Genomic DNA, 55551 nt, shown 5'->3' with positions numbered 1-55551 from the left:
CTTGTCGAGGATCGTTGTGCATGCGGGTCGTGCCGATATGGTGCCATGTCCAGTTTGGCCGTTGGAGCGCCTCCCACTCCTTGGGTTGGACAACCAGTTTGCCGATCCCGCTCTCGCACAATTCCTGACCTATGATGTCGATCGTTCGCCGTAGGGAGTCCAGCGTGGCCTGGGTAAGGTGCCAGTGCAACTGTGCCTGCGGGAGGCCAAAACGGTCCTTGATTTCGGACAAGACCACCCGGCTTGAAGGGTTGGGTTCGGGTTCCAGAATGTGGTGCAGGCGGAATGAACGCGCCAATACAGCCGGTCTCGTCATATGCATGAGCCAAGTCCAGACCAGGCCAGACGAGGGGCTGGGAATTTTCAGCCGCTCTCCTATTGAGCCGGCTCTCGTCGAGCCCCTGCCCACGCGCTCTCTTTCGCTGGCCAAAAACGTTGATCTCAGCGAGGCCAGCCTGTCGGCGTCCTGACCAAGAAAGCAGGGCTCTATCCAAGCCCTATGGTTGAGGAGTTTGCCGGACGTGAGGGCTTCGGTCGACAAAGTAAGGCCCTGCACGACAACCGAGCCTTGCGGACGCAGTGCGCGCTTTATCTTTTGCCGCCGTGCGATGCGCACCCGGTCGAGCAGGAAGAGCGCCTTCATCGCTTCTCGATTACGAGGGACAATGGTGCCGACGGTGAAGCGCGGATGATCCATGAAGAAGCGGCCGACAAGCCCGTTCTGGTTGCCAACGCCCTGACTCAATAACATCATCCGCGCATTTTCTATGCCACCCGCTGCAAGCACAAATGTGCGCGCCTTTACGCAAATCTGATCAGGGCCCTGTCGGACGACAGCATGGCACACACGCGTGTTTTCGTTGTCAGTCCTTAGCTGCAGAACCGTGCAATTCAGAAAGACAAAAACGTTCTTGGCCGCATCCAAAGGCTGCCGGAGATGCTGGCCTACCCTGAGATTTCCGCACACTGAAGCCATGTCGAGGCGAAGGTGCGTGGATTGCCCGACAGGCAGTCGCGGTCGCTGTCGCAACTCATTCAGGTCTGATGTTCCAAGCGTTTCCTGAGCCCGAACATAGTAAGGCGTCAGATGCTCCCGATCGAATGGCCAACCGCTGTGGGATACCCACGGACGCATGCGAAAATCTTCTTCGTCCAGCGGCTTGCAAAGGGCTCCCCAACCCATCGGCTGCGTGCTACCGCCAAGGCCACGGAGCCGGCAGGTGTTGAGTGGCTCGTAGGGCAGCCCCTTGACCTCACCCGAATTGAGGTCCTGCGCCTCACGGCTGAGCTCCATTCCTCCACTTTCCAGAAGGCACACGGAAACCTTCCGTCCAATCAGATCGGCAGCGAGAGTCAGCCCGGCGGGGCCAGCGCCGATGATGCAAATGTCAAATACTTTATCCGAAGGAAGGTTCTTGAAATCCGATATCGTCACAGCCGCGCTCTATGAGATAAAATCCCTTATTATACTGTTATGCTGTTATACTCCGTTCATGATGTCGCCAACTGATGACAGGATTTTCCTTACACACGTCGACAAACCGATGCCGTTCCTGACGGTGCTCCATGCCGCCTATTTTGCTGACGCAGCGCGAATGGAAGGATAGCGAGCGAAGGCCCATCATTATCAGCGAAGGCCCATCTCAGGGTGCGAGTCCTGCGATGGGCCTTGCGACTATCCACCGGTGAGGGGGAACACCCGGTGGCCGTCGATAATCGCTGATCGACGGCGTTTGTTCCAGCGTTCGGATTTTTCGTAATTTCCGTACATTGGCTCACAGCAAAAGCCCGCGCTTCTCGCGGAGAGCGCGGGCCGATCAGCCGATCTTCAACGGATATCGGGGGCGATATCCGTTGCGAGAAGAATAACATTAGCAATCGCTAAAAGTTCCGTGGCGAAGCCGCGGTCAAAACCGACATAGAAAAGCCCGCCGGCCGGGAGCCAGCGGGCTTCTTGGGTAGCAATTAGGGTTGCCGCCCTTCATGATCCGGGGACTTGGATCGATCTCGATCTTACTCCGGACCGCTTGAATTTCAGTCAGGCTTTGACCTGAAGGACGGTATCTTAACCCGCTGCCACCACGCAACGGCCCACCCCAGGTCACACCCTGAGATGGGCCTTGCGGCTGGCCGCCGGTGAGGGGGAATCCCCAGCGGCGGCTTTTAACCGAAATCGAAAGAATTGGTTCCCGCCGTCGAGCTGTAAATCTGATCTTTACAACCGCGTTTCGTAAGGTCTCTTGTTGGGGCAGAGCACTCGTTTTGTCCTTGCCCAGCTTAGCGAGCCGGTACGAACGCACTACATCGATCGCGCAATACGGCTGCCGGACTAAAGTCTTGCGTGGGCAGGACCGAAGGCCGATGTTGCGATATCCGCGCTGCCTTATGATCGGCGCGGGTTAGGAACGGATCGTGCGATTACTTGGGGATTTCTTCCAGCGCTGGAACAGGCTGTCGCTGGCCTTGCAGTTCCTCGCCGCCGGTGGTTTCGGGCTGCTGGCGGTGATGCTGGTGGTCGGCCTGTGGGTGACATCGCAGATCAGGCAAGGCGTCATCCGCAATTCCGCCGCCACCACGGCGCTCTATGTCGACAGCGTGATCGCGCCGCTATTGCCGGACATGCGCAAGAGCCGTGAGCTTGGCGACACCGTCAAGCGGGCGCTTGACGAGACGCTCGGCCAGGGCGGGCTCGGCAAGCGGCTGGTCTCGTTCAAGCTCTGGCGTCGCGACGGCACCGTTCTTTACGCCAAGGACGCAAAGCTGATCGGCCGCGTGTTCCAGCCGAGCGCCAATCTGGTCGCCGCCTTCGACGGCAATGTGGTGGCCGAGTTCAACAAGCCCGACGACGCCTTGAGCCAGGCCGAGATGGCGAAAGGCGTGCCGCTGCTCGAAATCTACAATCCGGTGCGCGAACCCTGGTCGGGGGACGTCGTCGCCGTATCGGAGTTCTCCGAGGTCGCCGGGGATTTCCAGGCGACGCTGAACTCGGCCTTGCTGTGGAGCTGGCTGGTCGTGGCCGGCGCCACGGCGGCAGCACTTGCGCTGTTGTCCGGCATCGTCTTTCGCGGCAGCCGCACCATCGAGACCCAGCGTGGGGCGCTCGAGGCAAAGGTCGCCGAATTGCAGACGCTGCTTTCGCAGAATTCATCGCTGCGCCAGCGCGTGCAGCGCGCCTCGCGACGCGCCACCGCCATCAACGAACGTTATCTGCGCCGCATCGGCGCCGATCTTCATGATGGACCGGCCCAGCTCGTCGCGCTGGCAGCACTCAGGATGGACAGCCCGATCTTCTCTGACCCCGACGCATCGACCGAGGACCGCGAAGCCGAGATATCCGGGATCCACAAGACCCTCGACGAGGCGATGCGCGAGATACGCGGCATCTGCAACGGCCTCGTGCTGCCGCAGATCGAAACGGCTGATGTCACCGACATTCTGCGCCTGGCCATCACCGAGCACGAACGCAGGACCGACACCTCCGTTGCGGCAACGCTTCCCAGGCAACTTCCGGAACTTGGCCCCTCCGAGAAGATCAGCATTTATCGTTTCGTCCAGGAAGGACTGAACAACGCCTACCGTCATGGACAAGGCCGGGACCAGGCGGTGAAAGCCGGGATGAAACGTAACCGGCTTTTCGTTGAAGTGCTGGATGGCGGCCCCGGATTCGACCCAGCCAAGACCGAGGGGCTCGGGCTCGCTGGCCTGAGAGAACGCATCGAAAGCATAGGCGGGCATTTCGAAACCTCGTCAGGCCCGCAAGGCACGCGATTGGTGATAACATTGTCCGTGGAGGAGCAGCCATGATCGGCGTCATCCGCATCGCCATCGTCGACGACCATCCGCTGTTTCGCGAGGGCGTCGCCCGCAGCCTGGGCGAAATCGGCGGCTTCGAGGTGGTCGGCGAAGGCGCCAGCGCCGAGGATGCCGAACGGCTGGTTTCGGCGATGCAGCCCGACATCGTGCTGCTCGACATCAGCATGCTGGGCGGTGGCCTCGCCGCGGCAGCAAGCATATTGGCCGCGCACCCTCACCAGAAGATCGTCATACTGACTGTGTCGGAGGCCAATGCCGACGTTGCCCAGGCGCTGAATGCCGGCGTGCGCGGCTATGTGCTGAAAGGCGTCGGTTCGAAGACGCTGGCGGAAGTCCTGCACAGCGTCGCGGCGGGCGAGAGCTATGTCTCGCCGACGCTGTCGGCCCGCCTCTTGTCCGACCTTTTGCAGCCGGTGAAACGGAAAACCGACCTCATCGGCCAGCTCACCGGCCGCGAAACCGAAATCCTGCGCCTGGTGGCGGAAGGCCTGAGCAACAAGGAGGTCGCGGCGCGGCTGGCGCTGCAGGAAAAGACGGTCAAGCATCACATGACGCGGGTCTTGTCGAAGCTCAATGTCCGCAACCGCACCGAGGCAGCGCTGATGATGCATGAGGCGCGCGAGCGGGCTGGCTGAACTGCGTGCCGCACATCCGCCTTCGGTGTAAAAAAGTTCACCCCCGCCCTAAGACGGGGGTGACGCGAGAATCGAGGTGTTGCCTGTTATGATCCTCGCTCTCACAAACCTTGCAAGCGGCTGAAATCGGCTGCGGTCGCCGCGCGCTCGACGATGGTGCGGCCGAGCGCGTCCTTCATTTCGAAGCGGCCGTTTTCGATTTTTTCCCTGATGCCGTCGGCGTGGACAACCTCGATGGCGTGGCCGTGAACCCTGACCCTGTCACCTGTCGCCGGGTTCACCTGGCCATTGCCGGTTGCGGAATTGCCATCACTGCCGCCGCCGCCACCACCGCCGCCGCCGGTATCACCGCCGCCGCCACCACCGCCGCCGGTATCACCGCCACTGCCAGCACCATCGCCGCCGCCTTCGCCGCCGCCAGTACTGCTGCCATCGTCGGCGTAGGCACTGGCGGCGGCGATCTTCGCGGCGCCGTCGAACGCAACGTGGCAAGGCGCGATGGTCAGCGCCAACGCTGTTGAGGCTCGCAGGGCGAGCCAGCAAATCCGGGTCAGGGATGGCGTGCTCATCTTCACTTCCCTTGCCCACCTGTTTGGGCCGACCTGTTCGGGCCGGCCCATTCGGGCCGGCCTATCCGGCCGAAGGCTTCACCGGCGTCGTTATTTCACCGTTATCAGCTCGTCGCCACCGGTACCACCGGCGCCATCATCACCACCGGTACCACCGGCGCCATCGTCACCACCGGTACCACCAGCGCCATCGTCGCCGCCGGTACCGCCAGCGCCGCCATCGTCACCGCCGGTACCACCGGCGCCATCGTCGCCGCCAGTACCACCGCCGGCGCCATCTTCGCCGCCGGCACCACCGGCGCCATCGTCACCGCCACCACCGGTGCTGCCGCCAGTATCGCCTCCACCGGCGCTACCGCCGCTACCGCCGTCCTCCTGGGCCTGGGCACTGGCGGCGCCGATCTTCGCCGCGCCAGCACTGTTGAACGTGACATGGTAGGGCGCGACGGCCAGCGCCAGCACCGTTGAAGCCCGCAGGGCGAGCCAGCAAATCCGGGTTAAGGGCAGTTTGCGCATCATGGTCCTCCTTATGCCGGCTGTCTGTCGAAACCGGGGCCGGCGTTGTTGACCGGCGGAGCATCCACAGGTCGGCGCGGTTTCGAAAGCGGCCCACGACTCTTGCCCTGCCCTGCCGGACCTTTTCGGCGCCAGCATCGGACTAAGGTCGTAGCCGGTCCGGCAATCCTGGCGTGTTGGCGGGTGTGCGCGGCTAACGCTCCCCTTGAGTATCAGGATTTCAAGACAGCAAATCCAGGTATTCGCCCGCTGCTGCCTGCAAGGACACTCTGCTCGACACGTTCAGCTTGGAGTAGACCTTGTTCAGGTGAACCTTGACCGTGCCTTCGGATATGTTCAGGTCTCGTGCTATCTCTTTGTTGGACAAATCCCGGCTTGCCAGCCCTAAAACCTCCCGCTCCCGCTCCGTGAGCGGCTTGAAGAGGTCGCGGGCGTGGTCGCGTCGTTGGGTTTCCCTGTCCATTGCTGCTACGATGGTGTCCGCTGGAAGCCATCGGCAGCCGGCCGCCACCGCACGCAGGCAGTCGACGAGGGTGTCAGGCGCGGCGTCCTTCATGATCAGCCCGTCAAGCCCCTTCGATACGGCGCTCATGATGTCCGCGTCGCCGATATCGGCCGTCAAAAACACAATGCGCGCCGGCAGCGTTGCCGCCCTGACTTCTCTCAGAATATCGAGCCCGCTCACGCCAGGCATATTCAAATCGATGACCGCGATGTCGGGTCTGCTTCTTTGAATCTCCGCCAGGGCCGCCGAGCCATCGCTGCAACTGGCGACGATTTCAAAGCCCGGGTTCCCATTGATCAAGGAGGCCAAGCCACGCAGTACAACCGGATGGTCATCGGCAAGCAATATTGTCGTGGAGACATTCTGACGGCTCATTCGATCGGGACCTTCAAATCGATCTCAAGACCCTCAGGGGAGCTATGGAGATGCATGATGGCGCCGAGGTCTCTCGCTCTTCGCCTGAGGGAGGCAGAACCGAGCCTTGCCTCGAACACGCGTTTATGGGAGAGGGATCCCGACAGCCCAGGCAGGCCACTGCCATTGTCCCGCAGGCGAATGGACAGCGCTTTTTCCGACTCCGCCACGTCGAGCCGGAACTTCGTTGCTCCCCCATGCCGGACCCCGTTGGCAACAGCCTCGGCCATGAACAACGACAGGCCCTCCACTGTTTCTCGGCTGGCGACGAGGCCCCCGGGGGACACCGCAAGTGACGTCCGGCAATTCCACTGCGTCTCCATTTTCCTCAGCACATCAGCCACAGCGGCTTCGACGAGCGTGTCGGCGGCACGTCCGCGATCATTGCCGCGCGCTTCCGAAACCAATTGGCGAAGCAGGTTCTGCTGTTCCGCTACAGAGCCCCTGATCTCGGCGATCTGTCGCCTCTCGGGCGTGGCAACACCTCGCTCGAGGGCCTTCAGCTGCAGCCCGATCGCCGCAAGGGACTGCAGAAGGCTGTCGTGAATATCCCTGGCAAGCCTGCTCCTCCCTTCCCGCATCGCTGCCTTTACAAGCTGCTGCCTGAGGTGATGATGTTCTATTTCCGCTCCGATCCGCAGCGCCGCGATGGCGGCCAGCGGCATCAGATCGTCCCCGAGGTCATGGTCCCCGACGAGGAACAACCAGCCGCTGTGGGATGCGCCGCCGACGGGAGCCACGACCGAGTGTCGTATGCCGTGGTCGTTCAGGATCCGCGTTGATATTTCGTTTTGGGCGCTTGAGGCCGCGCCTGATCTGGTGCTGTCCTGGGCGACGGCCGTTTCGGCGTCGGCTGCGGCTTCCATCGAGTATCGAGTGCTGCCGTCCACGAACTCGGCGACGTAGCGATGCGGCTCGTAGTGGTCCTCCCACACGACCAGCAGACGCGGGACATTGGCCGTCTTGGACAGGTGAGCGAATATCTGATCAAGGGCCGGAAACCGCTCGTCCGTGCTCGGTCCATCCGGCCATGACGCCAGTTGCGCATAGCGCATGCGTTCCCGTTCCAGGATGGCGCCAAAATACAGAAACAGAATGCCGGCCACGATCAGGTAGGCACTGCGAACAATCGTCCTGGTGACGTCTTCGCCAGTATCGATGTCCGCCGTCATGGCGAGAAGACCGTAGATAAACACGATCAGGATTGCCGTGGCGATCACGCCGCGCCAACTCCACCGCAATGTTGCCGAGAAAAGCGCGAAGGTGAGGAAGACGAACAGCGGACTGGTCGGCCCCTCGGTAAGATAGATCAGGACGCTGAATACGGCGATGTCGATGGCGTGGACCGCAAGTGCGACAACAGGCCCGGGCGAAACCCGCATTGTCGTCAGGGCAAGCGCGCCCGCATAAACGACATAGGCGCCCAACAGATAGTAAGCCAGTGCGCTGCTGCGAGCCGGCTGCGACGGATCGGCGTAAATAGCCAAAAGTGCGAATACGGCCAGCGCAAATCGCGAGGCGGCCACCATCTGCCACGGGCGCACACTGCGAAACCAGTTGCCCAAACGGGTCCGATGCCCCGTAGTACCGCGCCGGAAGAAGTTCCAGCACGCTCCCCAATCGTCCTCCAATTACCCAACTCCCGCTTCTACCCCGGCCCAAGTATAGCGCATTACAACGGTGCGTTGTGGCATTTCCTAATATTTAGTTAAGGCCGTTTGCCGTTGTAGGCTTTTTTCACATCGGCGGGATGGCCGGGAGGAACACCTGGGCGCGCTACCTATCAGTAAATAAAGAATTTTCTGCACTGCGGGAGTACATCTGCAAAAAGGCGAATTCCTGTCGTTAAGGTAAATAAACCGTATATAACCTCGGATATATAGACGACCATGTCCGGTTGGCGCATGGATATCGGGTCATGGCAACAGCGGGGGCAAATACCGTCTGTCGATGCTGTGGAAGACAACGTGGAGGACGCGCGCCTCGGCGACGTGAAAACACGTTCATACGGAGATGGTAAAAATGCGTAAATTGATAGTTTCCACTGCGGCGCTGGCCATCCTGGCAGCGTTCCCGATGGGCGGAGTCCAGATTGCCCAGGCGGCCGTTGTTGAAGGCTCGGATGTCTGCGGCGAGTTGCCGAACGTCAAGTGGAGCTGGGAGATCTCGAGCACTAGCGTTCAGTCAGGCGGCGAAACCTCGACCACGATCGGTGATGTTACCTACCAGGGTGCTTTTGACCAGGTTGGGAAGGCGGATGTCACCACGACGACGAGCGCCATCATTGAAACGACGACCAACACGTGCACGGCAATCAATCCGGCCGGCGTGCCGAATGACGATCATTCGACCACCACCACGACAGTGGTCGAGATCGCTCCGGCAACCTCCTCGACTGTTAACGAGGTGGTGTGCAATCCCGGCAGCGAGTTGCCCGACTGCCCGCTCTGACTGAGTCTGACGTCCCCCGTCTAGCGAAGCAGGGCAAGTGAGGAGGAGGTCCCGCCTCCTCCTCACTTCCTGTTCACCGTTGACGGACCACAATCCGGTTGGACCCAGGAGTCATAGGCAAGGCGATGCGCAAGATACCGAGATGGGCATTTTCCAGTGCGGCAATTGTCGCCGCCGGCTGGGTCGCGGTCCATAGCGGATCTTTCGCCGAAGGGTGGGACGACCTCATCTCGGCCAGCGGCGCCTTTATTTCCGACGGAATGGCGGCGGTCTCCAACAATTCTTCATCTGGATCGGCTGTCTACTATCGCATTGCGTTCGCAGAGGAACGCCGGATTATCGACAGCGTGCAGGCGACCGGAGCGGTCACGCCTGTGGCGCTGGTTTCCGTAAGTTCGCAGATTTCCGGCCAGATCAAGGAGCTCAATGCCGACTTCAACAAGGAAGTCCGGCGCGGCGATGTCCTGGCAGTGATTGATCCGCTCGGCTTCCAGATTGCCGTCGAACAGAGCGAAGCCCAACTGGGTATCGCCATGGCGAGCGTGCAGAAAGCCGAAATTGCCCTGCGCCAGACGCAGGCGGACTTCGACCGCAAGAAAGCCTTGGCTGGAAAGGGAGTTGGGGCGCAGGCCGACTCAACCATTGCGGAAGCAACGCGCGATATCGCGGCTGCCGATCTCGAGAACTCACGGCATGCGCTCAAGGGCGCGGAAGCGGCCGTCAAGCAAGCCCATGCCGACCTTGACCGAACGGTCATCCGCTCGCCCGTGTACGGCACCATCATCGTGCGCAATGTCGAGGTTGGCACTACGGTCGCCGCCAGCCTGCAGGCGCCGGTCCTGTTCACGATCGCGCAGGATCTCCGCCAGATGCAGATCAACACCTCGATCCCCGAAGCCGAGATCGGCCGCATCCGCCCCGGCCAGCGCGTGGAGTTCACCGTAGATGCCTTCAAGGGGCGGACTTTTGAAGGCGAAGTGGTGCAGATCCGGAAGCAACCGCAAATCACACAAAACGTGGTGACCTACACGGTCGTCGCGAACGCACCGAATGAGAACCTGCTGCTGCTGCCCGGCATGACGGCGACGGCGAGGATCATCATCGACGATAATGAAAAGCAGCTTGCCGTTCCGAACGCGGCCTTGCGCTTCCATCCGCCAGGGCAGCCCAGGGGTGTCGACAATGCGGTCTACGTCCAGCGCGACGGCGCGCTGGTCGGCATTCCCGTCCAACTGGGCGCTACCGACGGCGCGTTTACAGCGATCACTGCCGAAGCACTTAGGCCCGGCAACTCCGTCGTCACGGGGCTCTCGGAGAGTCCGGGACAGGGCGCGCAGAAAGAGCAGAAGGTCCTCGGGGTCTTCTGATGCCGCTCGTTGCGCTCGAAAAGATCAGCAAGGCCTACAGGCTGGGTGAGACGACGGTTCATGCCGTGAACGGGATTTCGCTAGCGATCGAGAAAGGCGAATCCGTTGCCATCATGGGTCCTTCGGGGTCTGGCAAATCGACCCTGCTCGGTATTCTTGGCTGCCTCGACAGTCCGACGAAAGGGAACTACAGGCTGGCGGGCGAAAGCGTCACAAGGATGTCGCCGGCCAAATTGGCCGAGCTCCGGTGCCGCAGGATTGGCTTTGTGTTCCAGAGCTTCAATCTGCTTCCGCGCCTGACGGCGCTGGAGAATGTCGAGCTGCCGCTCGCCTATGCGATGATGCGGCCGGCGATGCGGCGCAGGACTGCCCTAGCTATGCTTGAACGGATCGGACTTGCGGATCGCATGGCCCATTATCCAAGCCAGCTTTCGGGCGGCCAGCAGCAAAGGGTGGCGATCGCCCGCGCACTGGTCAACAGTCCCGACCTGATCCTCGCCGACGAGCCCACAGGAGCGCTCGACACCGCGACAGGAGAAGAAATCCTCCGCCTGCTGGAGGAGGTGAATGGAGAGGGCAAAACCGTCGTCATCGTGACCCATGACAGTCAGGTCGCATCGCGTATGGCGCGCACGATCAATCTTGTCGACGGCAGGATCACCGCAGAACGCGTGCGGGATCGCCCGGTCGAGCCGGTTGCGCTGGTGGCGGCGCAATGAGGGCCGCCGACATACTAGGTTCAGCCATGCGCGCCATGCAGGGCAACAAGTTGCGCAGCGCGCTGACGACGCTCGGCATCATCATCGGAGTTGCTTCCGTCGTCGTGATGGTCGCAGTCGGTACGGGAACGCAGCAGGCGATCAAAGAAGAAATCGAGCGCCTTGGCGCGAAAGTAATTATGGTCATACCGGGTTCGGCTAACGCGGCTGGCGTCCGTCTGGGCGCGGGCACCCGGCCGACACTCTCGGACGACGATGCCGCCGTAATACGCGAAGGCTCGGAAAAGATCGTTACCGCGGCCCCCAGCGTCGCCGGGGTGGTACATCTCGCAACCGCAACTGACAACTGGTCTAGCAGCATTTATGGTGTCACGGAGGAGTATTTCGAGGCGCGCGACCGGCGTCTTGCCTCGGGACGCGAGATAGACAAGTGGGATGTCGACAACAGCACGAAGGTCATCATGCTCGGGGCATCGACGGCCGGGCGGCTGTTCGCGGAAATCGATCCCGTAGGGCAGACTGTGCGGGTCAACCAGCTTCCGATGGAGGTGATCGGGGTTCTGCAGCGAAAAGGCCAGACACTCGACGGTTCCGATCTGGACGATGTCGCGCTTGTTCCGCTGAGTACCGCCCGCGATCAGCTCCTGGGTCGCAGTTCGGCCAAGACGCGTTCCGTTTCGATGATCAGCATCAAGGTCATCGATGAGAAGCGTATTTCCGAGGCGACTGCGGATGTCCGCGACGTGCTCAGGTTTCAGCATAGGCTTGATGCTGGGCAACCAGACGATTTCCGAATCAACAATGTCGCAGAGACGGCCCGCGCTCAGGAAGAATCCTCCGCCGCCCTCACACGGTTGCTCGCGGCAATCGCCTCGATCTCGCTGCTCGTTGGCGGCATCGGCATCATGAACATCATGCTGGTCTCGGTGACCGAGCGCACGCGAGAGATTGGCATCCGCATGGCAATCGGGGCGAAGCCGGCGACGGTGATGATGCAGTTTCTGGCAGAAGCAACCATTCTTTCGATCGCCGGCGGCATTGCCGGAGCGGTGATCGGCTTTGCCGGTGCCATCATCGCCGAAAGACAGTTCGATATGCGGATCGAGCTGACGGCCGACCCAGTCGTGCTGGCCTTCCTATTCTCCGCGCTCGTCGGCGTGGTCTTCGGAATGTACCCGGCGATCCAGGCCTCAAGAAAATCGCCGCTTGAGGCGCTGCGTTACGAATAGTCGTCCGTCTGGCAGCCCGCGGTACGCGGACAGGTGCTTCGCCCGAGTGGCCGCGGCAGCCCTGTACGGTACGATTCATACCAACAATTGATCTCACATGCGGAAGCGCTCAAAGTTGAATTTGAGGGCGTCATGGGGAGGACCGCATGAGCATCGCAGGGTGGGCACCAAGACCCGTCAGCGCGTCCAGGAAGCTTCTTGAAATGACCATCAAGATGGCGCTGTGCGGCGACATCGTCTCGGTCAGGGCGACAATCAGGGGCGTTCGTCTCAATGCCCCCTACCTCCAGGACAGCAACGAGGAATTGACTGGAGTCATTGTCGAAATAGCCAAGGCGTGGGGCCTGGCCGTTCTCTTCGACGGCCGACGTGAATGACACAGCTGTGGTTTTCGCCTCCGGTTCCCGTCAGGACGGACCGTGACGGCGTCGCATGCAATGTCGATTCGGTGGAGGATGCGGCCGAGCAGCTCGTGAAGTGGACCCGGCGTGGCCCGAAGTGGAACAAGGCAGTCAGGGTGTGCGTGGCGGCCCTGGCCGGCGAACTGACTGCCGAGGATGTCCGCATTGCCTTCAAGGCTGCCGCCAAGGAGGAGAAGATGCTGCTCCCGCCTCGTTCCTGACTCGCCAACTTGCTACCCCAAAAGAGAACCCGCCGCGCCTTTCGGCACGGCGGGTGTTCAAGTAGGGCATGGCGGCCGACAGAAGGTTGGGGGGAGTCGACCGATATGCGTTGCCCAAGACCTACTTGAAACGCTCGAATATGTGTTCAATGGCATTCCAGCCGTAAGTCGCTCCCGAGCTGGTGATGATGGTGGCACGGTTGTGGCGATCGTCGGCCGGCAAGCGCAGGGCATGGCGCACGGCCTCCTCCAGCAGATCGAAAGGCTCCCCCGTGGTGACGGGCGCGGCAAACCAGACGGCGGGCTCATTGAGATTCACTGGCATCTCCCCCTCCCCGAAAGGACGAGCAGCGATCGTCCTGTTCCAATCCCTTGCGATTTTTATAAGACCGCCGGATGCTGCATGTCATCAGCAGATAGCTGTACGCTTTTTACCAAAGAAATCAGTCGAATGACGGCGCCAATTGTGCCGCGATATCCGGCCGGAAGAAGATCAGCGCCAGGCGATTTCGCCGACCAGCCTGACATATTCGGCCTCCGACGGGCCGTAGCCATCGGTAAGCGCAACCAGGCCGTCGCGGTCGCGAACCAGGATCTCGCCACGCTGGGCGCGGATAAGCCCGCGCCCTTCCAGCAGTTGCAGGGCCACGGTGACACCCGGGCGCCTGACGCCGAGCATGATGGACAGGAATTCGTGCGTGATTAGAAAGCGGCCGCCAATGACGCGGTCGTCGCACATCAGCAGCCATCTTGCCAGGCGGTCTTCCAGTTTCGACCGGGCATTGATCAGGGCGGTATAGCCGGTCTGGATGTGAAGGTAATGGACGTAGCGCAACAGGAAAAGACGAAGCGTCGGGCTGGTCTCGAGTGCCGCGGTGAATCGGTCGGCGTCGATGCGGATCGCCTCGCCCGCCATCTGGACGCGGCATTCGTGCGGGGAATGGTCTGCGCCCATCACGAGGGCCGATCCGGTCATGCCCTCGAACCCGATGAAGCCGACCTCGGCATCGCTGTTGCCGGGCGTCCTGGCAATCACCGAGCCGATGCCTTCCTCCATGAAGTACACCGCATCGATCTTGCCATTGGTTGTCTCCAGCGCCGTTTTCAGCTCGAGAGTCCGGCGCTGAAAGTGCGGCTGCAGAAGCGCCAGGTCGTCAGCGCTCATCCGTCGGAGAAGTTCGTTCTTGTAGGGGTTTTCTCGGGGGTCAGACATGGCTCTTCCCAATCCAGGGCAAGAGCCTTCCAATCTCCCAGTCGTCCGCGCCCGCGCAAACTTACGAACGATAAAAACAGCATACGCTCATAAACAAGGCACTGCAATGAAACGAATAAGTGAATGAATGCACGCAGGAATCCCCAGGAGCGCGCAAGCTACGAAAACATTTCAGGGAGCGTTAGCGTCGGAAACGTACAAAGCCGGCTTCCGTACGAAACCGACAATTGGGGTGATTTGGTGAGGCGGAAGAAGGCGCTGACGGTGTGGCGCAGGCCGCAACGGGCTGCGGGCCATCGCGGCGACCGCGCTGGAAAAGGCAGGTGAAATTGCTGAACGGCCCAACCGGCGGCCAGCAGCCGCGGCGTGGCCATGCGCTCACTGCAGCGGCTTTCACGCGCCGAACCGACCCACCGCAAAGGGTGCGAGGCGGGCCGGGTCGCTGCGTCCGCCTATCAGGTCGGCGATCAAGCGCGCCGTGATCGGCGCCAGGGTCAGGCCGAGATGGCCATGACCAAAGGCGTGGATCACCCTGGCGCTGCTGCGCGACGGGCCGATGACCGGGCGGGAATCGGGCAGTGACGGCCGAAAGCCGAGCCATTCGGACGAAGGCCGGCCGAGCTTGGGGAAGAACTGCCTGACGCCACGATCAAGCAGCGCCAGCCGGCGCGGATTGGGTGGTGCGGCAAGCCCGCCGAGCTCGACGGTCCCGGCGACACCCAGCCGGCCAGCCATCGGCGTCATGTAGAAGCCGAGATCGACGGGACAGACCGGCCGATTGAGCAGAGGTGCTTCGGTCGGGAATTCGAGATGGTAGCCGCGCTCGGTTTCGAGCGGGACCCTGTCGCCTGCCTGCGCGGCCAGCGCCCGCGACCGTGCTCCGGCGGCGATCACCACAGTGCCCGCCTTGATGCCAAGGCCGGGACCATTGAGCCGGACACCGTCGGCATCGGCCTGCAGCCCGGTTATCTCAGCCTGGGCCACCAACACGCCGCGGACGGTCGCGGCATCGAGCAGGCGTCGCATCAGCATCTTCGGATCGGTGACATTCATGGAATCCGGGAAGTACAAGCTACGGGTGCCGGCCGCCGGCAGACCGGGCTCCAGCGCGGCCACCTCTTCCGGCGTTAGCACGTGCTGATGTATGCCGAGTTCGGCGCGCAAGGTTCTGCCTGCGGCAGCGGCGGCAAAATCGCTCTCGTGGCGATAGAGGTAGAGACAGCCATTGCGGCGCAGCAGGTCTGCCATGCCGGCCTCCTCCACCATCACTTCCCAGGCCGGCAGGGCTTCGGCCAGCAAGCCGGCGAGCGCCAGCGCATTGGCGCGGGTGGCCGCCGGAAGCGATTGCCGCACGAAGCGCACCAGCCAGGGCGCAAGCTGGAACAGTGCCGTCCAGCGCAATGCAAAGGGGCTGTCGGGGTCGAGAAGCAGCTTTGGCAGCGCGCGCAGCACGCCCGGATTGCCGACCGGCATGCAGGCATATTCGGCAATCGTTCCGGCGTTGCCGAACGAGGCGCCGGAGCCTGGCTCGTTAGGGTCGATGAGCAGGATTTCGCGACCCTCAGCCGCAAGGCGGAGTGCTGTCGCCAGCCCGACAACGCCAGCGCCGACGATGGCGACTTCCACGGTTTCCGGTGCTGCCATCCTAGACAAAACCGGGAAGCTGCAGATGACCGGCCGCGAGCAGTTCAGCCATAGTGTTCGAGGCCGTGCGCAGATCGTCGAGCGAGCGCGCGGCGCCGACATTGATGCGGACCCCATGCTGCACCGGTTCGCGCCCGACCGCGAAGGCGTCGCCGGGAAGAACGGCAACGCCGCGCTGCAGGCAGGTGCGGGCAAAGCCGGCGCCACGCCAGGGCTCGGGAAGGCGCAGCCAGGCATGGGTCGAGGTCGGATGGGTCTGGATGTCGAAACCCCCGAGGATTTCGCTCAGCACCGCCTGACGCTGGCGCAGCTCCTGCTTCTGCGTCTCGATGATGCGCGCCGCGGTCCCCTCTTCCAGCAATTGCGTGCTGATCAGCGCCGCTAGCGGACTGATGCTCCAGCAATTGATGCGCAGCGCTGCCGCCACCTGGCCGGCAATGGCGCGCGGCGCAATGACGAAGCCGAGGCGCAAGCCCGGGGCCAGGCATTTTGACAGGCCGCCGATATGGACCGTCAGCTCGGGCTCGAGGCTGGCAAGCGATGGCGGCGGATCATCCGCCAGCGGGCGGTAGACGTCGTCCTCGATGATGAGGACGTTGTGGCGCCGGGCAACAGCCACCAATTCGTGCCGGCGTTCCTCGCTCAGCGTGATGGTGGTCGGATTGTGCAGCGTCGGCACCAGGAAGACCGCGCGCGGTCGAAGCTGCGCACAGGCCGCTTCGAACGCATCGGGCCGCATGCCGCCGCGGTCCATGGCGACGCCCCTGAGATCGAGCCCATGCACCCGGCACAGTGCGTTGATGCCCTGATAGGTCACCTCGTCGGCGAGCACGACCTCGCCCTGCCTGGTCACCGCGCCAAGCACGCAATCCAGCCCGTGCTGGGCGCCCGCCGCCAACACCATCCGGCCGGGATCGCCGTCGCCGGCCACCGGCCGCATCCATTCGGCGATCGCCCCCCTCGCCCACAGCGGCCCCTCGGGCGGATGATAGTCCTGAAGCGTGGCGTAGTGTCGGTCCCTGGGCAGGCGCGGCAGGAGCAGCGCCAGCGCGTCGAGATAGGCGGAGGTCGCAGGCCGGTTCACGGAAAGATCGATGATGCCGGTGTCCTCGCTCGGCGCCGATACGAAGCCCGGTCTTTCGCCGCCGTCGCGGGCAGCGACCGTGGTACCGCGTCCGGGTCGCGCTTCGAGCAGGCCGCGCTCCTGCAGGGTCGACAGCGCGCGTGTTACCGTGGTGACATTGATGCCCAGCGCCCTTGCAATCTCGCGCTGCGGCGGCAGCCGGTCTCCGACCGCAAGCGTGCCGGCCGTGATCCGTTCGGCAATAGCGTCGGCAAGGCGGCGATAGACCGGGCCTTCATCCGAGGCGAGTTGCAGGTCCTGAAGCATGCGGATTGGCGGTTTCGGCGTGTTGACACTCTGGGTACCGGCGCATCTAGCATAAGACAACACTCCGGACAATAGTGCTTGTCTGATGCCTATCTCCAAAATCCGACTGGAAAATCCCACACAATCCGCAAAAAATCGGCTTGACGGCCAAACTTGTCTGCATCTATGGTCCTTTAGAGATCGATTGTGTGAGCATACAAGTTTGGTTCGCCGCCCTTGCGCGGCCAGCGTCATGCGAGACCGACACATGCACGGCAAGCACCACCTCGTTTCGACAAGCAGCCGCTGCCGCCACTCGACGGATTTCCGTCCGTGACCGTCCAGTCGGCAGCTCTGACAGGCGGCAGTGCGCGTCCGGCAGCAGGCGCCTGTGCCAGCAGCCAGGGTTTTGTCGAGTTCGTCGATGTCGAGAAATCCTATGACGGCCGGACCTTCGCGGTAACGCGGCTGAACCTCGGCGTGGCGCGCGGCGAGTTCCTCACCCTTCTCGGCCCCTCCGGCTCGGGCAAGACGACGACGCTCAACATGCTTGCTGGCTTCGAACGGCCGACCAGTGGCGTCATCACGCTCGAAGGCAGGTCGGTCGACCGGCTGCCGCCGTATGAACGCAACATCGGCATGGTGTTCCAGAACTACGCGCTGTTTCCGCATATGAGCGTCGAGGAAAACGTCGCTTTCCCGCTTTCCGTCCGCAACATCACCAAGGCCGACATTGCATCCCGCGTCGCCCGCGCGCTCGACATGGTGCGGCTGCGGCAGTTCGGCGACCGCCGGCCGGCGCAGCTTTCCGGCGGCCAGCAGCAGCGTGTGGCGCTTGCCCGCGCGCTGGTGTTCGAGCCGAGCCTGGTGCTGATGGACGAGCCGCTCGGCGCGCTCGACAAGAAGTTGCGCGAGCACATGCAGATCGAGATCAAGCAGCTGCACATGATGCTCGGCGTCACCATCGTCTATGTGACGCATGACCAGAGCGAGGCGCTGACGATGTCGGACCGCGTCGCCGTGTTCAACAATGGCGGCATTGCTCAGCTCGGTTCGCCTGACGATCTCTACAACACGCCGCAAACTTCGTTTGTCGCGAGCTTCATCGGCGAGAACAACACGCTGGAAGGCACTGTCGACCGCATCTCCGGCAAGGAGTGCCGCGTCGCGCTGGACGGCGGCGGTTCGGTCACCGCGCTCGCCATCGGCGTCACGAAGGGAATGGGCTGCCATGTCGCCATTCGGCCGGAGCGGCTGAAGCTTGCGCCGGCTTCAAAAGGAGCAAACGGGCTCGCCGCCACGGTCGACGGCCGCATCTATCTCGGCGACCACCAGCGGCTTTTGGCCCGGCTTGAAAGCGGACAGGTGCTGACCGTCAAGGTCGGGCCCGAAACGACCATGGGCAACGGGGAGCCGGTCACGGTTTCCTTTGCGCCGAGCGACTGCCGTGCCTTTCCGGCCGATGCCGGGACGGGCGGTTTCATCTCAAAAACAGGGGAACAAAACAAATGAAAATCACCAAAGCCCGGCTGTTCGCATTCGCGGCAGCCACAGCATTCGTCACCATCGCACATCAGGCCCTCGCCGACGAGCTTTCGATCATGGCCAGCGGCGGCGCCTGGCAGGACGCCCAGCGCAAGGCGTGGTTCGAACCGTTCAGCAAGGAGACCGGCGCCAAGATCGTCGAGCAGGAATATCTCGGTGATCTCGGCAAGGTCAAAGCCATGGTCGATACCGGCAACGTGCCGATCGACCTGGTGACGGTCGAAACGGCGACCGTGCTGCAAGGTTGCGATGCGGGCATCCTCGAGCGGCTCGACTATTCCAAGATAGCGCCGCGCGAAAAGTTCCTCGAAGGGTCCGCGCTCGACTGCGGCGTCGGCCTCGACGCCTATGGCGACGTGCTCGCCTATGACCCCAACGTGCTGAAGGAGGCGCCGACCTCGGTGCTCGACATCTTCGACACGACGAAATTTCCGGGCAAGCGCGCGATGCGCAAATTCCCGGCGCAGAATTTGGAGTGGGCGCTGATGGCCGACGGTGTCGCGCCGGCCGACGTCTACAAGGTGCTCGCCACGCCAGAAGGCGTCGACCGCGCCTTCAAGAAGCTCGACACCATCAAGAAGGATATCGTCTGGTGGGATGCCGGCGCGCAGCCGCCGCAGCTGCTGGCATCCAAGGAAGTGGTAATGACCACCGCGTGGAACGGCCGTATCCAGAACGCCATCGACAAGGACGGGGCGCCATTCAAGATCGTCTGGAACAACCAGATCCTGGAATATGACATGATCGCCATTCCGAAGGGCGCCAAGAACCCGGACCTCGCTTACAAATACCTGGCCTATATCAGCCAGCCGGAGAACAACGCCAAGCTGGCCAGCTACATCACCTACGGCCCGGTGCGCACCGATGCGGCTTCCTTTGTCGCGCCCGATGCCTTGCCGAAATTGCCGAACGCGCCAGACCACATGAGCGCCTATCTGGTCGCCGACACCGAATTCTGGGGCGACTATGGCGAGGACCTGGTCAAGCGCTTCAACGCCTGGCTCGCGCAGTAGGGAAGAATGTCGGCCCTTGAGCCCACGAAACTGGACCGGCCGCGTATCGCGCGCGACCGGTCGGCCGCCGATGCCAAGGCCGCGAAATCGGTCACGGCAAAACTTCGGCGCGCCGAGTTCGGCGACCGGCTGCGATCGCTGATGCTGGCAGCGCCTTTGCTCGTGCTGCTGGCGTTGAGTTTCGGCATCCCGATCGTTCTCTTGCTGTCGCGCGCGGTCTACGATCCGACGATTGCCGATGCCTTGCCGCAGACCAGCCAGGCGCTGCGCGGCTGGAACGGCACTGGTCTGCCCGACGATGCCGCCTTCCTGGCACTCGCCGCCGATCTCAGGGACAACCAGGCCAAGGGCACGGCGTATGAGCTCGCCAAGAGCCTGAACGCGCGCTTGCCCGGCGCACGCAGCCAGGTGCTGAAGACCGTGCGCCAGCTCGAAGGCGCCGCCGACAAACCGCCGCTGGAGGTGATGAAAGGCGTGCCGTTCTGGTCGGCGCCGGGCACGTGGCCGGCCATCGAGAGCGGCACCCACAGCGTGACGTCGTTCTACCTGCTCAGCGCCCTCGACCTGCGCTGGAACGCCGATGGCAGTATCGGCAAGGTCCCGCCCGAGCAGGCGATCTTCCTGCAGGTGTTCCTGCGCACGTTCTTCGTCGCCGCAGCGGTGACGCTGGCCACGCTGATACTGGGCTTCCCGCTTGCCTATCTCATCGCCAGCGTGCCAAAGGGCCTCGCCGCCATCCTCATCGTCGCGGTGCTGCTGCCGTTCTGGACTTCGATCCTGGTGCGCACCGCGGCCTGGACGGTGCTGCTGCAGAAATTCGGCCTGGTCAACGACCTGCTGCTGTGGCTTGACGTTGCTGATGACCGGCTCGACCTGATGTACAGCCGCATCGGCCTGATCATCGCCATGACGCACATCCAGCTGCCGTTCACGCTGCTGCCGATCTATAGCGTCATGCGCACGATCCCGCCGTCGCAGATGAAGGCAGCCTATTCGCTCGGCGCAAAACCTTTTACCGCGTTCCGCCGCGTCTATCTTCCGCAGGTCTTTCCGGGCGTGATGGCCGGCTCAATGCTCACCTTCATTCTCTGCCTCGGCTATTACATCACGCCGGCGCTGATCGGCGGCGCCAGCGACCAGCTGATCAGCAATTTCATCGCCAACTATGTCAATGTCGAGCTGAACTGGGAGATGGCGGCAGCGCTCAGCTTCATCCTGCTGGTCTTTACGCTGGCGCTGTTCGGCATCTTTGCCCGGATCCTCGGCCTCGACCGTCTCAAGCTGGTTTAGCCATGCTGCTGTCTCCCTATCCAACGACCGGCGAGCGAATCCGCATCACCCTGCTCTGGCTGTGGTGCGGCCTGGTGATCCTGTTCCTACTGGTGCCGATCCTCATCCCCGTGCCGCTGTCGTTCAACAGCGGCGCGTTCTTCATCTTTCCGCTGGAGGGGATTTCGACGCGCTGGTACGCAGTCGTGCTCGGTACGCAGCGCTGGCAATCGGCGATCGGCAACAGCCTGATCGTTGCCTTCGGCACGACACTGATCGCAACGACACTGGGTACGTTGACGGCGATCGCGCTTGCCGATGAAAAGTTTCCCGGCCGCCGCATTGTCATGCCGCTGCTGCTGTCGCCGCTGATCGTGCCGGTGGTGATCACCGCCGTCGGCTCGTATCTGTTCTACGCGCGCGTCGGCCTCGCCAGCACCTATGCCGGCATCATCCTGGCCCATACCGCCCTCGCCAGCCCGTTCGTCGTCGTCACGGTTGGAGCGAGCCTGACCGGCTTCGACCGCAACCTGATGCGCGCCGCCGCGATCTCCGGCGCCAAGCCGGTGACTTCCTTCTTCAGGGTGATGCTGCCGCTGATCCTGCCCGGCGTGCTCTCCGGTGCCGCCTTCGCCTTCGTCACCTCGTTCGACGAAGTGGTGGTGGTGCAGTTCCTGGCCAGCGCCAACCAGCGCACCATGCCGCTCGAAATGTTCATCGGCCTGCGCGAGAAGCTGAGCCCGGCGATCACCGCAGCCGCAACGCTGATGATGGCATTGTCAATCGTCCTGCTCGTCGTCGCCAATCTTCTGGCTCGGCGCAGCCAGCGGCGACCGGTCGCTGCCGCGTAAGCCGGACCTTCAGTCGGCCGGTTGGCCATTCGTTGGCAGGACTTTGCTGACCAGCCAATGGTTCTTGCCAAGACGACGGCCGCGCCTGAAGCCCTGCCGCTCGAACATCGATAGTGTTCCATTGTGCAGGAAGGCGGCTGCGGTCGACCGGCCTTCCACGTTTTCGGGGTAGCACTCCACCGTTCCCCAGCCCAGGCGGACGATTTCCTGCAGGGCGCCCTCGAGAGCCGCCGACGCGACCCCTCTGCCGCGATATGACTTGTCGACGAAGAAACAGGTGATCCTCCAGTCCGGAAGCGCCACGAGCCCTTCGCGATATGCACGCTGGTGCTTGATGCGCGGAAGCTCTTCCGTCGGCCCGAACTGACACCAGCCCATGCAGGCCGCGTCGTCATAGACCAGGGCAGCGTGAGCATGGCCCTCCCGGACCCGGCGTTCCTTCTCGGATCGATTTTGCCCGGTGGGCTTCGCATGAAAGGCCATGCACCAGCAGCCTCCCCATACGCCATTGTGTCTTTCGACCAGGCGCGCGAACTCGGGCCAGGTGGTTTCGTTCAGAAGTTTTACGCCAAAGCCGGCCATTGTCGCTCTCTTCGGTTCGAACGACATCAAGTAGGATGGTACTGCAAAGTCTTCCCTGGGGGCAAACTGGGCAGAGGGGTTGGATCCAGAGGCTGGCGTGCCTTCGCAGGATCGCCAGCCTTTGGTTTGGCCTCACGCCACCTGCGGGCGCCAGGCGACTACACCCTGCGTTCGCGCGCGTACCTCGGGCGATGCCAGACAGGTGACGACGGACTCGTAGCCGGGAGCTCCCGGATAGGGTGCGACCCGGGTCGGCGGGCTGTGGTTTGCGGGGCACAGGATGATCGCCTCGTCGCTTCCCACCGCAGCCATGTCAAGGATGGCGCAGGAGCGCGTGAGCAAGAAGAGCGGCCCCTGGCCCACGCTGACGCAGGTAAGCGATCAGTGCTTCCTGCGATGCCTGGTCCAGCCCCTGCTCCACCATGTCGACAACGAGGATGGGTGAGTCTTTGGCTTCCATCCCGAGCAGAAGAGCGATCAGGGCAGCTGACTCTACAGCACCGTCCTCGACGAGCCAGGCCAAGGCGCGGTCTACCCGTGATTTCAGCGCCGGGTCGGCGTCCAGACGTGCCCGCGCCGCTGCGCCGCTGTCCGCCAGCCGCTCCAGGCCCAGGAAATCAGTGTCAGGCAGAGTCTCTGCGATGGCTTGGGCAAGCCGTGTCTTGCCGCATCCCAGCGGGCCGGTGATGTAATTCAGCGACAGGATGTCGCGCAGCTCGAATCTCTCGCCACCCCAAGGCCAGGGAAGGTCAAAGGCGACGCTGATCTCGGCGGCTGGTCGCACCAGCCGCGCAAGATCTCCGGCAGCAGGTGCTTGCCCCAGGGCAAGGTCAGCCCGAAGGCTGCGAACTTTCTCGACGGTATCGGAGAGCTGGCGGATCCGACCTTCGAGCGCTGCCTGGTGCGCGGCCAAGGCAGGCTCCAGGCACTGGGGGTCGCCTTTCAGCACCTGCGCCACCTGGGTGAGGCTGAGGCCCAGCGCGCGCAGCGCTGCAATCTCGGTAGCCCGAGCCATCTCCGAAGGGCCATAGGTCCGCCATCTGGCGCCCGTTCGAACCGGAACGACCAGACCGCGCTGTTCGTAAAGGCGCAGCGCCTTGGTGGAAACGCCGAGCCGTCTGGCGGCCTCGGAAGGGTTCAGAAATTCTGCGGACCGGGTCAAGGAATCACCTCGTCGTTCGTTGACCGCTCTCCCTATCGGGGCGGACCCAAGGGCCAGGTCAACTGCGTATTCGCATTTGGCGCCTTTTTCAGTTTCAGCTCAACCGCGGTACCGCAGCGCGTCGACGAGCAAGGCGAAGGCCGGCGATTGCTGCCTGCGGCTGGGGTAATAGAGATGGTAACCCGGAAAGGGTGGGCACCAGTCGGCAAGCACCCGGACCAGCCGTCCGTCCGTGAGGTGCGCCCGCACCTGGTCTTCGGGCAGGTAGGCCAGACCGAACCCGGCCAATGCCGCGTTCAGCCTCAGGGAGGAGTTGTTGAACACAAACTGCCCCTCCACCCGCACCTTGAGCTCGCGCCCGGTTTTTTCGAACTCCCAGGCGTAAAGCCCGCCATAGGTCGGCAAGCGGATATTGATGCAGTCGTGCGCCGTCAGGTCCTGCGGGGCCTGCGGCCGCTTGCGTCTGGCGAAATAGGCGGGCGCGCCGACGACTGCCATGCGCATATCAGGACCGATGCGCACGGCGATCATGTCCTTCGCCACCTGCTCGCCGAGACGAACGCCGGCGTCATAGCGCTCCGCCACGATATCGGTGAGGCCATAGTCGACGATGATCTCGACCTTTATGTCGGGGTAGCCGGGCAGCAATTTAGCCAATGCCGGCCACAGGACCGCATCGGCCGCATGCTCGCCCGCGGTGATGCGGATGGTGCCGGCGGGCTTGTCGCGCAGCTCGCTCAGCGCGGCGAGCTCGCTCTCGATCTCCTCGAACCGCGGACCAAGGGTCTGAAGTAGGCGCTCGCCCGCCTCCGTCGGCGCGACGCTGCGCGTGGTGCGGGTCAGCAGCCGCAGCCCGAGCCGCTCTTCAAGTCCCCGGACCGTATGGCTGAGCGCTGACTGCGAGACGCCTAGTTTGGCAGCCGCCCTGGTGAAACTTCGTTCCTTCGCGACGGCCAGGAAGGCGATGAGGTCGTTGACGTTCGCGCGTGGCATTCATGAATCCATCTCATAACTTCATGCGCATTCTACCCTCTAATTTCATGCCGGTGCACCGGCTAAATTCGTACCATCAGAAAACGCGCAGCGGATCAGCTTTTCCGTCACGCCGGCAATCAAGAAGAATCAAGACAATGGAAATCAAGAGAAGTGGCTCCCAGCCGTCCGGCAAGGGGCCGGCGGAATGGTTCACCGGGACGGTCCGCATCGACCCGCTGTTTCCGGTAAAGGCGCCCGCGCTCGCGGCCGGCAACGCCGTCACCTTCGAGCCCGGCGCACGCACCGCATGGCACACCCACCCGCTGGGGCAGGTTCTGATCGTCACCGCCGGCTGCGGCTGCGTCCAGCGCTGGGGCGGTCCGGTCGAGGAAATCCGGCCAGGTGATGTTGTCTGGTTCGAGCCCGGCGAGAAGCATTGGCATGGAGCGGCGGCGACCACGGCGATGACGCACATCGCCATCCAGGAGGCGCTCGACGGCAAGGCCGTCGACTGGATGGAGCATGTCAGCGACGAGCAATACGCCGGCTCGACGGCGGAGCGCGCATGACGATGACCGCCCCTTCCGTCCCCAACAAGACGGCCGTGCTCGCGATCGTGCTCACCAGCTATCTGATGATCGTGCTGGACATTTCGATCGCCATCACCGGCCTGCCGAAGATCCGTGAGGATCTCGCTTTTTCCGCCACCGGCCTGTCCTGGGTACAGACCGTCTACATGTTGAGCTTCGGCGGCTTGCTGATGCTCGGCGCACGCGCCGGCGACGTCTTCGGGCGGCGACGTATGTTCCTGATCGGACTGGGGCTCTTCACGGCCGCGTCGCTTGCCATCGGCCTGGCCCAGATGCCGGCCTGGCTGCTCGCCGCGCGCGCCGTGCAGGGCGTCGGCGCGGCGATCCTGGCGCCGACGGTGCTTGCCCTGCTCTCGACGAATTTTCCCGAAGGCGCCGCGCGAACCCGCGCATTGGCTTACTACTCCATGGTGGCCGGGGTCGGGTCGAGCCTGGGGCTCGTGCTCGGAGGCCTGTTCGCGGACTGGATTTCCTGGCGCGTCGGATTCTTCATGAACGTGCCCATCGGCATCGCCCTGATGCTTGCTGCGCGCAGCATCCTGAGGGAAACGGAACGGAGGTCGGGCGCCTTCGATGTCGTCGGCGCAGTCAGTTCCACCCTCGGTATGACGATGCTCGTCTATGGAATGGTTCGGTCCGCCGAAGCGGGGTGGAGCGATGCCTTGACCCTGTCAGCGGTCGCCGCCGGCCTGTTCTTTCTCGCCGTCTTCGTTGTCAACGAAAGGCGCGTCCCACAGCCGATCCTGCCGCTTTGGCTTTTTGCGAGCCGCGAACGCTCAGGAGCGTACGTCGCACGCATGCTGTTCGTGGGCTCAGTAATGGGCTTCTTCTTTTTCACGACCCAACTGATGCAGGGCGTTCTGGGATACACGCCACTCCAGGCGGGTCTCGGTTTTCTGCCGATGACGGTTCCGACCTTCGCCGCTGCCGTGGCCGTCCCTTCCTTCACCCGGCGTCTAGGCAACGGAGGCCTGCTGACCTTAGCGCTGGCGTTCTTGGCCGCTGGGATGCTCTGGCTGGGCAGGGCAGATGCGGAAACCGGCTATTTGGCAGGCATCGCGCTACCGATGATCCTGATCGGTTTCGGCAACGGCTTTGCCCTCGGTCCGCTCACGGTAGCGGGGGTCGCCGGTGTTGCCGACAAGGACGCAGGCGCAGCGTCGGGACTGGTCAACGTTGCCCACCAACTCGGCGGCTCGCTAGGCCTCGCCATCCTGGTGGTTGTTTTCGCCGCGGCCCGGACCGGGGCAATTGAAGGCCGAGAGCTGTTGGCACATCAGATCGCGACCGCGATCACTGGCGGCGGCGTCATGCTCGTGCTGGCGCTGGTTCTCGTCTTCACCCTGATCGTCCGGCCGCACATGGCTGTTCGGCCGCCAATCGCATCAACCATACAGGATTGACCGGTGAGGCGGCCGTCGCCTGCCCCAACAAGGAGCGATCCCAATGCATAAACGCATACTTGGAACCAGCGACCTGGAAGTCTCGGCCCTCGGGCTCGGCTGCATGAGCATGACCTCGGCCTATGGTCCGCCGGCCGGCAGGGGCGATATGATCTCCCTCATACGTGGGGCTGTGGACCATGGCGTGACGTTGTTCGACACGGCCGAGTCTTATGGTCCGTTCGTCAACGAGGAACTGGTTGGCGAAGCGCTGGCGCCGTTGCGGGACAAAGTGGTGATCGCCACCAAGTTCGGCTTCGACATCGACCTCAAGACGGGACAACGCAGCGGAGGTCTGAACAGCAGGCCGGACCATATCAAGGCGGTTGCCGAGGCTTCGCTCAGGCGGCTCAAGACCGATCGAATCGACCTGTTCTACCAGCATCGCGTCGACCCTGATGTGCCGATCGAGGATGTCGCGGGCGCGATCAAGGATCTGGTCCGGGACGGCAAGGTCAGGCATTTCGGGCTCTCCGAAGCCGCAGCACAGACCATTCGGCGCGCTCATGCCGTCCACTCTGTGACAGCGGTGCAGAGCGAATATTCGCTGTGGTACCGGGGACCTGAGGCGGAGATCCTGCCGACACTGGAGGAACTCGGCATCGGTTTCGTCCCCTTCAGCCCGCTGGGGGCAGGCTTCCTCACCGGCAAAATGGATGAGAACACCAGGTTCGACAGGTCCGACTTCCGCGCCGCCGTTCCTCGCTTTGCGCCCGAGGCGCTCAAAGCGAACGTGGCGCTGGTCGATCTGCTGCGCAACGTTGCGGCACTGAAGGACGCCACCCCGGCTCAGATCGCCCTTGCCTGGCTGCTGGCGCAGAAGCCGTGGATCGTTCCGATCCCCGGCACCACCAAGCCGCATCGGTTGGAGGAAAACCTCGGGGCCGTTGCCATCGGCCTCACGCCGGAAGAGCTCAGGGGTATCGACGAGGCCGCTTCCCGCATCACGCTGCAGGGCGCGCGCCTGCCTCAGGCGGTGCTGGATATGACGGGACGCTAGACCATGATCTCGAAAAGTGGAACCCGGTTTTCGGAAAGATCATGATCAAACAACAAGATAGAGCCCGACGGCAATTCCTGGGCTCTTGCTGGACGGCAATTTCCGGACTTGTCATCGGCGGCCTTTTTTCCGCGCCGCCAGAAGCCCTCGCGCAGCCGGCAGGACAGGGATCTGCAGGACGAAAGGTTCTGATCCTCTATTATTCGCGCACCGGCCACACCAGGACCGTCGCCACTCAAATCCACGGGCTGGTCGGCGGCGACCTGGCGGAGATCCAGACAGTGGAGCCCTATCCGGACGACTATGACGCGCTTGTAGCACAAAATGTCGAGGAACAGCGGTCCGACTACAAGCCGCCATTGCGGACCAAGATCGACAATCTTGGGAACTATGACGTCATCTTCATCGGCTCGCCGCTGTGGAACGTAAGGCTGACGCCGCCTGTGCGCAGCTTTCTGTCCAGCCATGACCTGTCGGGCAAGACAATTGCACCGTTCGTCACCTACATCGTCAGCGGCCTGGGGCGATCGCGGCGTGATATCGAGGAACTATGCCCCGATGCCACCATACTGGACGGCCTGGCGATCCTCGGCGAGGATGCGACCAAGGCAGAAACCAAGGTGCAGGAGTGGCTCCGGCGTCATGCAAATGGCCCGCTGCCGGGCAGAGCAGCGGGCCTGACACAGGATTGACCGGACAGGGGTGGGCTGGAATCCGATCAGCGCACCAACGACATCCGCGGCAAGGTTGTTCCGGGGCCGCACCGTTGGTTATTTCCGTACAATGCACGACAAAGCCCGCGCCCTTGCAGGAGGGACGCGGGCCGATCGGAAGATCGCCGAAACCAGCGGGTCTGACGGTTTTGAGCCTGCGTCAAAATCGCCTTCGCCAACCAGCTGCGCGGCAACCAAATCGAAAGAAGCTCGTTATGGTACATCGAGCTTTGTACGTTTCCGACATTTCTCTTGCAGAGGAACAAACGTACATTTGGGCAAGAACAGCCTGCGGGCGGCCTCTCGACCAATCTTGCGATGAGGCGAGCCATGGACAAAAACAACCTGTCCGGCGTCCTGCGTAAGGCGAGATCGCTGCTGCTTCACATTCGACGATCCGTCGCCTCGGGCGGTCATATTGATGAAATCCCCGAATTCGACGCGCTGATCGGGGTTGCAGCCGATGAAGCCACGCGGAAACTCTCTGCCTTGGACAGCGAGAAATCCAAGGACGAATAGCTATGCCTTCACGTCCGCGTCCTGCCGGGAAACCTGCTTTCCCATCGTTACCGTCGCGGCGCCGGTCGGCGGCCTGTCTCGGTGCAGAGAGTTCGATCGGTGGGCAGGCAGGAGGGCGGATGTCACGCCAAAAGGGCAAATTCCTGCCCGTCACCATCCGGTTCGCAGATGGAAGCTCGATGATCGTTTCATCGATCTGCGATGCAGCGAAAGCCCTTGATCGCAAGTGGCACAGCAAGGACTGCCATCTTTTTCTGGAGGCTGAACGGCTCATTGCCGCGGCAAGAGACGGCAGTTGCAAACCCGAAGTTGCCCTACAGGCATTCAAGAGCGCCGCACGAGAGCAGAGGCTCCTCAGAGCCACGAAGCGGACCCCGGTTGTGAGCATGTTCGATGAAATGACCGGCTCTCTGTTCTGACCAGACCCGCCGAGAATCTCTCTACCTTCGCCGGCGTGGCTTCTGCGCGCCCTGATAGTATTCAACCATCTGGAAAGGGCGAACCGCCGATTGCGCCTTGCGGCCGAGAAAGAAGACCCCACTGGCCCCATCGACGGCGTAGTCCGACGGCACCACCCTATCGAGATATTGCGCCCAGAAGACCGCAAGCTTCGCCAATTTACCAGCAGCTCTGGAGCGAAAAACGCTCCGCGCAAGGTAGTCGACCGACCACATGAACTGAATACCGGGTCCGCCGCTGGCGCCGGAGTGGATCACGTCGAACCGTCTGAACAGATACCGATGCCCGCTTTCGGTGAATCGGGTGAAATCATAGGCTCCCTCATGCACCTGTTGCATGAAAGGCGTTTCGGCATAGACCAACCCATCATCCTTCAGAACACGCCAGATCTCCGCCACCACGTCAGACGGCCGCAGCACGTGTTCGAGCACGGCCTGGATCACAACGACGTCAAAGAATCGGTCCGGCAGCGGAACGTGATGGGCATCCGCGATGAATTGGACGAGTGGTGATTTGTAGATGTCGAATGCGTAGATCTGGATATCGGGATCGTCGTAGAAGGGTCGCATCCCCTGCCCGATGCTGCCGCCCCCGACCATCAGCATTCGTATCGGGGCAGCGCGCTTCTTCAGTTCCCGCATCAGGGCGGAGACGTTCTCGCGCGTGCTGCCCTTTCGAGGCGAAAGCGTATGTTTGATAATACGGAAGATGCCTCGGTAGTCCTTCCGCTCGACCACACTTTTGCCCGCGCTTTCGACGGTAGCGTTCCGATCCAGGATCGAATCCTCAAAATCGATCAGAATGGGCGTGTGGTCGACTACCGGATATTCCAAAGCCTCGCTAGGATCTGGGCAGTCAGATACGAGGCTGTCCCTGCCCGCCTGCACGAGCTTCACTCCGTGCCGCGGACAGCGCAAGATGCGGAGGCAAGCCTCCCGTTCCACCAACATACCAGTAACTCCGAGGGGTTCTTCGCCACGTGTGACGACGGGTCGAAGCCGGATCGCCAGCAAAAGGCAGCGTGCCTGCGAAAATCGCCGGCAACGCCACAGCCGTTCGAGGGCTACGGTCTCGACGGCTTTTTGAGGAGTCCTGGAGGTCCGTTGTGAGGAGGGTTACTGGTGCCAAATCCCCAGCCGGGCTTGCCGCCTGACGCCGCCACAGCGGGCGAGTTCATGCTGACCTCGAGCAACATCGTCACGGTCGCGGGCGTAACGGCCGCGAATTTGCCTATCCCTTTAATGAAGTCGCGCCGCGCCAGTTCGGGAGCAGCGTCTGGATTTTCTTCGCGTTCAACTTCGGGCGCCATAGGCTCGCTCCTTCGTTGTTCGCTCCACCGCTTGGCGTTATTCTGCGCGCAATGCAGGTTGGTAACAGTCAGGCTTTGCCCTGATAGCTAGGTGTGAGCTTTCAGCAGGTTGTCCATCTGGTCCGGACCGGGAAGCTGAAAACCCGGCCTCATTTCCAGTCTTCCTCCCAGAAATCCTGCAGCGACGGCCGGCGATTAAGCACCGTACGCTTTTTACACAATCCTTGATTTCTAGACTCGCGCGATGCCCGCGACGTTAACTTTTGGTGCCAAGGAGGGGCAAATTCGTAACGGGAGGAAATTCATGAGCGACAATTACGGCCTGGTCATCGGGCCCGATAACGAGCCCTACGAAGCAGTTGCTTTCGCTGAGAAATATGGACTGAATATTCGAGCCGCCGAGCTACTCCTTCTGGCGAATGGCACGTCCCGCGCGAAGTGCGATGCCGCAGCAATGGCTTTCCTCGCAGCCGTCGCCGCATACGCCAGGAGACAATCGGTGCACTAATGCTGGTCCCCAAAATCCAGCAGCGATGCGTGGCGAGGGTCTTGCTCGCCACGCATCCAACACATCGGTTTTTAGAATCCGACGCTCGACCAAAACAAAGCGATAACGGCCAGGGAGTCCGGTGTGCTATCCTGCAGTCAGCACGACCTTGACGCTCTGCGAACGGTCGGCGGCAAGGCGGAAGGCATCAGGGGCGGCAGAAAGCGCGCGTTCCGCGGTCACCAGCTTCAGCACGTCCACCTCGCCCGCAACGATGAGATCGACGGCGCGGGCGAACTCCGTGCCGAAGCGGAAGGTGCCTTTGAGGTCAATCTCCTTGGCCATCACCGCATTGGCCGGCACCGGAATCTGGCCGCCGGGAAGATTGCCGACCTGGACCACCGTGCCGGCGCGCCGGACGCTGGCGATCGCCGCGGCAAGGCCGGCCGCGGTGCCCGAAATCTCGAACGCCACATCGAGCGACCCGCCGGTGGCGAGCGCCTGGAGCTCGGCGTCGCCGCCGGAAAGATCGATCGTCCTGTCGGCGCCAAGCCGGCGGGCGAACGCGAGCGGAGCGGCGGCGATGTCGGCGACGGTGAGTTCGCCGCAACCGCCAAGCCTCGCCGCCAGCATGGTCAACAGGCCGATCGGACCGGCACCGAACAGGATGACGTTCCGGCCGGTGATGTCGCCAGCCCGCGCGACGGCGTGCAGGCTGACGGCGAGCGGCTCGGCAAGCGCCGCCGCCTGGTAGGCCACATCAGGCGGCACCTTGAAACATTGCGCCGGCGTGGCGTCGAACAGGCTGGCGAAGCCGCCCTGCATATGCGGCGTCTTCGATGCCGAGCCCATGAAATAGATGTTCTCGCAGAGATTGGCGCGCCCCTCCAGGCAGCGCGCGCAATGTCCGCACCAGCGCGACGGATTGACGGCGACATGGTCGCCGACGCTGAGGCGAGGTGCGGCGCCGCTGATCTCGACGATCTCGCCTGATATCTCGTGGCCGAGGATCAGCGGCGAGGTGACGACGAAATCGCCGGTCCGGGCATGGCGGAAATAATGCAGGTCGGAGCCGCAGATGCCTCCCGCGCCGAAGCGCACCCGCACCATGCCGGGCGCCAGCGGTGCGAGCGGATGCTCGACGATACGCAGGTCCTGCGGGCCGAACAGCGTCGCGGCAATGGCGTGAGCGTTCATCGGATCAGTCCCATCTGGGTCGGCAGCCAGAGCGTGATTACCGGGATGAAGGTGATCAGCAGCAGCGCCACGATCAGCGGCACCAGCCAGGGCAGGATCGCCATGGTGGTGCGCTCGACCGAGAGCTTGGCGACGCGCGACAGCACGAACAGCACCATGCCGAGCGGCGGGTGCAGCAGCCCGATCATCAGGTTGAGCGTCATGATCAGCCCGAAATGCACCGGGTTGATGCCGTAGACGGCAGCCACCGGCAGCAGGATCGGCACCAGGATGGTGATCGCCGCGATCGTATCGAGGAAGCAGCCGACCACCAGCATCAGGATGTTCACCAGGATGAGGAAGATCCACTTGTTGTCGGTGAGCGCGAAGATGAAGGTCGAGAACAGCTGTGCCGCCTGGCTGACGGTGAGCAGCCAGGCGAAGATCGAGGCGGCGGTGACGATGAACAGCACCGAGGCCGTCGTCTCGATGGTGTCGAAGCTGGCCTTGGCCAGCAGGCGCAGCGTCATCGTGCGGTAACGCACCAGCCCGAGGAAAAGCGACCAGATCACGGCGGCCATCGCCGCCTCGGTCGGTGTAAACCAGCCCATCGTCATGCCACCGATCAGGATGATCGGCGTCATCAGCGCCATGACCGCGGAGAAGTCGAAATACCAGTCGGCCGCAATCAACACCAGCAGCGCGATGCCGACCGCGATATTGACGGACAGGCCAAGCTGCACCAGCAGGTAGCAGGCGAGCGGGAAGGCAGCCACCACCAACACCTCGCCCGCCGCTTCGGCGAGCCGCCGCAACTCGAACGGCGTGTCGGAACCCCAGCCGCGCCGGTAGGCGAAGATGGCGACCGTCACCATCATCAGCACGGTCATGACTACGCCGGGCAGGATGCCGGCCATGAACAGCGCGCCGATCGAGACATTGGCCATCATGCCGTAGATGACGAAGGGCAGCGAGGGCGGGAAGATCGGCCCGAGCGTGGCGGAGGCGGCGGTGACCCCGACCGCGGCGTCGATTGGATAGCCGTGGTCCTTCATCGCCTTGATCTCGATGGTGCCGATGCCGGCGGCGTCGGCGAGCGCGGTGCCAGACATGCCGGAGAAGATGACCGATCCGATGATGTTGACCTGCGCCAGGCCGCCCTTCATCCAGCCGACCAGGGCAAGGGCGAAGGCGTAGATGCGGCCGGTGACGCCGGCGATGTTCATGAGGTTGCCGGCCAGGATGAAGAACGGCACCGCGAGCAGCGGAAAGCTCTCCACCCCGGCAATCATGCGCTGGGCCGCGATGATGTCGGGCGCGACGCCGTAGATGACGAGGTAGAGCACCGAGGCGGCCGCCATCGAAACGGCGACCGGCACGCCGATCAGCATCAGGACAAGAAAGCCTCCGACCAGAAGCAGCATGGCTCAGTCCCCCACTGTTTCGAACGCACCGGGGCGCTCGAGCACCGAATAGCCACGCCTGTAGTTGGCGACGAAGACCTGGATCGAGCGCACGAACATCAGCGCGAAGCCGGCCAGCACGGCGTAGAAGAACCAGCGGCGCGGCAGGTTGACGGTGACCATGCGCTCATGCGCCACGATCGAGACGTAGCGCCACATCAGCCAGGTCCCATAGGCGAAGAAGACGACACGGATGACGTCGACGCTAAGCGCCAACCAGCGGCCGGCGCGCTCCGGCAAATAGTGGTAGAGCACGTCGACATGGATGTGGCGCGAAATGCGCACGCACATGGCGGCGCCGAGAAAGACGACGACGACGAGCGCGTTGATGGCGATCTCCTCGGTCCAGGCAAGGCTGTTGTTCAGCGCATAGCGGGTGAAGAACTGCAGGAAGACGCAGGCGACCATGCCCCAGAACACGGCGAGCGTGATCCAGTCCTCGATGCCGTGGTGCGACAGGTCGACGTGTACCGGCACCTCCTCGAAGGCGTGAGCGATCTCTTCGACGGTGATCTCGGTATGGTGTTCCTCGGCCATCGGCGCGGGCTCCCGAAGCTGGTGGGGTCGTCAAGGATTGGAAAGGCCGTCCGGCGCAACGTGGGGCTGGACGGATGGGCAGGTTAAAGCGGCGAATCCGGTTGCCGCTCTATCCCTTTGTTTGAGCATCCGATTTTCCCCGATACTCTACTTGATCGCGCGGATCGCTTCCCAATCGGCCTTGTTGTAGCCGAACTCCTCGAAAGTGACCTTCTCCAGCACATTCTTCTCGAAGTCGGCGCGGTCGACATCGGTCACGGTAATGCCGCGGTCCTTGAATACCTGCACCAGCTCCTTTTCGCGGGCGACGATCTTTGCCGTGGCGCGGGCGGCCGCCTCCTGCATCACCTCGGTGAAGATCTTCTTGTCCTCGTCGGACAGCGAGGCCCAGCGCGACGCCGATATGATGGTGTTGAGATGATCGACGATGTGGCCGGTGAGCACGATGTGCTTCTGCACCTCGTAGAATTTCTTCGCTTCGATGGTGGTCAGCGGATTCTCCTGCGCCTCGACCGTGCCGTTCTGCAGCGCCAGGTACACTTCGGCGAAGGCGATCGGCGCGGTGTTGGCGCCGCATGCGCGCGGCATGGCGAGGTAGGCCGGCACGTCGGGAACGCGCATCTTCAGGCCTTGCATGTCGGAGCATTTGGCGATCGGCCGGTTCGAGGTGGTCTGCCTCGTTCCATAGTAGGTGGTGGCGGTGATGTGATTGCCGGTCTTGTCCTCGTAGCCCTTGGTCAAGGCCTTGTAGACATCGCTCTTGGTATATTTCAGCAGATGGTCGGCGTCGCGGAAGGTGTAGGGGAAATAGGTGACGCCGATCGGCGGATATTCGCGCGCCGCGAAGCTCGACCCGGAAATGATGATGTCGACCGTGCCGAGCATCAGGCCCTGGTTGATGTCGGCTTCCTTGCCGAGCTGCGAGGCCGGATAGACGTCGATGGTGTAGCGGCCCTGGGTGCGCTTCTTGATCTCCTCGGCCGCCCACACGGTTTCGGTGTGGAAGGGCTCCGACGTCTCGTAGACATGCGCCCATTTCAGCACCGTCTGCGCCGAGGCCGAAGCCATCGGCATTGCGATCGCGGCGATCGCACCGAGCAGAATTGCGTATTTCCTCAGCATGCTAGTTCCTCCCTGGTTGGATTGGACTGATCCGGCCGGAGCTCCTCCCGGCCGATCGACTATCTAGAGCGCAACCTCCCTGGCTACGGCTCTCTCGTCGAAATTGCGTGAGAATCTGAGTTGCGACTGGCGCAGGTGATGCTGCATGGCAGCCTTGGCCCGCTCGGGATCGCGCGCGGCGATGGCATCGCGCACGGCACGATGCTCCTCGGCGGCGATCCGCCACGAATCCCTGTTCTCGAAATAGATCGACAGGCGTTCGAAGAAAGGATTCATGCGCTGGTCGAAAAGCTCGCCGATGAAGCGCACCAGCACGGCGTTTTCGAGAATGCCGGCCACGGACGTGTGGAATTCCCGGTCGAGCGCGATGGTCATTTTGTTTGGGTGGCGCATGGCTTCCATCCGGCGCAGCACGTCGTCGAGCAGTTCGAGATCGGCCGGCCGGACATGGAGAGCGGCTTCGGCGGCGATCGCGCCTTCTACGAATTCGCGTGCGCGCAACAGCTCGAACGGGCCTTCGTCCGTTTCCGCTTCGGATGCAGCAGCGTTCGGCCGATCGGTGACGTAGATGCCGGAGCCGACGCGGATGCGTATGCGGCCTTCGACCTCCAGCGCGATCAGCGCTTCGCGCACTGTCGGGCGTGATATTCCCAGCTGGTCGGCCAGTTCCCGCTCGGTCGGCAGACGATCGCCGACGGCAAACTCGCCGGAATCGATCAGCTGCCTGAGCTGATCGGCGACCTGTCGGTAGAGCCGGCGCGGTTCAACGGCCTGTATCGGCATGTCAGCCTGTTCCCTCCCCGGATCACCAATATGCCGATTGGTATATTGGTCTGACCTATTGACCACAGCCTAGACGGCAGATCGGGCGAGTCAAGCGAAAATATGACCGGGATTCTTAAGTTGGATCATGATCTCGCAAGGTGCCGAACAGACCTTGATCGGAGGCCCGGCAACAATGGGTGGGATGTCGCCGTTTGTCTCGTCGATCGGAACGAGCAGGCAGCGCCAACTGCCGACGCTCTGCGACGAGGCTATGAACGTCTCAATCTGGGCCGGAGCAGACGGGCAGCTTCTGGTATCCGAGTAGCGATTGGCGGACATTGGATTGCCGACGACGGATGTGCGGTAGGGGCCGGGCAGCCTTGAGCAATACCTCCGCATTTGCGTTTGGGGATAGCGCACGCACTCTCGCGTGGACGGTTGCCTTGGTGACCTATTGCGGTGTTGATGGATTCCGAATGACTTCCCAGAGGTGGCCATCCGGGTCTTTGAAGTATCCCGAATAAATACCCCAAGGTCGGTCGTGAGCTGCGTCAGTGAGCGTGGCGCCCGCTGCTTTCGCTTGGTTCAGTATTTGATCGACCTCGTCTTTGCTACCGGCAAGGTACCCAAGACTGAACTCTGTGGAGCTTGGAGCCCCGATGGAGTGGTGCGCATCCTTGGCAAGCTCGCTTCGAGGATAAAGGGCAAGGGTAAGGCCGCCCTGCAGGTGAAACATCACTATGGCCCCCGCGGGATGCGTATCGTCGCCTTTGAAGTCGTCGGCGGTAATACCCTTTGTGGGCAAACCGAGACCGTCGCGATAAAACGCAAGCGATCGATCTAGGTCGTCGACCCCAAGCGTGACGACACCAATCTGTGGCTTCATGACTCACCAACCTACGGCTTCGTGATTTGATTTATATGGTGGATAAGTTCGGCGACAAAACGCGTCGGACGTAGCTCGGTTCCGATTGCCTTTCACGCCTGGCACAATTGATACTCCGGATCGACCCGAACGAGTGACTTAGTCGCCGAACACGTGCTGTAAAAAGACACGGACGTCGCTTACGGATTGATCGGCGGCAACTGCATTATACTCCGCCTGGTGACCGTAGGCCTCGATGCCAGTCTTGAATTCTGGGGAGTCAAATGCATGGCGAGCATCCTTGTAAACGTTAAGCTGCACGGGACTTCCTTTGCCGCTGCGCTGCGTCATGTCCCAGCACAATAACAGGTCTCTTTTTCACGCTCGTCGCCTCTCAAAATAGATTGCGTTCCGCCGCGGCCAGCAGCAGGCAGGCGCGGTCTGCACGTCGGGTCAGCGCATTATCGCGTCGGCTCGCAGGTGCACGTCGTTTTCGGACGACACCGTCACCTCCTCGCCGGACCTCGAGAACGCGTAGGGCGAGCCCTGATGGCCCGGCATGGAAAACGCCACGGAGTCGCCGTCGGCGAGGCCCATGACGACGCGCAGCGGATCGCCCCCGGTCTTCGGTGCGAAGGTGGCGGTGACCTTCAGGAGGTCGCCGTCGCCCGGGACGTAGTAGACCACCATGTCGAGGCGGCCCTCGTGCAGGCTGCCGGCTTCGATCGGGCGTCCGATGGTGGCTTCCTCGGCCAAAGCCGGGGTCGCAAGAAACAGCGCTGCCAGGAGCGATGCGCTCAGGGTTTTGCGGATCATCTCGTATCTCCTTTTTTAGATTTCGTTCGACCTCTATATAGGAGATAGATTACGAATGCAATCTAAAAAAGTGACGATGCGCGCTTGAACTCGCATTCAGGCCGCCGAAAACCGCAAAACCGTGAATCGCTGGTGGCGAAATAGGCATTTGCCGAGCCGAGGTACTGGGCGACCGCCAGCCAAGCGATGAGGCCACGGATAGCGCACCCGCGGTCGACGCGGTGGGCCTCTGACTGCGCTTCTGCTAGCTTACAATTTGTTCGGCGACCGCTTCTTCGAGGCCAGCTGCCGCTTGGGTGGCAAGACCGCGGGCAGCTGCTTGTGAATCTTGAAATTCCTCGAGTGCATAGACTCTACCCCACCGCAGGGTGAACACGTGGAGACCACGGTTGACGTACGACGCGTCGCCGTTGAGCAGCGTTGCGGTGCCGTCCCACTGCGCAAACACGGTGGTATGCCACGGCCAGCCCTTCACCCAGATGTGGTTGACCGTGAGATGGAGATTGGGCAGGACGCGGCCGAGGCGCTCAAACCAGCGGCGCAGGGCCTTCTTGTCGTGGCGCTCACCACCAAGCGCGTGGGCGCCGGAAACGCGGTGATGGACATGCGGCGCGACTGCTTTCACCGCCTCATCCCAGCGATGGTTGTTGACGTGGTCGAAGGTCTTTCGGATTTCTTTCTTCACAATGTAACTGTATAGCATTTGACCTCTCCTCCAGACTTATTCGATGGTGTGATCGAGGCCACCGTTAGCGCTCCCGTCCGGTGGTTTTTGACGACGCTCGCCGCCATTGGGGAACGCTGGCGCACACCTTGATCCGTTGGAACCTTAGTGGTTTTCGGTCCGGTGGCCGGAGACGTGGGCGTATCTAACGCGGCTTTCGCCTGCTCATAGCGCTGTCGGGAAGACCATCCGTTCCTCACCAACTTGGCGTATCGCCGCTCATCCGCGTCCGCTTGAACGACAGATGCACGCGCTGCGGCAACGGCGTTGCGCTTCGCCGTGAGCGCGAGGCGGAGGTCGGTTTCGTCGATTCGCGTCAGCGGCTGACCGGCTTTGACCTGCTGACCGACATTTACAAGCCGTTCCACGATCTTGCCGGGGACGCGAAAACCGAGATTGCTCTGCACCCTCGCCCCTGTGATGCCCGTGAAGCCGCGTTCGGAACCGGTCACCCGCCCGGCCGTCGCCAGTCTGACGATCGGAGGTTCCTGTCCCGCATCGCTCACGGCCGCGGCTTCCTGCGCGGGAAGGGAAAGCGTGACGAATGCGGCCGCCCCGAACCCCGCGAACAGGCCGCTTCCTAAACCATAACCCGTCTCTCTGGCTGAACCCAATTGGATTGCATTCGCACTCTATATCTGATAGATGTCGGGCGCAAGCTAATTAAGGAGATTGATGATGCGCGTAAGTCGCGTACAGGCTGCGGAAAACCGCGAAACCGTAATCAATGTGGCAAGCCGCCTTTTTCGGGAGCGCGGCTTTGACGGCATCGGTCTTAAGGATCTGATGAAGGGTGCCGGGCTGACCCAAGGCGCATTTTACAAACAATTCGCGTCAAAGGAGGACCTGGCGGCGCAGGCGTCCAGGCGGGCGATGGAGAGCGCCACCCTCCGATGGTCGGACGCGACCGCGGCGAACCCTGAGGATCCGCTTGGCGCGGTGATCGCGTTCTACCTTAGTATGGACCATCGCGGAGAAAAGATGGACGGTTGCCCGATCGTGGCGCTCGGTTCGGATGCCGCCAGACAGGGCACGGACGTGAAAGCGTCGTTCGAAGCCGGCATCAAGGAGCATCTCGAGATCCTCGGCCGTTTCATTGCCGAGACCAATGGCGAGGAGTCCGAAGGCAAGGCCATGGCCATTCTCTCGACAATGGTCGGTGCGGTGCTTCTCTCTCGCGTCGTCAACGATCCCGACCTCGCGCAGGCCTTTCTGGATGCGGCGACCGATCAGGTTCGCGAAGCAGCCGTCGCTTGAAAGGCGTGGGCAGCGCTGGCGGCGTACGCAAAGTGATAGGAGAACAGATGCGACGGGTTGTTGTTACAGGCATGGGCGCGGTCACGCCCCTTGCTGCCAATGTCGAAGCGTCCTGGTCGCGTCTGCTGGCCGGTCGTTCGGGCATCCGTAGGCTTCCGGACGATGTGGTGGGAGACCTGCCGGCAAAGATCGGCGGCGTGGTTCCCTCCTTGGAAGAAGATCCGGACGCTGGTTTCGATGCGGACGCCGTCCTGGCGCCGAAGGATCAGCGCAAGGTAGACCGGTTCATCCTCTTTGCGCTGGCGGCGGCAGAAGAGGCGCTTGCGCAGGCGAAATGGAAGCCTGCCTTGGAAACGGATCGCCTGCGCACAGCAACGATCATCGCTTCGGGTATCGGTGGGTTCCCCGCCATAACCGAAGCCGTGCGCACGGTCGACCAGCGCGGCGTCCGCCGTCTGTCGCCTTTTACGGTGCCGTCCTTCCTGGTGAACCTCGCGGCGGGCCACATCTCGATCCGCTACGGCTTCAAAGGTCCACTCGGCGCACCGGTGACGGCGTGCGCGGCCGGCATTCAGGCGATCGGCGATGCGGCTCGTCTCATCCGCGCAAACGAAGCCGACATCGCCGTGTGCGGTGGAACAGAAGCATGCATGAACATCGTCAGTCTCGGTGGGTTTGCTGCCGCACGCTCTCTTTCAACCGGCTTCAATTGGGCGCCGGCTCAAGCCTCACGACCTTTCGACATGTCGCGGGACGGCTTCGTAATGGGTGAAGGAGCCGGCGTGCTGGTCATCGAGGCGTTGAGCCACGCGCTGGCACGAGGCGCAAAACCGCTCGCCGAGCTCGTCGGCTACGGGACGACCGCGGATGCTCATCACGTCACTTCTGGTCCTGAGGACGGCGACGGTGCGCGCCGGGCCATCGAGATCGCAATCGCCCAAGCAGGGATTTCGCCACGCGAGGTTAGTCATCTCAATGCGCATGCGACCTCCACGCCAGTAGGCGACCTAGGTGAGATCGAGGCGATCAAGAGCGTGTTCGGGCGCGATTTCGCGATAGCTGTCAGTGCAACGAAATCGGCGACCGGACACCTGCTCGGAGCCGCCGGCGGGCTCGGAGCTATCTTCGCAATCCTGGCGCTCAGGGATCAGGTGGCGCCGCCAACCCTCAATTTGAACGCTCCGGATCCAGCCGCCGACGGGATCGACTTCGTCGCCAGCCAAGCCCGGCCAATGGAGATGGACTACTCGATCTCCAATGGCTTCGGCTTCGGAGGAGTTAATGCCAGCGCGCTATTCCGACGCTGGACGGACGAACTGACCGGCGCGAGCGCTGCAGGCGCTCATGATTGACGCCCTTAGCTCCGACCTTTCGTGCTTCTCCCACGCCAATCCAACACAAAGAAAAAGAAGGAAGTGATTTCCATGAACAAGACCAATCTAGGCGTCGCCCTGGTGACCGGGGCATCCAGCGGCATCGGACGCGCGACGGCCAAAGCCTTGCAGAGCGCGGGCTTTCGCTTATTTGGAACCAGCCGCCGCGGAGCCGCCGAAAGCTCCGACGGCCTTACCATGCTTGCCTGTGACGTGACCGACGACGAGTCCGTCGCGAAACTGGTCGATGAGGTGCTGACCGAGGCCGGGCGCATCGACCTGCTCGTCAACAATGCTGGCATGGGTCTGCTTGGCGGCGCGGAGGAGTCCTCCATGGCCCAGGCTCAGGCGTTGTTCGACGTGAACGTCTTCGGCGTTTTCCGGGTGACCAACGCGGTGTTGCCCGCAATGCGACGCCAAGGAAAGGGCAGAATCGTTAACTTGAGCTCAGTGCAGGGGTTCATCCCAGCTCCCTATTTCGCGCTTTATTCGTCGACCAAACATGCCGTTGAAGGCTATTCCGAATCGCTTGACCACGAACTGCGACCGTTCGGAATTCGCGTCGCGTTGGTCGAGCCCGCCTATACCCGTACGTCGTTTGAAGACAATCTCGCTAGGCCGGATCAGTTGCTTGATATCTATGACTCTGCGCGCGCTGGTATGAATGTAGCCGTGCGGAAGGCGATGGAAAAAGGCGATGCTCCCGAAGTTGTAGCCAATACGGTCCTGAAAGCAGCAACCGATTCCGTTCCGAGAAGGCGCTATGCGGCGGGAAAAATGGCGCGCCAAGTCAGTTTCCTGCGCCGTTTCGTCCCCGCATCCGCATTCGACAAGAGCCTGCGAAAGCAGAACGGGCTGCCGGTCTGACGTCGGTACCCATCCTGTTTCGCTCGATGGGCAGGAGTTTTGAACGCATTCAGGACATGACACTTTTGGCACGGCGCCAGGAGGGCGCGCATCTCTCAGGCGCCCGCGTCCGCGACTGAGGGGTCGCATTCGGGTGGAACCGTGGTCTGAAAATCGATCCGCGAGGCAGAATGCCCAGGCTTAAGGCAGGGAGATTGCCGAAAATCCTGATCTAATAAATGATTGTGTTGAATGCGTTTCGCTGATTAGCTGTCTTGCATAAGTCCGGGACAAGATTGGCAAATGTTGTCCGGGGAGGACGCCGATGCCGGTGCTTGAGGTTCGCCACGTTTCCAAGAATTTTGGGGCCATCCAGGCCCTGACCGACGTCAGCTTCCAGGTGAAGCGGGGTGAAGTCGTTGGTCTGATGGGGGACAACGGCGCCGGCAAGTCGACGATCGTCAAGACGGTGGCCGGAAATTTTCCGCCGAACGACGGCGAAATTGTCGTGGACGGCGAAGTTTGTCACTTCCACAAACCCGTCCAGGCCCGCGCCAAGGGGATCGAAGTCGTCTATCAGGACCTGGCGCTCGCGGATAATCTGACAGCCGCGCAGAACGTCTTTCTTGGCCGCGAGATCAAGAAGGGCTTCTGGCCGATCAGGGTGCTCGACAAGCAGGCGATGATCGACCGCTCGGCAGCGCTGTTCAAGGAACTCAAATCGGAAACGCGGCCGCGCGACCTGGTCAGGAAGATGTCGGGTGGGCAGCGCCAGGCGGTAGCTATCGCGCGGACCCGGCTTTCAAACGCCAAGCTGGTGCTGATGGACGAACCTACTGCCGCCATCTCGGTACGCCAGGTGGCGGAAGTGCTCGAATTGATCCGACGCCTCAAAGCGCAAGGAGTTGGCGTCATGTTGATCAGCCACCGCATGCCTGACGTTTTCGCCGTCGCAGATCGTATCATCGTGCTCAGGCGAGGTTCGAAGGTTGCCGACAAGCAGGCCGACAACACCTCGCCCGAGGAAATCACTGGACTGATAACGGGGGCCATCCGTGGCGAATAGTGCTCGGCAGTCGGTTAGTGTTCGGGAGTCGATCGGGGAAACCGGCCGGCCGGCCATGGCGGACTTCGTCCCGACCAAGGAAAAGACGGCGCTGCAGCGTGTGGTTTCAAGTCAGCCGTTCTGGGTGACGATCGCGCTCATCGCTCTGGTCATGTTGATGACAGCCATGGAGCCGAGCTTCGGCACCTCCGAAAACGTCGCCAACGTCACGCGCAACTTCGCACCTTTCGGCCTCATGGCGCTCGGCATGACGGTGGTGATCATCACCGGCGGCATCGATCTGTCGGTCGGCTCGATCATGGGCCTGGTGGCCATCGTCGCCGGCCTGTTCCTGACCTGGCACTATCCCTGGTACGTCGCCTTCGCCATCGGCCTTTTCTCCGGTCTGGCCTGCGGCGCGGTCAACGGGTTCTTTGTCGCTTATGTCGGAATGCCGTCCTTTGTGGTCACCCTCGGCATGCTGTCCGTGGCGCGCTCGCTGGCGGTCGTGTTCTCGGCCAACCAGATGCTCTACCAGTTCGGCCCCGATGCTCCGATCGTGAAGGCGATCGGTCAGGCGAGATGGCCGCTGCATGGGCCGCAGGACTGGGCACCGCACTGGATACCGGGACTGTCATCGCAGTTCTGGACCATGGTGGTCCTGGCCCTGATCGTCGGCTTCGTGTTCAATTTCACGGCCTGGGCCCGGCATCTCTTCGCCATCGGCGGCAATGAGGAGGCGGCTCGGCTTACCGGCGTGCCGGTCGACTGGATCAAGTTCGAGGCCTATGTCTTCTCGGCTTTCACCGCCTCGCTCGCCTCACTCCTGCTCCTCGGCTACAACGGCTCGGCCATCAATGCCATGGGCCAGGGCTATGAGTTGCGCGTGATCGCCGCGACAGTCATTGGCGGAGCCAGCCTCATGGGCGGCGCCGGCACGGCGTTCGGCGCGATCATCGGCTCGGCCTTCCTCGAGGTGATCAGGAATGCCCTGCTGATGGCCGGCATCGATTCAAATTGGCAGGGTGCCTTCGTCGGCGCCTTCATCGTTCTTGCGGTTCTTTTGGGCATGCAAACCGGCGGCAGATCGATGCTCGCAGCGTCGCTGGCAGCCTTGATGCCCAGAAAAAGCCGTTAGAAACCCGCCGGCGGGAGGCCTGCGGGATCACACCAAGGAGGAGAACGTCCGATGAAAAAACATCTGCTGACGGCGGCCGTGGCGCTTGGCGCAATGGTGCTTGCCGTTTCCGGTGCCCAGGCGAAATACACCTTCGCGCTGGTGCCGAAGAACATGAACAATCCTTTCTTCGACCAGGCACGCGACGGCTGCAAGAAGGCCGAAGCCGAATCGAATGGCGCCGTGGAGTGCATGTATATCGGCCCCGGCGAGCATGGCGGCGGCGAGGAGCAGGTGCAGATCGTGCAGGACCTGGTGGCCAAGAAGGTCGACGGCATCGCCGTGGCCCCGTCGAACGCCGCGGCAATGGCGGTGGCACTGCAGGCCGCCAAGGAAGCAGGCATTCCCGTGCTTACCTGGGATTCGGACGTGCTACCGGAGAACAAGGACCTGCGCGTCGCCTATATCGGCACGCACAATTACGAGATCGGCGTCAACCTCGCCAAGATCGTGCAGACCATTAAGCCGAATGGCGGCACCATCTGCATCCAGTCGGGCGGTGCTGCCGCGGCCAACCACAATGAACGCATGCAGGGCATTCGCGATACGCTTTCTGGCACCAAATCGGCCGCCTCGCCCGGGGACCGGCTGACGGGCCAGAACGGCTGGACTGAAATCGAAGGCTGTCCGCTCTACACCAACGATGATTTCCCGCTTTCGGTGCAGCAGTTCGAGGACATCATGGGGAAAAACCCGAACCTCGACGCATTCATCCCAACCGGCGGCTTCCCGCAGTTCATCCCTGATGCCAACCGCGCTGCAGTAGCCCCGTACAAGGACAAGATCGCCTCTAAAGCGCTGGCCCTTGTCGTCGCCGACACGCTTCCCGTGCAGATCGACCAGATGAAGGAAGGTCTCTCCCTTGGCCAGGTCGGCCAGCGGCCGTTCGAAATGGGCTACAAGACCATGATGGCATTGAAGGAGATGAAGGACGGCAAGGCTCCGCCGGCTGACCCGACCTACACCGGCCTCGATGTCTGCACTCCGGAGACGGCGGATACCTGCGTCGCCAAATAGTGCTTTTGGGCGAGAGGAAGCTCCCGCCCTTTCATTGGAGCGAGATGCGGTTAGATTGAAGCATTCTCATCTCGCTCCAGGGGCTTCAATGTCGGAATTGTTCTCGCTCAAGGGCCGTGTCGCGTTGGTCACGGGTGCTTCGCGCGGCCTCGGCTTTGCCATGGCCAAGGCACTGGCGGAAAACGGCGCGACGGTAATCGTCAATGCCCGCGGCATGGACGCCCTTTCAGCGGCGGCGGAAAGGATCGGGGCCGAAGCCCTGCCGTTCGATGTTGCCGACGCGGCGACCTCAAGGGCGGCGCTCGAGGGAATCGTCGAACGCCACGGCCGCCTCGATATTCTGATCAACAATGCCGGCATCCAGCATCGCAGGCCGTTGATCGAATGGGAGGACGAGGATTTCGACCGGGTGATTGCCGTCAATCTTTCGGCCTGCTTCCGCATGATGCGCGATGCGGTGCGCCTGATGCTGCCAAACAAATTCGGGCGCATCATTAACACCGGATCGGTTGCGGCGATCCTCGGCCGTCCCACCATTCACGCCTATGTGGCGGCAAAGGCGGGCCTGCATGGGCTGACGCGCTCCGCCGCCGCCGAGATGGGCCGCCACGGCATCACCATCAACGCGATCGCCCCCGGCTATTTCGCCACCGAGCTCAATACCGCACTTATCAACGACGAGGCCTTCACCAAATGGGTCGAGGCGCGAACCCCTGCGGGCCGCTGGGCCCAGCCTGAGGAGCTCGGCGGAGCCGTGGTGTTTCTCGCCTCCGACGCTGCCGCCTACGTCAACGGACATGTACTGGCCGTCGACGGCGGTCTATCGGTTTCCCTCTGAGCAGCCCCATTGGCGGTCGGTGTCTCGATCGCATGCGGATGTTCGACATCGCGGCAACACTGCCGAAGTCCTTCTCATCGACGATCCGCATATGCCAGAAGTTGCTAAATTAGCAATTTCTTTCGTTAAGGTGGAACTTTGTAGCCGGCGTTCCATTTTCAGCCGCATGCGAGACTCTGCGATCCAAAGCATCAGGACGGGGGTGAACGTGTCGCCGCCGCGCTACTCGCTGGTCCTGCCCATATACGATGAAGAACAGGTGCTGCCTTTACTGATCGAGCGGATCAGGTCGCTGATGTGCCGGATGGACGGAGAGACGGAGGCGATTTTTGTCGATGACGGAAGCCACGACGGAAGCGTCGAGTACCTTCGGGATGTGGTCGCCGCCGAGCCGCGTTTCCGGCTGATCGAGCTTTCCCGCAATTTCGGGCACCAGATTGCGATCACGGCCGGCATGGACGCCGCTGCGGGTGATGCCGTCATCGTCATGGATGCCGACCTGCAAGACCCGCCAGAGGTCGTTCTCGATCTGGTGGCGAAGTGGAAGGAAGGTTTCGAAATTGTCTATGCCCGCCGCGTAAAACGCGAGGGCGAATCCTGGTTCAAGCGCTTTACGGCAAGTCTCTTCTACCGCTTGCTGGAGCAGATGACGTCGGTCAACATCCCGCGCGACGTCGGCGATTTCCGCCTAGTCGGTCGCAAGGCGCTGGAAACCTTCAGGCATATGCCCGAGCACGACCGCTTCGTCAGGGGCATGTTCGGCTGGATGGGATTCAAGCAGACGGCAGTGCCTTTCGAACGCCCCGCGCGGACCCTGGGCCAGACCAAATACCCATTCTGGAAGATGGTGCACCTTGCCGTTCACGGCATCGTCAGCTTCTCGGAGAAACCGCTGCGCCTGGCGCTCTGGGGCGGATTGGCCATTTCCACGCTTGCGGTAGTCTTCGGTGCTTATGCCATCTTCGCCTGGATTTTTGAGACGGGCGTCATTGCCGGCTGGACATCCACCGTGGTGATCGTGTCGCTGCTGTGCGGCATCAATCTTTTCATGACCGGCGTGGTCGGGCTTTACGTCGGCAGCATCCACGCCGAGGTGAAACGCCGTCCCCTTTACGTGATCGACCGGCTCACCGGTTTCGACAAGGCGATACCTGCCGTCGCCTCCGACAAGAGCCGTGGACCGTTTCGCAAATCCGGGAATGGAGGCTCGACCAATGTCCGAACTCTTCGACGGCTATAGATCCAGTTATGGCGAAGTGGTCGAAGGCTCCATCCGGTTTTCCCGGCTCAAGCACGACTTCTTCCTGATCGCCAAGGCCGACCTGCTGCGGCGTCTCGTCGTCGAGCGCAGGCTTCGGCAGGGCGGGGGGGGTGTGCGGGCGCTGGATGTCGGCTGCGGCGTCGGCTCGCTCCACCCTTATCTCGAGGGCGCTTTCGACAGCCTCAATGGCTGCGACGTCTCGGAGGAATCGATCCTGCGGGCCGGCGAGGACAATCCGAGCGTCGCCTACAGGGCCTGCACCACGCCGAGCCTGCCTTATGATGACGGCGCGTTCGATCTGGCTTTCGCCAGTTGCGTCGTCCATCATGTTCCGCCCGCCTCCTGGCTCGATTTCTTCCGGGAAATGCGGCGCGTCGTGCGGCCGGGCGGCGTCGCCTGCATCATCGAGCATAACCCCTATAATCCGCTGACGCGTCTTGCGGTGTTGCGGTGTCCGTTCGACCAGGACGCGGTCCTGCTCAACGCCGCCAAGGCAGCGTCCCTCTTTCAAGAGACGGGCTTCAGTGATATCCGATCCGAGCATTTCCTGCTGCTGCCGTCGGCCAGGCCCTTCGCCAGAAAAATTGAACGCGCGCTCGCGCCGCTACCGCTCGGGGCCCAATATGCGTGCAGTGCGCATGTCTGAGGAACGCTCGACCGTCGGCGCCGGGCTGAAGCTTCTGGCGCGCTTCGGGTTGGTCGGCATCGCTGCGACAATCCTGTATGCTGCCTTGGCCATCGCTTTCGCCAAATGGGACCGGATAGGCTTCTCACCCGTCCAGGCCTCGCTTGCGGCCTACGCCGCAGCCGCGCTGTTTTCGTATCTCGCCCACAAATCCGTGACCTTCATGTCGAGCGGATCGCATCGTTCGGAAGCGCCGCGTTTTGTTCTGCTGACGGTGACAGGCTTCGCGGTGGCTTATACGGCGCCGGTGCTGTTGACGGGGAAACTCGACCTGCCGCCCATCATTGCCGTTGTCGTTACATGCCTGCTTATCCCGGCGGTCAATCTTCTCGTGCTCGACCGATGGGTTTTTGCGGATCAGAGACCCGATCAGCGAGGCGATCGCTCCGCCTAGCTCGCTCGATGGTATCCAGCCGGAACGACAACAGCTTGATGGAGCGCTTGTAGATGTTGCTGGCGGCCGGACTGGGCGGAATCCCGTCGAGATAGTCGAAGGCGATTTCGAGCGTCTTCGCCTCGGCAAGAGCCGCCTGCGCAATGACGAACGAGACCGTCTTCGGTTCCTTGCCAGACAGCATCACCTCATGCACCCGAATGCCGTTCACCGAGATTACCACGCTCTGCGTGATCTGCGGTGGACGTATGACGGCGGCCATTTGCAGCGTTGCCGTCAGGCCGTTGCGGAGCGGCGGTATCTCTACGCGAAGCCGCGAGGTCTCGCCCAGCGAATGGGTGCCGTCGGCTACCGGCCCCGCCCAACCGCAGACCCTTATGCCGGCTGCCTGTTTGGCGCCGTCGGGCCGGAACGACACCGTCTGGCCAAGCGTGTAGCTGCCGGTGGCGTCGCGGTTGAGGCAGGTCGTCGTCCGATCGATGTAATAGGCGCGATAGTCGGCGTTGACGTTCGGATTGAGAGCAAGCGCAAGGATGATGATCTCGGACCCGGCCAGAACCGCCGCGAGCGTGTAGCCGCCTAGCGCGGCGGCACGCCGATATGGGCCCGCAATGTCAGACCAGGGCAAGGTAGCCTCCGATCCACGCCACAGTCATGAAATAACAGGCGCCCAGGAAGAGAGCCAGAGCGGCGAGACAAGTCAGCTTCGACGCCGACAACAGGACGGCGACCAGCATCATCAGAGGTGCAAGCCCAATGACGTATCTGACCATGGAGGCCAGGTTGGTGATCAGCGGCAGGATGATGCTGGCCGCGCAGAAGAGTGCCGCGCCATATTGCCTGCGAGCTGCCAGAACGGCCGACAGCGTCAGTCCGGCCAGCGCGGCGAACGCGCTCCATTGCGGCGCCGTGGGCAGCCATCCGGTCGTCGGAACGGCTGAGAGCCCGTCCCATAGGAAGACCAGCGGATTGCCCGCCACCCGCCCAAACGCGCGCTGGACGTGCAAGAACGCAAAGCCGTCGCCGACGGTGAGGTACAGGAACAGGATGTAAGCGAACAAGCCGGCGGGCGAGATGAAGATCGCGACGAGCAGATCCGGTCGGCCAAGCAGCCAGCGTGGGAAAGATATGATCGATCCGCCCTGCCCGCGGTGCTCCCTGGACATTTGAATGACTGTCGCAAATACAACGAGGACCCCGACGAGCCTCGTTGCCGACAGGAGCGCGGATGAAACGCCCGCGGCGAGATAGGTTGAGCGTTTGAGCGCCAGAAAAACGCAAGAAGTCAGGAGCACGAAAAGAGGTTCGGTGAGAAAAGTGGTGAAATGGAAGGAGAACGGGCCGCTAAGCAGAAAAGCGCAATATAGCACATAGGCCCGCACGTTCTTCTCCAGCAGCGGCCATGCAACCAAGCAGGCGGCGTAGCTGCATGCAATCGAGGTGATCGTCGCGACTAGTATCGTCGGAAAAGGGAAGACAGCCCGGATCGCCGTCACCAGCATCGGATAGAATGGAAAGAAGCCCCAGCGTCCGATGTTGCTGTGGTTTGGAATGGGAAAACGCTCGTAGCCGTGTTCGGAAATGCCCACATACCAGGCGCAATCCCACCTGCAGAGCGCACGAGCATAAGCCGCGAAGCCTAGTTCTGTCGAAACCGAAGCAAATGCAGCGTAGCGAATTGCCAGTCCACTGACGACGAACAGCAGCGGCACTGCCGCGACAGCTACCGCCGTAAAGCGATCGCCGGCGTTCGGACGCGCGACATCTTCGACCGCCACGCCTGCCTCCACCCATTCGAGTGACTGGCGCCACTCGCTCTTAAATCAGCGCCGTTGTCATGACGAATGCAAGACGTATCCGTTCGCCGCCTCAACTGGCGTGATCCGAAGTGCTCGACCAAAGCCTATTCGGGCGAAGGCACCGGCGGCTTCGTCGTCACCGCCGCGCCGAAGGCGGCGGCAATGACAGCGGCAACGCCTGCGCATTGCAGGCCGCTCAGGACCTCGTGCAGGAACAGGAACCCGGCCAGCGCGCCCAGCGCCGGCTCCAGGCAGGTCAGCGTGCCGTAGAGCCTGGCCGGCATCCTGGTCAGCGCCACCATCTCCAGCCAGAACGGCAGGGCGCTGGAGAACAGCCCGACGACGACGGCGCCGGCCAGGATCGGCGGCGCGACCAGCGCCGATCCCGCCTCCGCCACCCCGAACGGCAGCGCAAGCACTGCCGCGATTGCCATGCCGTAAGCCGTGGTCTGGCCGCCGAGCTCGGCGCCCGCCTTCTGCGCGAAGACGATGTAGAGCGCCCAGCAGCCGCCGGCCGCCAGCGCCAGCATCACGCCGGCCGGGTCGAGGGCCTGGCGCGCATGGACGAAGGGCGACAACAGCACGATGCCGGCGATGGCCAGTGCAACCCAGGCAAAGTCGCTGCCGCGCCGGGACGACAGCGTCGCCACCAGAAGCGGACCGGTAAATTCGAGCGCCACCGCGATGCCGAGCGGGATGGTCCTGAGCGCCGCATAGAACAACAGGTTCAACGCGGCGAGCGTCACCCCATAGGCGATCAGCCAGGGCCAGACGGCTTTTGACGGCCGCACCCGCCACGGCCTCAGCACCGCCGCCAGTATCAGGGCGCCGACGACCAGCCGCAGCGCCGTCGTGCCTTGCGTGCCGACCAGCGGAAACAGGCCCTTGGCGAAGGTCGCGCCGATCTGGATCGACACCATGGCGCCGAGCAGTGCTGCAGTGGGCAACGCCTCGGAAACAGGCTTGATAATGGGTGTCGACGTCACTTCGGTCTCCCCGCCGCGTTGAGCGATGCCCTACGGCATGGACGGGAGATAAGGCCTGCAGGCCTGTCTGTCGTGAGGCACGGGCAAGGTGTCGGGTGGGGCAAGGGCGAGCAGTCGAAGGTCAGCGAGGCGCGCCATCGGCGGACGCCGGTGTGCTCCCGTCAAGAAGACACAAAAAGCGAAGCGATGGCGCGACTAGAGCGTTTCCGGTTCGCTTGGAACCGGAAAACCGCTCTAACTATTTGTTTTGCCGCATTTATGCTGGCGCCAAATGATTCCATTTGGCTGCAAAATGCTTAGGACGTCGCGCGCAGGCCCCGACGGGCGCGCCGCCTGCTCGCGGCGCGTGCCGCCTCCGCTACCGGGCCGGTGATCTCGACCACGCCACTGTCGCGCGGTCTGGCGCTGGTGACCTTATGAAGCCGCTCATAGGGCAACAGTTCCTTGATCCGGGCATTGAGCAAGATGATTTCGGCCCGCAGGTCCTCGCATTCCTGCCTCTGGACATCGAGCTGTATCTGTTCGGATGCCTGCTGCAGCGTAAGCTGCGAAAGATTCGCGCTCACTGTCGAAAGGTTCATCCTGCCGTTTTCGTTCTCATTCACGAGCGCAGACAATCTTTCATCCGCGATCTGCTTCTCTACCAAGGCGTCGCTCAATTGAACCTTGAGCTTGGCGATCTCGCTGGCGGCTTCGCTATTCTGGTTCGAGGCAAGCTCCAGCCGCGATTGAAGGTCCTGAATTTCAGAGCGCAAACCGCGCATCTCGGCGTGACTGCGAGCCAGCTCGGCTTCCCTGTCACTTTCCATGATGCGAGCCGCTTCGGTCATTTCCGACAGCTTCGCCTGTGCGATCTCGAGCGACTTCTGCAGCCGCATCTCCTCTTTCTCGCTCTTGCCAAGCGCAGCAAGCAGGTCCGCAAGCCGCGCCGCTTCGTTGGCATGGATGGTCGAGAGCTCGTCCAGCCTGTGCCGCGCCTCGGCTTCCCGTTTTTGCGCCTTGTCGAGATCAAGCGACAGGCTGACATGCTTTTCCCGCAGCATCTCGTTCTCGAGCGAGCGTCTGTTGGCCTCGACGGTTTTGGCCGAAAGCGCTTTGACGACGTCGCCGAACTCGGCTTCGCGCTTTGCGCTCGCACTGGCAGCCTCGACGAGTTCCAGCCTGGCCGCAGCCAGCGCTTCGCGAAGGGCCTCCCTGTCATGAACCAGGCTTGTCTCGCGCTGCTGCAACGCCTCGACAGCGCTTTCGCGCTCGCGGTGCTTTCTGGTCGCGTCGTGCAGCTGATCCGACAGCGCTCTTTGCTCCGTGGTCAGGCTGGCATTTGCAAGTTCCAGTTCGTTGGTGCGAAGGATGTCGCTGTGCAGGATGTTGAGGAATTCGCGTGTCAGATGGTGCGAGGTCGCGATCTCCGACAGCTTTCCATTGATCTCCTCCAGATATTCCTTGGCGTCGTGAAAGAGCCCATCGACGGCACTTAATGCAGCCAGCCGGGTTTGCGTGTGGGAAGTCAGCTTGCGTGCGGTTTCGGGACTGTCCGCACTGTCCTCAGGCTGCTGGCTGTCATCGTTTGCCGCGGGATCCTCATACGCGACAGTGCCGGTCTCCGGCGCCGACTGGTCCTCGGCGCCGAGACACTCATCCAACGCGTCGGCCAGATCCGTCTGGAGGTCCTGGAACGCTGTGTCCACGTCTTCGGCTCGCTTGATCAGGCTCTTGAAGTTCATCACCGAAATACCCCTTACGCTCACCGTCGGCATTTTGACGAATTGCTAACATAGCCGTTTTCGTCCGCTGCTTCCGTCGGGGAAGACCTGACGGCAGAAACCCCGGGTTCGGTAGGTTTTCACGCAACTTCCGGCTGTTTGCCGGTCGAGGAATGCAATGGCGGGGAATGAAAGTCGAACTGTTGCGATCCTTCGCGCCCCCCTCTGCCCTGCCGGACGTCTCCCCCACTTGGGGGGAGATTGGCAGTTTCAAGGTCCCGCCTTTTCTTCAACGTTGGCGATTTGCGAAAGTGTCTGAGCGCGCAATCTCCCCCCACGTGGGGACCCCTCGTGGGGAGATGCCCGGCAGGGCAGAGGGGGGCGCGAAGGATCGCTACCGCACGGCTTTTCAAGCCCGCCCGGCAGGGTAGACGGGCCACCTTTCAGGCGGCTTCGCGACCACCTCTCCCCGCGCAGCGGGGCAAGGAACCCAGATCCTGCTAAGTCACGCCGACAGCGCCAGCGGCCTTGCGCTCTTGTTGGGGATCTGGATGTCGATCTCCAGCGTCGACATCGTCTCGCCGCGGTCCATCGAGACCTGCAGGTAGTCCTGGTCGATCTGCACGTGTTTGGCGATGACCGCCATGATCTCCTCGCGCAGCACCGAGACGAGATCGGGCTGGCTGCGGTTGCGGCGCTCATAGGCGAGCAGCACCTGCAGCCGCTCGCGCGCCACCGGCGCGCTGCCGCGCCGCTTGAAGAGGTCTAACAGGTTCATGCTGCCCTCCTTCCCAGCAGCCGGTCGAGGAAGCCTTTGCGCTCGAAGGGCACGACGACCGGCAGGTCCTCGCCCTCAAGTCTCCTGGCCGCGTCGATATAGGCGCGCGCGGCGGAATTCAGGGGATCGCTGAGCGTCACCGGCGAGCCGAGGTTGGATGCCCTGAGCACGTCCTGGCTTTCGGGAATGATCCCCAGCAGAGGCGTGGACAGGATTTCCAGAACGTCGTCGATGCTCAGCATCTCGCCGCGAGCCGCGCGCGCCGCATCGTAGCGCGTGACCAGCACATGCTTGGCGATCTGCTCGCCCTGCTCGGCCTTGACGGTCCTGGCGTCGAGCAGGCCGATGATGCGATCGGAATCGCGCACCGAGCTCACTTCCGGGTTGGTGACGATCACAGCCTCGTCGGCAAAGCGCATGGCAAGCTGGGCGCCGCGCTCGATACCGGCCGGGCTGTCGCAGAAGACGTAGTCGAACACCGAGCGCAGCTTGCCGATCACCTCGGCCACGCCTTCCTCGGTCAGGGCATCCTTGTCGCGCGTCTGCGAAGCCGGCAGCAGGAACAGCGTTTCGACCCGCTTGTCGCGGATCAGCGCCTGCGACAGCTTGGCCGTGCCCTGGATAACATTGACCAGGTCGAACACCACCCGCCGCTCGGCGCCCATGATCAGGTCGAGATTGCGCAGGCCGACATCGAAGTCGACGAGGGCCACCTTCTTGCCGGTCTTCGCGACCGCTGCACCAAGGGCAGCCGTCGAGGTCGTCTTGCCGACGCCCCCCTTGCCCGAGGTGACCACCACTACCTTGCCCATAAATGTGCCTCCGTTTTTTGTTCGTTGATCTTGTTAGCTGAGCGGCGCGATGCGCAGCGTGTCGTTGTCGAGGAACGCCTGGATCGCCTTGCCGCGCGACGACGGCTCCATCTCCTCGGCGGTGCAATACCAGCCGTCGACCGACAGCAGCTCGGCCTCGTTCTTGCGGCAGAAGATGCGCGCCGAAGCGTTGCCGAGCACGCCAGCGGAGGCGCGGCCGCGCAGGGTGCCGTAGACGTGGATAGAGCCGGCGGCGACGATCTCCGAACCGGAAGCAACCGAGCCCAGCACGATGACATCGCCATGCGCATGGAAGACCGACTGTCCCGAGCGGATCGGCGTCTTGACCATCAGCGTGTCCGGCGCTTGCCGTTTGGCTTCTTCCGCCCTGCCCTGGCCGCCAGCCTTGCGGTCGGCCTGCATCAGCAGCCCGTCGGCGGTGGCCTCCTTGGCGCCGATGAGCGCCGGCGGCAGGTCGGCGCCAAGAGCCGCGCCGTCGAGCTCAATGGCGTAGATGCGAATGCCGCGCTGGCCAAGCTCAGCGACCAGCGCCTCGATCTCGCCGACGTCCGGCTTCAGCGTGTTCAAATCAAGCACCACGGGGCGGCCGGCAAAGTAGCCCGGCGAGTTGCCGATCCAGCGGTCGAGGCTTTCCAGCCACTCCGAAAGCGGCGCCTCCGGCGTCAGCGTGAAGGCGACGAAGGAGCGGGCTCGGAAACGGATGGATTTGGTCTCGACGGGGGCGGCGAAGGTCACGGACAGCGATTCCTTACTGATAGGTAAACGCTAGAGAGGCATGGTTAACGAAAGGTTAATGGACGGGGATTTGATAGGTGACGGATAGGCCCCTCCGGGCCATAGGCGGGCGGGGCGACACGGCTTTGAATCCGGGTTAACGGATTGAAGGTTGGAGGATCTGTTCGAGGTATTTGTTGTTTCTTGCAGCGCGCTTTCGGCGCAGCTTGATGCTTCGCTTGTCGTCGATTGATCGCACGAGGTTCAAGGCGAAGTGGCGGACGACGGCCATGTTGGCGGGGCCGTGTCCGGTGCGGCTTCGGCATTTGTCCTCGTTGAAGGTGACGTCGAGGACCCAGTGCAGCGAGTTCTCGATGGCCCAGTGGCTTCGGATG

General features: G+C 62.5%; 60 protein-coding genes and 1 pseudogene (1 of these 61 only partly in view). 29 read left to right on the top strand and 32 right to left on the bottom strand.

Going from position 1 to position 55551, the window contains the following annotated elements; genetic code table 11:
• Positions 1-1435 carry the 5' portion of a GMC family oxidoreductase gene (locus EN859_RS24660; RefSeq protein ID WP_127855424.1) on the bottom strand. Its footprint begins 173 nt before the window's first position, so the window shows 1435 of its 1608 coding nt (coding positions 1-1435); it begins with the start codon at positions 1433-1435; its stop codon lies off the left edge, out of view.
• A 974-nt stretch (positions 1436-2409) separates the two neighbouring features.
• Between EN859_RS24660 and EN859_RS24655 the strand changes: the two genes are divergently transcribed.
• Both EN859_RS24655 and EN859_RS24650 read left to right on the top strand, forming a co-directional pair.
• Positions 2410-3804 carry a sensor histidine kinase gene (locus EN859_RS24655; RefSeq protein ID WP_127855423.1) on the top strand — a complete coding sequence of 465 codons (1395 nt, stop codon included), beginning with the start codon at positions 2410-2412 and terminating at the stop codon, positions 3802-3804.
• Complete coding sequence (locus EN859_RS24650) at positions 3801-4448, top strand: response regulator transcription factor (RefSeq protein WP_127855422.1); 648 nt, start codon at positions 3801-3803, stop codon at positions 4446-4448. The genes EN859_RS24655 and EN859_RS24650 overlap by 4 nt, the downstream gene beginning before the upstream one ends.
• Before the next feature lie 101 nt (positions 4449-4549).
• Here the strand turns inward: EN859_RS24650 and EN859_RS38300 are convergent, their stop codons facing one another.
• From EN859_RS38300 to EN859_RS24625, 4 genes are all read right to left on the bottom strand, one after another.
• Positions 4550-4960: a hypothetical protein gene (locus tag EN859_RS38300; protein ID WP_348632943.1), complete on the bottom strand. Its 411-nt coding sequence runs from the start codon at positions 4958-4960 to the stop codon at positions 4550-4552.
• 161 nt (positions 4961-5121) lie between these two features.
• The gene (locus tag EN859_RS24635) at positions 5122-5406 is read right to left on the bottom strand and encodes a hypothetical protein (RefSeq protein WP_127855420.1); all 285 of its coding nucleotides are present in this window, start codon (positions 5404-5406) and stop codon (positions 5122-5124) included.
• Between the two features lie 347 nt (positions 5407-5753).
• Positions 5754-6413 (bottom strand): response regulator transcription factor, encoded by a 660-nt coding sequence (locus EN859_RS24630; protein WP_127855419.1) that lies wholly within the window; start codon positions 6411-6413, stop codon positions 5754-5756.
• The gene (locus tag EN859_RS24625) at positions 6410-7672 is read right to left on the bottom strand and encodes a histidine kinase (protein WP_210237720.1); all 1263 of its coding nucleotides are present in this window, start codon (positions 7670-7672) and stop codon (positions 6410-6412) included. Before EN859_RS24625 ends, EN859_RS24630 begins: the two co-directional genes overlap by 4 nt.
• A gap of 802 nt (positions 7673-8474) precedes the next feature.
• On the opposite strand from EN859_RS24625, the gene EN859_RS24620 reads away from it, so the two are divergent.
• The 6 genes from EN859_RS24620 (at position 8475) to EN859_RS24595 (ending at position 12840) form a co-directional block, all read left to right on the top strand.
• A complete protein-coding gene (locus EN859_RS24620; RefSeq protein ID WP_127855417.1) occupies positions 8475-8903 on the top strand; it encodes a hypothetical protein in 429 nt (142 codons plus the stop codon).
• Between the two features lie 125 nt (positions 8904-9028).
• The gene (locus EN859_RS24615; protein ID WP_127855416.1) at positions 9029-10270 is read left to right on the top strand and encodes an efflux RND transporter periplasmic adaptor subunit; all 1242 of its coding nucleotides are present in this window, start codon (positions 9029-9031) and stop codon (positions 10268-10270) included.
• A complete protein-coding gene (locus EN859_RS24610) occupies positions 10270-10989 on the top strand; it encodes an ABC transporter ATP-binding protein (protein WP_127855415.1) in 720 nt (239 codons plus the stop codon). The genes EN859_RS24615 and EN859_RS24610 overlap by 1 nt, the downstream gene beginning before the upstream one ends.
• Positions 10990-11015: 26 nt before the next feature.
• Positions 11016-12218, top strand: coding sequence for an ABC transporter permease (locus EN859_RS24605; protein WP_210237719.1), 1203 nt, complete (start codon positions 11016-11018; stop codon positions 12216-12218).
• Positions 12219-12421: 203 nt separating this feature from the next.
• Positions 12422-12595, top strand: coding sequence for a hypothetical protein (locus EN859_RS24600; RefSeq protein ID WP_245525685.1), 174 nt, complete (start codon positions 12422-12424; stop codon positions 12593-12595).
• The gene (locus tag EN859_RS24595) at positions 12592-12840 is read left to right on the top strand and encodes a DUF982 domain-containing protein (RefSeq protein WP_127855412.1); all 249 of its coding nucleotides are present in this window, start codon (positions 12592-12594) and stop codon (positions 12838-12840) included. Before EN859_RS24600 ends, EN859_RS24595 begins: the two co-directional genes overlap by 4 nt.
• Positions 12841-12961: 121 nt before the next feature.
• Here the strand turns inward: EN859_RS24595 and EN859_RS24590 are convergent, their stop codons facing one another.
• The 4 genes from EN859_RS24590 to EN859_RS24575 all read right to left on the bottom strand — a co-directional run bounded on the left by EN859_RS24590 (position 12962) and on the right by EN859_RS24575 (position 17087).
• The gene (locus tag EN859_RS24590) at positions 12962-13159 is read right to left on the bottom strand and encodes a hypothetical protein (RefSeq protein ID WP_127855411.1); all 198 of its coding nucleotides are present in this window, start codon (positions 13157-13159) and stop codon (positions 12962-12964) included.
• 174 nt (positions 13160-13333) lie between these two features.
• Complete coding sequence (locus EN859_RS24585; protein WP_127855410.1) at positions 13334-14053, bottom strand: Crp/Fnr family transcriptional regulator; 720 nt, start codon at positions 14051-14053, stop codon at positions 13334-13336.
• A gap of 393 nt (positions 14054-14446) precedes the next feature.
• Complete coding sequence (locus EN859_RS24580) at positions 14447-15697, bottom strand: FAD-dependent oxidoreductase (protein ID WP_127855409.1); 1251 nt, start codon at positions 15695-15697, stop codon at positions 14447-14449.
• 1 nt (position 15698) lies between these two features.
• On the bottom strand, positions 15699-17087 hold the full coding sequence (locus EN859_RS24575) for a PLP-dependent aminotransferase family protein (RefSeq protein ID WP_127855408.1): 1389 nt from the start codon (positions 17085-17087) through the stop codon (positions 15699-15701).
• 333 nt (positions 17088-17420) lie between these two features.
• Here EN859_RS24575 and EN859_RS24570 point away from each other — a divergent pair, with 333 nt between their 5' ends.
• Genes EN859_RS24570 through EN859_RS24555 form a run of 4 tightly spaced genes read left to right on the top strand, consistent with a single transcriptional unit; the run spans position 17421 to position 21744 of the window.
• Positions 17421-18578: an ABC transporter ATP-binding protein gene (locus EN859_RS24570; protein WP_127855499.1), complete on the top strand. Its 1158-nt coding sequence runs from the start codon at positions 17421-17423 to the stop codon at positions 18576-18578.
• Entirely contained in the window at positions 18575-19624 is a 1050-nt protein-coding gene (locus EN859_RS24565; RefSeq protein ID WP_127855407.1) for an ABC transporter substrate-binding protein, read from the top strand. Before EN859_RS24570 ends, EN859_RS24565 begins: the two co-directional genes overlap by 4 nt.
• A gap of 6 nt (positions 19625-19630) precedes the next feature.
• Positions 19631-20914 (top strand): ABC transporter permease, encoded by a 1284-nt coding sequence (locus tag EN859_RS24560; protein WP_127855406.1) that lies wholly within the window; start codon positions 19631-19633, stop codon positions 20912-20914.
• Positions 20915-20916: 2 nt separating this feature from the next.
• Entirely contained in the window at positions 20917-21744 is an 828-nt protein-coding gene (locus EN859_RS24555; RefSeq protein WP_127855405.1) for an ABC transporter permease, read from the top strand.
• 9 nt (positions 21745-21753) lie between these two features.
• Here the strand turns inward: EN859_RS24555 and EN859_RS24550 are convergent, their stop codons facing one another.
• The 3 genes from EN859_RS24550 to EN859_RS24540 form a co-directional block, all read right to left on the bottom strand.
• A complete protein-coding gene (locus EN859_RS24550) occupies positions 21754-22326 on the bottom strand; it encodes a GNAT family N-acetyltransferase (RefSeq protein WP_189502207.1) in 573 nt (190 codons plus the stop codon).
• Positions 22327-22639: 313 nt separating this feature from the next.
• Positions 22640-23488 carry a MerR family transcriptional regulator gene (locus EN859_RS24545; protein ID WP_245525684.1) on the bottom strand — a complete coding sequence of 283 codons (849 nt, stop codon included), beginning with the start codon at positions 23486-23488 and terminating at the stop codon, positions 22640-22642.
• Between the two features lie 99 nt (positions 23489-23587).
• On the bottom strand, positions 23588-24481 hold the full coding sequence (locus EN859_RS24540; RefSeq protein ID WP_127855403.1) for a LysR family transcriptional regulator: 894 nt from the start codon (positions 24479-24481) through the stop codon (positions 23588-23590).
• A 137-nt stretch (positions 24482-24618) separates the two neighbouring features.
• Here EN859_RS24540 and EN859_RS24535 point away from each other — a divergent pair, with 137 nt between their 5' ends.
• The 6 genes from EN859_RS24535 to EN859_RS24510 all read left to right on the top strand — a co-directional run bounded on the left by EN859_RS24535 (position 24619) and on the right by EN859_RS24510 (position 29146).
• Positions 24619-25032, top strand: a complete 414-nt coding sequence (locus tag EN859_RS24535) for a cupin domain-containing protein (RefSeq protein ID WP_127855402.1) — start codon at positions 24619-24621, stop codon at positions 25030-25032.
• Positions 25029-26456, top strand: coding sequence for an MFS transporter (locus EN859_RS24530; protein ID WP_127855401.1), 1428 nt, complete (start codon positions 25029-25031; stop codon positions 26454-26456). The genes EN859_RS24535 and EN859_RS24530 overlap by 4 nt, the downstream gene beginning before the upstream one ends.
• 43 nt (positions 26457-26499) lie before the next feature.
• On the top strand, positions 26500-27495 hold the full coding sequence (locus tag EN859_RS24525; protein ID WP_127855400.1) for an aldo/keto reductase: 996 nt from the start codon (positions 26500-26502) through the stop codon (positions 27493-27495).
• A 41-nt stretch (positions 27496-27536) separates the two neighbouring features.
• Positions 27537-28187, top strand: coding sequence for a flavodoxin (locus EN859_RS24520; RefSeq protein ID WP_127855399.1), 651 nt, complete (start codon positions 27537-27539; stop codon positions 28185-28187).
• A gap of 351 nt (positions 28188-28538) precedes the next feature.
• Positions 28539-28727 (top strand): hypothetical protein, encoded by a 189-nt coding sequence (locus EN859_RS24515; RefSeq protein ID WP_127855398.1) that lies wholly within the window; start codon positions 28539-28541, stop codon positions 28725-28727.
• Positions 28728-28846: 119 nt separating this feature from the next.
• Positions 28847-29146: a DUF982 domain-containing protein gene (locus EN859_RS24510; protein WP_127855397.1), complete on the top strand. Its 300-nt coding sequence runs from the start codon at positions 28847-28849 to the stop codon at positions 29144-29146.
• A 21-nt stretch (positions 29147-29167) separates the two neighbouring features.
• Here the strand turns inward: EN859_RS24510 and EN859_RS24505 are convergent, their stop codons facing one another.
• Positions 29168-30082 carry a class I SAM-dependent methyltransferase gene (locus EN859_RS24505; protein ID WP_210237718.1) on the bottom strand — a complete coding sequence of 305 codons (915 nt, stop codon included), beginning with the start codon at positions 30080-30082 and terminating at the stop codon, positions 29168-29170.
• Positions 30083-30249: 167 nt separating this feature from the next.
• On the bottom strand, positions 30250-30495 hold the full coding sequence (locus EN859_RS24500; RefSeq protein WP_127855395.1) for a hypothetical protein: 246 nt from the start codon (positions 30493-30495) through the stop codon (positions 30250-30252).
• Positions 30496-30799: 304 nt separating this feature from the next.
• Between EN859_RS24500 and EN859_RS24495 the strand changes: the two genes are divergently transcribed.
• The gene (locus EN859_RS24495; RefSeq protein ID WP_127855394.1) at positions 30800-31003 is read left to right on the top strand and encodes a hypothetical protein; all 204 of its coding nucleotides are present in this window, start codon (positions 30800-30802) and stop codon (positions 31001-31003) included.
• A 126-nt stretch (positions 31004-31129) separates the two neighbouring features.
• Here EN859_RS24495 and EN859_RS24490 read toward each other — a convergent pair whose 3' ends face one another.
• The 10 genes and pseudogenes from EN859_RS24490 to EN859_RS24445 form a co-directional block, all read right to left on the bottom strand.
• Positions 31130-32179: an L-idonate 5-dehydrogenase gene (locus EN859_RS24490; protein WP_127855393.1), complete on the bottom strand. Its 1050-nt coding sequence runs from the start codon at positions 32177-32179 to the stop codon at positions 31130-31132.
• Positions 32176-33582, bottom strand: coding sequence for a TRAP transporter large permease (locus tag EN859_RS24485; RefSeq protein ID WP_127855392.1), 1407 nt, complete (start codon positions 33580-33582; stop codon positions 32176-32178). Before EN859_RS24485 ends, EN859_RS24490 begins: the two co-directional genes overlap by 4 nt.
• A 3-nt stretch (positions 33583-33585) precedes the next feature.
• The gene (locus EN859_RS24480; protein WP_127855391.1) at positions 33586-34158 is read right to left on the bottom strand and encodes a TRAP transporter small permease; all 573 of its coding nucleotides are present in this window, start codon (positions 34156-34158) and stop codon (positions 33586-33588) included.
• A 147-nt stretch (positions 34159-34305) separates the two neighbouring features.
• A complete protein-coding gene (locus tag EN859_RS24475; RefSeq protein ID WP_245525696.1) occupies positions 34306-35232 on the bottom strand; it encodes a sialic acid TRAP transporter substrate-binding protein SiaP in 927 nt (308 codons plus the stop codon).
• Positions 35233-35343: 111 nt separating this feature from the next.
• A complete protein-coding gene (locus EN859_RS24470) occupies positions 35344-36063 on the bottom strand; it encodes a FadR/GntR family transcriptional regulator (protein WP_127855389.1) in 720 nt (239 codons plus the stop codon).
• A gap of 433 nt (positions 36064-36496) precedes the next feature.
• Positions 36497-36931, bottom strand: coding sequence for a VOC family protein (locus tag EN859_RS24465; protein ID WP_127855388.1), 435 nt, complete (start codon positions 36929-36931; stop codon positions 36497-36499).
• 138 nt (positions 36932-37069) lie between these two features.
• Positions 37070-37261 (bottom strand): hypothetical protein, encoded by a 192-nt coding sequence (locus EN859_RS24460; RefSeq protein ID WP_189502205.1) that lies wholly within the window; start codon positions 37259-37261, stop codon positions 37070-37072.
• 102 nt (positions 37262-37363) lie between these two features.
• Positions 37364-37726, bottom strand: a complete 363-nt coding sequence (locus EN859_RS24455) for a hypothetical protein (protein WP_127855387.1) — start codon at positions 37724-37726, stop codon at positions 37364-37366.
• A gap of 244 nt (positions 37727-37970) precedes the next feature.
• Positions 37971-38429 carry a nuclear transport factor 2 family protein gene (locus EN859_RS24450; RefSeq protein ID WP_127855386.1) on the bottom strand — a complete coding sequence of 153 codons (459 nt, stop codon included), beginning with the start codon at positions 38427-38429 and terminating at the stop codon, positions 37971-37973.
• 161 nt (positions 38430-38590) lie between these two features.
• Positions 38591-39022 (bottom strand): annotated as a pseudogene (locus EN859_RS24445) (biotin/lipoyl-binding protein); the annotation flags it as partial.
• Between the two features lie 106 nt (positions 39023-39128).
• On the opposite strand from EN859_RS24445, the gene EN859_RS24440 reads away from it, so the two are divergent.
• From EN859_RS24440 to EN859_RS24395, 10 genes are all read left to right on the top strand, one after another.
• Positions 39129-39707 (top strand): TetR/AcrR family transcriptional regulator, encoded by a 579-nt coding sequence (locus tag EN859_RS24440; RefSeq protein WP_127855498.1) that lies wholly within the window; start codon positions 39129-39131, stop codon positions 39705-39707.
• A gap of 47 nt (positions 39708-39754) precedes the next feature.
• Positions 39755-41059, top strand: a complete 1305-nt coding sequence (gene fabF, locus EN859_RS24435) for a beta-ketoacyl-ACP synthase II (RefSeq protein ID WP_127855385.1) — start codon at positions 39755-39757, stop codon at positions 41057-41059.
• Between the two features lie 72 nt (positions 41060-41131).
• On the top strand, positions 41132-41947 hold the full coding sequence (locus EN859_RS24430; RefSeq protein WP_127855384.1) for an oxidoreductase: 816 nt from the start codon (positions 41132-41134) through the stop codon (positions 41945-41947).
• A 304-nt stretch (positions 41948-42251) separates the two neighbouring features.
• Entirely contained in the window at positions 42252-42992 is a 741-nt protein-coding gene (locus EN859_RS24425) for an ATP-binding cassette domain-containing protein (RefSeq protein WP_127855383.1), read from the top strand.
• 55 nt (positions 42993-43047) lie between these two features.
• Positions 43048-44109 carry an ABC transporter permease gene (locus EN859_RS24420; protein WP_127855382.1) on the top strand — a complete coding sequence of 354 codons (1062 nt, stop codon included), beginning with the start codon at positions 43048-43050 and terminating at the stop codon, positions 44107-44109.
• A gap of 51 nt (positions 44110-44160) precedes the next feature.
• The gene (locus tag EN859_RS24415; RefSeq protein ID WP_127855381.1) at positions 44161-45165 is read left to right on the top strand and encodes a substrate-binding domain-containing protein; all 1005 of its coding nucleotides are present in this window, start codon (positions 44161-44163) and stop codon (positions 45163-45165) included.
• A gap of 88 nt (positions 45166-45253) precedes the next feature.
• Positions 45254-46003: a glucose 1-dehydrogenase gene (locus tag EN859_RS24410; protein WP_127855380.1), complete on the top strand. Its 750-nt coding sequence runs from the start codon at positions 45254-45256 to the stop codon at positions 46001-46003.
• A gap of 166 nt (positions 46004-46169) precedes the next feature.
• A complete protein-coding gene (locus tag EN859_RS24405) occupies positions 46170-47243 on the top strand; it encodes a glycosyltransferase family 2 protein (RefSeq protein ID WP_127855497.1) in 1074 nt (357 codons plus the stop codon).
• Positions 47218-47910 carry a class I SAM-dependent methyltransferase gene (locus EN859_RS24400; protein ID WP_127855379.1) on the top strand — a complete coding sequence of 231 codons (693 nt, stop codon included), beginning with the start codon at positions 47218-47220 and terminating at the stop codon, positions 47908-47910. The genes EN859_RS24405 and EN859_RS24400 overlap by 26 nt, the downstream gene beginning before the upstream one ends.
• Entirely contained in the window at positions 47903-48343 is a 441-nt protein-coding gene (locus EN859_RS24395; protein ID WP_245525683.1) for a GtrA family protein, read from the top strand. Before EN859_RS24400 ends, EN859_RS24395 begins: the two co-directional genes overlap by 8 nt.
• Here the strand turns inward: EN859_RS24395 and EN859_RS24390 are convergent.
• The 8 genes from EN859_RS24390 to EN859_RS24355 form a co-directional block, all read right to left on the bottom strand.
• Complete coding sequence (locus tag EN859_RS24390; protein WP_189502203.1) at positions 48270-48971, bottom strand: hypothetical protein; 702 nt, start codon at positions 48969-48971, stop codon at positions 48270-48272. The two genes, EN859_RS24395 and EN859_RS24390, sit on opposite strands and share 74 nt — an antisense overlap.
• On the bottom strand, positions 48958-50121 hold the full coding sequence (locus tag EN859_RS24385; protein ID WP_127855377.1) for a hypothetical protein: 1164 nt from the start codon (positions 50119-50121) through the stop codon (positions 48958-48960). The genes EN859_RS24390 and EN859_RS24385 overlap by 14 nt, the downstream gene beginning before the upstream one ends.
• Positions 50122-50246: 125 nt before the next feature.
• On the bottom strand, positions 50247-51128 hold the full coding sequence (locus tag EN859_RS24380; protein WP_127855376.1) for a DMT family transporter: 882 nt from the start codon (positions 51126-51128) through the stop codon (positions 50247-50249).
• A gap of 296 nt (positions 51129-51424) precedes the next feature.
• Positions 51425-52852, bottom strand: coding sequence for a hypothetical protein (locus EN859_RS24375; protein WP_127855496.1), 1428 nt, complete (start codon positions 52850-52852; stop codon positions 51425-51427).
• A gap of 484 nt (positions 52853-53336) precedes the next feature.
• The gene (gene minE, locus EN859_RS24370; RefSeq protein ID WP_127855375.1) at positions 53337-53609 is read right to left on the bottom strand and encodes a cell division topological specificity factor MinE; all 273 of its coding nucleotides are present in this window, start codon (positions 53607-53609) and stop codon (positions 53337-53339) included.
• Positions 53606-54421 (bottom strand): septum site-determining protein MinD, encoded by an 816-nt coding sequence (gene minD / locus EN859_RS24365; protein ID WP_127855374.1) that lies wholly within the window; start codon positions 54419-54421, stop codon positions 53606-53608. Before minD ends, minE begins: the two co-directional genes overlap by 4 nt.
• Positions 54422-54454: 33 nt before the next feature.
• The gene (gene minC, locus EN859_RS24360; protein WP_127855373.1) at positions 54455-55177 is read right to left on the bottom strand and encodes a septum site-determining protein MinC; all 723 of its coding nucleotides are present in this window, start codon (positions 55175-55177) and stop codon (positions 54455-54457) included.
• A gap of 136 nt (positions 55178-55313) precedes the next feature.
• On the bottom strand, positions 55314-55551 hold a 238-nt coding region (locus tag EN859_RS24355), incomplete at its 5' end, for an ISAs1 family transposase (RefSeq protein ID WP_135913551.1).

It is taken from the genome of Mesorhizobium sp. M00.F.Ca.ET.216.01.1.1 (assembly GCF_004010325.2).
Taxonomy (GTDB): domain Bacteria; phylum Pseudomonadota; class Alphaproteobacteria; order Rhizobiales; family Rhizobiaceae; genus Mesorhizobium.
Note: the sequence above shows the minus strand (reverse complement) of the source record. Positions and strands in the feature narration are given on the sequence as shown.

Bases quoted from the DNA above. Each gene is read 5' to 3' on its own strand.
- EN859_RS24650 (WP_127855422.1), top strand. From the start codon at position 3,801: ATGATCGGCGTCATCCGCATCGCCATCGTCGACGACCATCCGCTGTTT.
- EN859_RS24630 (WP_127855419.1), bottom strand. From the start codon at position 6,413: ATGAGCCGTCAGAATGTCTCCACGACAATATTGCTTGCCGATGACCAT.
- EN859_RS24620 (WP_127855417.1), top strand. From the start codon at position 8,475: ATGCGTAAATTGATAGTTTCCACTGCGGCGCTGGCCATCCTGGCAGCG.
- EN859_RS24615 (WP_127855416.1), top strand. From the start codon at position 9,029: ATGCGCAAGATACCGAGATGGGCATTTTCCAGTGCGGCAATTGTCGCC.
- EN859_RS24610 (WP_127855415.1), top strand. From the start codon at position 10,270: ATGCCGCTCGTTGCGCTCGAAAAGATCAGCAAGGCCTACAGGCTGGGT.
- EN859_RS24605 (WP_210237719.1), top strand. From the start codon at position 11,016: ATGCGCGCCATGCAGGGCAACAAGTTGCGCAGCGCGCTGACGACGCTC.
- EN859_RS24600 (WP_245525685.1), top strand. From the start codon at position 12,422: ATGACCATCAAGATGGCGCTGTGCGGCGACATCGTCTCGGTCAGGGCG.
- EN859_RS24595 (WP_127855412.1), top strand. From the start codon at position 12,592: ATGACACAGCTGTGGTTTTCGCCTCCGGTTCCCGTCAGGACGGACCGT.
- EN859_RS24585 (WP_127855410.1), bottom strand. From the start codon at position 14,053: ATGTCTGACCCCCGAGAAAACCCCTACAAGAACGAACTTCTCCGACGG.
- EN859_RS24580 (WP_127855409.1), bottom strand. From the start codon at position 15,697: ATGGCAGCACCGGAAACCGTGGAAGTCGCCATCGTCGGCGCTGGCGTT.
- EN859_RS24575 (WP_127855408.1), bottom strand. From the start codon at position 17,087: ATGCTTCAGGACCTGCAACTCGCCTCGGATGAAGGCCCGGTCTATCGC.
- EN859_RS24565 (WP_127855407.1), top strand. From the start codon at position 18,575: ATGAAAATCACCAAAGCCCGGCTGTTCGCATTCGCGGCAGCCACAGCA.
- EN859_RS24560 (WP_127855406.1), top strand. From the start codon at position 19,631: ATGTCGGCCCTTGAGCCCACGAAACTGGACCGGCCGCGTATCGCGCGC.
- EN859_RS24555 (WP_127855405.1), top strand. From the start codon at position 20,917: ATGCTGCTGTCTCCCTATCCAACGACCGGCGAGCGAATCCGCATCACC.
- EN859_RS24550 (WP_189502207.1), bottom strand. From the start codon at position 22,326: ATGGCCGGCTTTGGCGTAAAACTTCTGAACGAAACCACCTGGCCCGAG.
- EN859_RS24540 (WP_127855403.1), bottom strand. From the start codon at position 24,481: ATGCCACGCGCGAACGTCAACGACCTCATCGCCTTCCTGGCCGTCGCG.
- EN859_RS24535 (WP_127855402.1), top strand. From the start codon at position 24,619: ATGGAAATCAAGAGAAGTGGCTCCCAGCCGTCCGGCAAGGGGCCGGCG.
- EN859_RS24530 (WP_127855401.1), top strand. From the start codon at position 25,029: ATGACGATGACCGCCCCTTCCGTCCCCAACAAGACGGCCGTGCTCGCG.
- EN859_RS24525 (WP_127855400.1), top strand. From the start codon at position 26,500: ATGCATAAACGCATACTTGGAACCAGCGACCTGGAAGTCTCGGCCCTC.
- EN859_RS24520 (WP_127855399.1), top strand. From the start codon at position 27,537: ATGATCAAACAACAAGATAGAGCCCGACGGCAATTCCTGGGCTCTTGC.
- EN859_RS24515 (WP_127855398.1), top strand. From the start codon at position 28,539: ATGGACAAAAACAACCTGTCCGGCGTCCTGCGTAAGGCGAGATCGCTG.
- EN859_RS24510 (WP_127855397.1), top strand. From the start codon at position 28,847: ATGTCACGCCAAAAGGGCAAATTCCTGCCCGTCACCATCCGGTTCGCA.
- EN859_RS24500 (WP_127855395.1), bottom strand. From the start codon at position 30,495: ATGGCGCCCGAAGTTGAACGCGAAGAAAATCCAGACGCTGCTCCCGAA.
- EN859_RS24495 (WP_127855394.1), top strand. From the start codon at position 30,800: ATGAGCGACAATTACGGCCTGGTCATCGGGCCCGATAACGAGCCCTAC.
- EN859_RS24490 (WP_127855393.1), bottom strand. From the start codon at position 32,179: ATGAACGCTCACGCCATTGCCGCGACGCTGTTCGGCCCGCAGGACCTG.
- EN859_RS24485 (WP_127855392.1), bottom strand. From the start codon at position 33,582: ATGCTGCTTCTGGTCGGAGGCTTTCTTGTCCTGATGCTGATCGGCGTG.
- EN859_RS24480 (WP_127855391.1), bottom strand. From the start codon at position 34,158: ATGGCCGAGGAACACCATACCGAGATCACCGTCGAAGAGATCGCTCAC.
- EN859_RS24475 (WP_245525696.1), bottom strand. From the start codon at position 35,232: ATGCCGATGGCTTCGGCCTCGGCGCAGACGGTGCTGAAATGGGCGCAT.
- EN859_RS24470 (WP_127855389.1), bottom strand. From the start codon at position 36,063: ATGCCGATACAGGCCGTTGAACCGCGCCGGCTCTACCGACAGGTCGCC.
- EN859_RS24465 (WP_127855388.1), bottom strand. From the start codon at position 36,931: ATGAAGCCACAGATTGGTGTCGTCACGCTTGGGGTCGACGACCTAGAT.
- EN859_RS24460 (WP_189502205.1), bottom strand. From the start codon at position 37,261: ATGACGCAGCGCAGCGGCAAAGGAAGTCCCGTGCAGCTTAACGTTTAC.
- EN859_RS24455 (WP_127855387.1), bottom strand. From the start codon at position 37,726: ATGATCCGCAAAACCCTGAGCGCATCGCTCCTGGCAGCGCTGTTTCTT.
- EN859_RS24450 (WP_127855386.1), bottom strand. From the start codon at position 38,429: ATGCTATACAGTTACATTGTGAAGAAAGAAATCCGAAAGACCTTCGAC.
- EN859_RS24440 (WP_127855498.1), top strand. From the start codon at position 39,129: ATGCGCGTAAGTCGCGTACAGGCTGCGGAAAACCGCGAAACCGTAATC.
- fabF (WP_127855385.1), top strand. From the start codon at position 39,755: ATGCGACGGGTTGTTGTTACAGGCATGGGCGCGGTCACGCCCCTTGCT.
- EN859_RS24430 (WP_127855384.1), top strand. From the start codon at position 41,132: ATGAACAAGACCAATCTAGGCGTCGCCCTGGTGACCGGGGCATCCAGC.
- EN859_RS24425 (WP_127855383.1), top strand. From the start codon at position 42,252: ATGCCGGTGCTTGAGGTTCGCCACGTTTCCAAGAATTTTGGGGCCATC.
- EN859_RS24420 (WP_127855382.1), top strand. From the start codon at position 43,048: ATGGCGGACTTCGTCCCGACCAAGGAAAAGACGGCGCTGCAGCGTGTG.
- EN859_RS24415 (WP_127855381.1), top strand. From the start codon at position 44,161: ATGAAAAAACATCTGCTGACGGCGGCCGTGGCGCTTGGCGCAATGGTG.
- EN859_RS24410 (WP_127855380.1), top strand. From the start codon at position 45,254: ATGTCGGAATTGTTCTCGCTCAAGGGCCGTGTCGCGTTGGTCACGGGT.
- EN859_RS24405 (WP_127855497.1), top strand. From the start codon at position 46,170: ATGCGAGACTCTGCGATCCAAAGCATCAGGACGGGGGTGAACGTGTCG.
- EN859_RS24400 (WP_127855379.1), top strand. From the start codon at position 47,218: ATGTCCGAACTCTTCGACGGCTATAGATCCAGTTATGGCGAAGTGGTC.
- EN859_RS24395 (WP_245525683.1), top strand. From the start codon at position 47,903: ATGTCTGAGGAACGCTCGACCGTCGGCGCCGGGCTGAAGCTTCTGGCG.
- EN859_RS24375 (WP_127855496.1), bottom strand. From the start codon at position 52,852: ATGAACTTCAAGAGCCTGATCAAGCGAGCCGAAGACGTGGACACAGCG.
- minE (WP_127855375.1), bottom strand. From the start codon at position 53,609: ATGAACCTGTTAGACCTCTTCAAGCGGCGCGGCAGCGCGCCGGTGGCG.
- minD (WP_127855374.1), bottom strand. From the start codon at position 54,421: ATGGGCAAGGTAGTGGTGGTCACCTCGGGCAAGGGGGGCGTCGGCAAG.